The sequence below is a fragment of the Vibrio sp. CCUG 15886 genome, from assembly GCF_028570825.1.
GTDB classification, from domain to species: Bacteria; Pseudomonadota; Gammaproteobacteria; order Enterobacterales; family Vibrionaceae; genus Vibrio; species Vibrio vulnificus_B.
Map to the genome: position 1 here is coordinate 1 of NZ_JAQQBT010000013.1, position 57671 is coordinate 57671.

The following is a 57671-nucleotide window of genomic DNA, read 5'->3' on the forward strand; positions in this document are numbered from 1 at the left end:
GGTGAATAGCGCAGCTTGGTAGCGCATCTGGTTTGGGACCAGAGGGTCGGGGGTTCGAATCCCTCTTCACCGACCACATTCTAAAGCCTCACTAGCAATAGTGGGGCTTTTTTGCATCTTGTATTAAATGCTGATGATTTTGTGTGCATACTGGGTCGGGGCCTGGAAGCCCAGCCGCGTCGAATTCCTCTTCACCGACCACATTCTAAAGCCTCACTAGCAATAGTGGGGCTTTTTTACATCTTGTATTAGATGCTGATGATTTTGTGTGCATACTGGGTCGTGCTCTGGAAGCTCAGTCGCATCGAATCCCTTTTCTCCTACCCCTTGGAAAGCCTGCTTTTGTCACCGGCTTTCGTTGTTTTGGCATCGTGGACTAAAGCGTCTGTGCGATCTTCTTCTCTCTACCTTCTCTCTACGGTTCTCATTTTCTTGCCTCAACCCACGAGACTTACTGGGTATACCGATGCGCTCGCTTTTGTCTCTGATGAGAGACGTTTAAGGCTTTCTAAGCGAAGTTGCTGATGAACCTCTCAATCTGAGAGGAAATCTCCCCTTTCTCATAACGCGTGGCTCTTTTGTGTCTATATTTTAGTTTCTTGGCATTTAACACTTTGATTTTCAAACACCAGTGAGTTCCTGGTGCTGTGAAGGAAAAACACAGCGGATATTCAATGTCTAGAATTCCATATTTAGCATTTTATGCTTAATGATTAGTTACACACTAAGCGTATTAACTGGTTTTTCTAAATGGAATAAAGTGTTGTTTTGTATTTGTTAATATTCACATGGAAAAATCTCACGGTAGATTGTGATGAATAATTGGCCTTTTTTGGCGACACTTTCTAGCAAAAATGCCAACTGGCACACAAAAAATGTTGTTCTGATTTTTGTTAAATATCTATTAACGAATATTTATTCGATATTTTTGCCTTGAAATTAACCGATTGTTGGCCGTTAAACTTTAATTGTTGCTTTTTTGTGTGTTTTTTGCCAAATTGTGTTCCGACCTGATTTTTAGAGTAATATTCTGCAATCAGAAGGGATTCATTGGTTTGTTGAATGATCATCGTGTTTGATTATTCAGCACCACAGACAAGGCAGTAGAGGTCTGAAATGTCACTATTAGAAGTGAAAAATCTTCGTATCGAGTATCCATCGCGGCATGGTATTCATGCGGCGGTGAAATCGTTGTCGTTTAATATTGAACGAGGCGAAATTGTTGGCGTCGTCGGTGAGTCGGGTGCGGGCAAGTCAACCGTAGGTAATGCGGTGAGCGATTTGTTGAGCCCTCCTGGTCGTATTGCCAGCGGTGATGTGTTCCTTGATGGCGAAAAAATTTCAGGCCTTTCTCCAGAAGCAATGCGCAAAGTGCGTGGCTCTAAAATTGGTTTTATCTTCCAAGATCCAATGACCTCGCTCAATCCTCTCTTTACTGTTGAACAGCAGTTAAAAGAAACCATTCACGCCAATATGAATGTCTCTGACGAAGAGGCTTACACGCGCGCATTGTCATTAATGAAGCAGGTGGGCATCCCTCAACCTGAAAACCGCTTAAAGCAGTATCCTCACCAGTTTTCTGGCGGTATGCGTCAGCGCGTGGTGATTGCGATTGCCCTAGCGGGCGAGCCGGATTTGATCATTGCCGATGAACCCACCACAGCACTCGATGTGTCGATTCAAGACCAAATCCTCAACCTGATCCGCGAGCTATGCATTAAGCACAACGTGGGTTGCATGTTGGTCACGCACGACATGGGCGTGGTATCGAACGTGACTGATCGTGTTGCTGTTATGTACCGAGGTGACTTGGTTGAATTTGGCCCAACGGCCAAAGTGTTGGGCAATCCAGATCATCCTTATACGCGCAGCTTGATTTCAGCGGTACCACGTTCGGATAGGAAGCTTGATCGCTTCCCTCTGGTCAGTTACATCGAAGAAGCGAGCGAATTGCAGCCTCTTGATATTAAGAATCACTGGCTGGGTCAAAGTGAAGATCAGAGAAAATACACCGGGCCGCTGCTTAATGTGGAAAACGTTAACTTGCGTTTCGTCACTAAGGACTCGCTGTTTGAGAGCCGTCGTGAGTATGTGCAGGCATCAAATAACGTTAGCTTCCAAGTGCATGAAGGGGAAACCTTTGGCTTGGTGGGGGAATCGGGTTCGGGTAAATCCACTATTGCACGAGTCATTGCCGGGCTGTATGCGCCTAACTCAGGTAAGGTGACGTTTGAAGGTATTGACCTTACCGCATTGACCTCAGAAAAAGCGCGCCGTCCTTTGCGTCGCCAAATGCAGATGGTCTTCCAAAATCCATACACTTCGATGAACCCGCGCATGAAGATATTCGACATCATCGCGGAGCCCATTCGTTTCCATAAGTTGACCAACAGTGAAGCGGAAACGCGCCAAATCGTGAACGATCTCTTGGAGCACGTTGGCTTAGGGCGAATGGCCGGGGTGAAATATCCACATGAATTTTCGGGTGGTCAGCGTCAGCGTATTTCGATTGCGCGCGCATTAGCGACTCGTCCACGTCTTTTAATTTGTGATGAGCCAACCTCGGCACTGGATGTCTCGGTTCAAGCACAGATTCTGAATTTGCTCAAAGATCTACAAAGCGAACTGAACTTAACCATGCTGTTTATCAGTCATGACCTTCCGGTTATCCGCCAAATGTGTGACCGAGTCGGTGTGATGCAGATGGGGACTCTGCTCGAAGTCGCACCGACTGAGCAACTGTTCCGCTCTCCACAGCATGAGTACAGTAAGCACCTGATTTCCTTGATGCCAGAGTTCACTGGTTTGAGGGAAGAGGTGAAAACGGCATAACCAAGCTTGCTTGGCACAATAACAGACGCAAATACAACAACTAGGGATTCGGATTCCCGCATAAGGAGTTATGCAATGAAAACCATGAAAAGCAAACTGACCGTGGCTTTAATGGCTGCAGGCCTAAGCCTGAGTGCTGCTGCGGCAGACATCAAAGTTGCTTATGATGCAGATCCAGTGTCACTTGACCCGCATGAGCAGTTGTCTGGTGGTACGCTACAAATGTCGCACATGGTGTTTGATCCACTAGTTCGTTATACCCAGAAATTGGATTTTGAACCTCGCTTGGCTGAAAAATGGGAACGTGTCAACGACACCACCTACCGCTTCCAGCTACGTAAAGGGGTGAAGTTCCATTCCGGTAACGAACTGACGGCAGATGATGTCGTGTGGACATTCGATCGTCTGAAAGATTCTCCAGACTTTAAAGCGATCTTTGAACCGTATGAAAAAATGGTCAAAGTGGACGATTACACCGTTGAGTTGGTGTCCAAAGGGGCTTACCCATTGGTGCTGCAAACCGCCACTTACATCTTCCCGATGGACAGCAAGTTCTACTCTGGCACGACAGCCGATGGCAAAGACAAAGCGGAAGTGGTGAAGCACGGTAACTCATTTGCTTCGACCAACGTTTCTGGTACGGGTCCGTTCATCGTCACTTCTCGTGAGCAAGGCGTGAAAGTAGAGTTTGAGCGCTTTAAAGATTACTGGGACAAAGAGTCAAAAGGTAACGTAGATAAGCTGACGCTTGTGCCAATCAAAGAAGACGCGACTCGTGTGGCTGCGCTCCTTTCTGGTGGTGTTGACATGATTGCGCCAGTGGCACCTAACGATCACCAACGCGTGAAAGATGCGAAAGGCATCGAGCTTGTGACGCTGCCTGGTACGCGCATCATCACTTTCCAAATGAACCAAAACAGCAACGAAGCGCTGAAAGATGTGCGTGTTCGTCAAGCGATCGTTCATGCCATCAACAATCAAGGTATCGTTGATAAGATCATGAAAGGTTTCGCGACAGCAGCTGGCCAGCAGGGCCCTGAAGGCTACGCGGGCTACAACGCGGAGCTGGTTCCTCGTTTCGATCTGAAAAAAGCGAAGCAGTTGATGAAAGAAGCGGGTTATGAGAAAGGCTTTACGCTGACGATGATCGCGCCGAACAACCGTTACGTTAACGATGCGAAAGTGGCTCAAGCGGCGTCTGCCATGCTATCGAAAATCGGTATCAAGGTAGACCTAAAGACCATGCCTAAAGCGCAATACTGGCCTGAGTTTGATAAGTGTGCAGCAGATATGTTGATGATCGGCTGGCACTCAGACACAGAAGATTCGGCGAACTTCTCTGAGTTCCTCACCATGACGCGTAACGAAGAAACGGGCCGTGGTCAGTACAACTGTGGTCACTACTCAAACCCAGAAGTGGACAAGTTGGTGGAAGCGGCGAACGTAGAAACCGATCCTGCTAAACGTGCAGCGATGCTACAGAAAGTCGAAACCACGCTGTACAACGAAGCAGCATTCGTTCCTCTACACTGGCAAAACCTAGCGTGGGGCGCGAAATCTACGCTGGATATCAAACCAATCGTCAACGCGATGGACTTCCCATACTTTGGTGACTTGGTAGTTAAAGAGTAACACTCGCTTTCTCCCACTCAAGCGTTGGGTGGGATGAGTGATTTTAGGCGCTCAACTTTGTTTCAGTCGGGTTGAGCGCCGTTTTCAGACTGAAGTTTATATGGCCGTGATAGCGAACGGGCATAGTCATGGATAGCAAAAGGGGCAAGGAATGTTTTCGTTTCTGGTCAAGCGCCTGTTTCAGGCACTGATAGTGATGTTTGTGATCAGTTTAGTGGCGTTTGCCATTCAGGATAACCTAGGCGACCCGTTGCGTGAGCTAGTGGGCCAGTCAGTTTCAGAAGCAGAGCGCCAAGCGCTGCGAGATGAACTTGGTCTAAACGATCCCTTTATCACCAAATACACACGCTTTATCGGCGCTGCATTGCAGGGCGATTTAGGCACTTCATACTTTTTTAAACGTCCTGCGGTGGATGTGATTCTTGATAAACTCGTTGCCACCCTAGAGTTGGTGTTTGGCGCGACCGTATTAATCATCCTCTTTTCGATCCCGCTTGGGGTTTATTCCGCGATTCATCCGAAGAGTTTCTTTACCAAAGTGGTCATGGCAGGCAGCAGCATCGGTATTTCGATCCCCGTTTTCTTAACCGCGATCATGCTGATGTACGTCTTCTCGATTGAGCTGCAATGGCTGCCATCCTATGGGCGAGGGGAAACGTATAACCTACTCGGTTGGGAATCGGGCTTTTTTACTATTGATGGCTTAAGGCACTTAGTGCTGCCTTGTATCGCGTTGGCGTCGATCATGCTGCCACTGTTTATTCGTCTGGTGCGTTCAGAAATGCTGGAAGTGCTGAGTTCGGAATACATCAAATTTGCCAAGGCGAAAGGTCTCGCGCTGAACAAAATTTATTACCAACATGCGCTCAAAAATACCATGCTGCCAGTGTTAACCGTCGGTGGCGTGCAGATTGGTACCATGGTGGCGTACACCATTTTGACTGAAACCGTGTTCCAATGGCCGGGAACAGGCTTCCTTTTCCTTGAGGCGATCAACCGCGTGGATACCCCACTGATCACCGCTTACGTCATTTTTGTCGGACTGATTTTCGTGGTGACCAACACCATCGTTGACCTGCTGTATGGTTTAATCAACCCGACCGTGAACTTAACAGGCAAAGGAGCATAATCATGGAACACGTTAATAAAGCTCCTTCTGTATGGGAACGCTTTAAAGAATCGGATTTTCTTTACTATTTTAAACGCGACAAAGTGGCGATGAGCAGCTTCACGGTGTTCATGCTGTTTTTGCTGTTGGCGATTGCCGCGCCGTTAATCGCGCCGAGCAACCCATATGATCTCTCATCGATTGACATTATGGACGCGGAGCTGCCGCCATCTTGGATGGAAGGCGGTGATGAAAACTTCGTGCTGGGCACCGATGAGCAAGGTCGCGATATTCTTTCCACCATCTTATATGGCTCGCGTCTGTCGCTCACCATTGGCTTCTTGGCGGTGGCGCTGCAGCTGTTTTTGGGCATCGTGATTGGCCTGTCGGCGGGTTACTTTGGTGGCCGTATTGACAACTTCTTGATGCGTTTTGCGGATGTTCAGCTCTCCTTCTCGACCATGATGGTGGCGATTATTGTCTCGGCGATTTTTAAAGCCAGTTTCGGCAGTGATTTCTACAGCCAATATGCGGTGGTGATGCTGGTGGTGATCATCGGTGTGGCGGAATGGCCACAATACGCACGTACGATTCGCGCCTCGGTATTGGCGGAGAAGAAGAAAGAGTACGTTGAAGCGGCACGTGTGATGGGCTTTAAAGCACCGCGCATCATGTTCCGTCATATTCTGCCGAACTGTTTATCACCGATTTTGGTTATCTCAACCGTGCAAGTCGCCAACGCGATCATGTCGGAAGCGGCGCTCTCGTTCTTAGGGCTGGGTTTGCCCGTTGACCAACCGTCATTGGGCGCATTGATCAGCATTGGTTTTAACTACATCTTCTCCGGCGCTTGGTGGATCACCGCCTTCCCTGGCATTGTGCTGGTGACGCTGGTGTTAGTGATCAACCTATTGGGTGACTGGTTACGTGACGTATTTAACCCAAAAATCTACAAAGGGTGATCTGAGCTGATTGATTTATAATCGGAAAACTACCTAAACTAAGAGTCGTAAGCCAATTACGGCTCTTTTTTTGCTTGTCATTTTTTATTCACCAGGACGCGGCAAATTTTTGGCCTTACAACGTGTTGTAGGCAGCAGTCTGAGCGTCACTGAACAATTCATTGATGAAACGGGTAGAGTGAAGTTATGGAACTAAGCAAATCGGCACGCTTGCCGATCTTCAAACCTCAACGATTGTGGCTGATGGCGGCATTGTGCTTTTTGGGTGTTGCTACTCCTGCAGCGGCGGAAGGCTTTCTATGTGAAGCCACACAGGCAAGCACCAACGAATTACCCATGTTAGATAAAGCCTGCCCGATTGGTGATGGTGTTTGGGGTAAAAAAGCGCCCAAAAGCGGCAAAGAGGATTTCTTTTGGATTCAATGCGGTATTTTAAATCAGCCAATGCCACTGGCCGACGCCAAACCGCTTTACAAGCAGATCACCACCGATGTGTGGATGAAACCTGAAAACAAAACCTATCGTTGTTTGATTGGCCCGTATCAATCTTTTGCTCAAGCGAGCAAAGATCTTAAACAGGTCAAAAAACTGGGCGATTACCGAGAAGCCTTTATTCGAGTCGTTAAGCCACATTCTGCGGTAAAACCGGTCACAGCAAGCAAAGAACAGAAAGCGATAACCAAGCCCACCGCCCCAAAAACGCAACCGAAAGTACCAGTTGCTGCTAACAAGCCAATGCCGGCCCCTGCGCAGGCGACCTTGGCCACAACGCCAGCTAAGCGTAGTAACGATGACTCATCATCGATCGATATTCGTAAAAGTGCCGAGTTAAAAGGTCGTACTTATGCAGTGCCTTATTTGATGGATGATGAGCACCAGTTTTATATGGAACACAACCAAGCATGGAATCGCTTGGATTACAGCAGTGCGGAAGTGGTGTGCAGTGATCTGCACATGCGTTTGTTAACCGAAGAGGAATTTTTTACCCTGCTGGACTCCAAAGTGATGGAAAACCAGCAGTGGCCAATGCAGTTGCCTTATTGGGGAAGAGGAAAAAAAGGCTTCTTTACCGATGGCCGTGTGACGCAGGTAAAAGGCTCTTCATTACTCAATGTGCTGTGTGTGAAGTAGTTGGATGACACCCAAAACAAATAAGCCCCGCGATGCGGGGCTTACATTATGATGTCTCTAATTCGTCATTAAAGGCATTGCTTTAACCAGTTTATCCATGGCTTCTTGGTTGTGGCTGAAGAGCGAGTATTGAGCTGGCGATTCATAACCATGGACTTCTTTACTCCATGTAATGCCGATGTAAAAGTCACCAAAGTCACGGTGGACATATCGAACACGCGTTTTCTGATCTTCACGTTCTTCTTCTAGTTCTGCTCTTTCCAAGCCGTCCATGTCTTTAACGCTTTGCCATATTCCAGGTGTGTCAAAGCCTTCTGGTAGAATTGAGTTGTCTTGATATTGGTTATTAGCTTGGTACTCTCGTTTGCCGTACGAGTAACTCAGTTTCGGGCCATCCAGTTCCGGGTGATGCTGACCATCACCTTCCACCGACATGTAGTACTCGACTTTGCCTTCAGCGATTTGTGTGTTCACCGCTAGGGTTTGGTCAAGTGGTGTTGATGCCGAATCGAGCCAGAATAGCTCCTGATTGTTGATTTTCACAATAATTTGATAGTGACCATTGTTGCTGTTTTGGTACAGCATTTCGTAGTTCCAGTTAGTGTCAACTCCCTCATCACTGTGATGCGCTGTCAATGTGCCGTCATTATTGAGTGTTACTGGCCAGCAATCTTTATTGGTGCTTTCCAAATATCCAGAGACCTTGTTAAGCGCGCTAAGTGTGTTGATAGGATCTGGCGCACCGTTGGAATCACTGATGTTAGATTTGAAGACTTGATAACCTTCTCTTTCTTGATCGCCCCAGCACCATTCAAATGTACCGTTGGTATTGAGTAGTGAGGCGTAACCAATTTCTCCGTCACGATCGGCAAAGCTGCCCATAACCCATTGCTGATTGTTAAAGTGTTGCTTGGTAAATCCTAAAGAAACTGGAGGAGGAGGAGTGTCAGCTGCTTTGACTTCAGGAAGTGCAATGCGCGTCATTTCTGAAATAACACCATCTTCCGCATCTGGGTAGATACCAGCAGCAATATAAAACTCACCGTTGGTACTTGCTTCTAGAGGTGTGCCCGAGATGGTTAGAACACCCATGCTGTCAACTGCGACCTTAATACCCGCAACACTGGTATTGTGATCTTGATTTTCCCCTTTCATACCAGCGAAGTACTCAACAGGACCATGAGCGTTAACGGCTTTAAAAATATCATCCAGTGTGATGCTGAGCTGCACGCTTGGCAGCGGTTCATTCACTTTTAGGTCAACAAGCTGTGATGTGATTTCGCTTTGTAGGTTTGCTAAGGCGTTTGTGTTCACTTCAAAACTTGCGATAGGTTTCGCATCCACCTGCTTTAACACAAAGCTCTTTGAAGTACGTTCAATACCATCGAATGCGCTAATGGTGATGGTTTCACCGGCGGGGTAAGTATTCGTTGGCGTTCCCGCAATTTTCAGTTCTTTAGTGCCGCCTACAGCGATGACCGACAGTTCTAGTTCCTTGATGGTTGAACTTGCATCAATGATAAGTTCATCACCATCCACATCGGCGAACAGGTTGTCGATACGGTATTGTTCATTCGTCACCGCCACGCCTTGAGTCAGTTCGATACTGCCAATCCAAGCTTGCAGGTCTTCGGCGATTTTAGGGACGATAGTTGGCGCGCTGTTTGGTGTTTCAACTGTCAGCGTAAAGAGGGTAGATACCTTACCGACAACTGCCGCTTCTGCATCGATATCTGTACCAGTGATTTGCAAAATATAGGATTGGCGGACAGGGGTGAGTTCACCTTTGATGGTCAGTGAGCCACCATTGTTAGCCGTGATGATTAGACCACTAACGGCTTGGTTGTCGATCGGGTCGATCACTTGCACGTCTAGTGCAATGTTGTTGTTGTCACTATCAGAGAACAATGCATCTTGGCCAACTGCCAGATCTAAAGTGAGATCCAAGCTGTGTGACGTGCTTGGTGTGTTCAACTGCGCTCTGATGTTGTCGGCAACACTCTTATTCACTATTAGCTTGTTGTTGACGGTGACTTGCACATCCCCTGACGGAGTAACTTCAACGGTTGGCTTAAAGTTTGGCTGGTCTAACTTATCTTGGTTTTCAGGTGCTGTAACAATTTTATTGGCTTCTTGAGCAATTTTCATTGCGTTTTCAGCGGTGTAGTTCACGCCTGCATTGACTTTGGACTCTGTGAGAATCTGAGCGGTCTTATGCAAAGCATGGTTTTTCGCGGCGATAACATCGGTAAACGCGATATTCCCTGTGATGCCTAGCGTCTCGTTAACTTCTGCTTTGGCTTCTTCAATCTTTTCCTTTGTTGGGTTTGCGCCTGCTTGAACGACAACAAGGTCAGTGAGAGGAGAAATGATTTTTTCACCCGGTAGAGTACGAAGAACCACCTCATGCGCCATCGCTTGAGTTGGATGATCCATATCGATGGTGTATTTGCCGGTATAAGTGTCGGCGTCATACTGGGTTAGAGCAGTTTGAACGGTGCCGCCCGGAGTGAGCGTTTGCAGTGCCAGCACACCTTGTGTTCCTGCAGGGATTGTTCGACGGCCTTCTTTATCCGTTAGACCGAAAATCGTATCGCTGCCGATATCGAGCTTGCCGTTGTTGTCTTTATCAAGAAACACTACTGCTTGATTAAAGTAACCGTCGAAGCCTGTCACGATAATGCCGCCAGGTGCGACGTTGCCATTAGAACCTGAACCACTGTCTGAACCGCCACAACCGGTGAGGGCGATCGCCACTGACGCTGCTAGTAAACTAACCTTTTTCATCTAAGAGTCCTTTGCTTCTTTATTCTGATTAAATTGAATAACGCACATCGTTAGAATCTTCTTTCATCTTTTTATAAATCATGCGAAAGAAGGGAGAATTTCGGGGCTTTTTTATCCGGTTAGAGCGGGAGTTTCAAGGCACGAAAAACAGCGAAAAAACCGTAAAATTTATTTTAATTTTTTTATCAGTAACGGGGTTGGCAAATGGGTCGTGAGGGTTAACATCTGGGCCAAAAATTTCAGGAGAAACAGATGAAACAGTGGGCTAGGTTAATCACTATTGGCGCGTGTTTAGGCTCAGCATCGGCTGGGGCGCAAGCGACCCTTGATGAGAGTAAATATGGTTACTCTTACTTTACCCTTGGCTTTGAGAATGTGGTGTATGAAGAGCTGTTTCCCGGCTTAGACTCCGATGCCAGTGTGGTGAGCCCGGTGCTGAATACTGGTGGGCTTTATCACATCAATACGCGCTTTGATTTTTCCATTGATGCGTTAGCGACCTTTTCGCCGATGAGTGCCACTGAAGAGTGGCAGAAAGACGGTACGCTGATTCAAACCAACCAGTTTGAATACTTGAAAGCGGCAACCAACATTTTGCTGCATTACAAACTGCAAGATAACTGGCGTGTGTTGGGCGGGACTTCGTTGACCTATCAAACCTACAAACGCTATGGCCTGAAAAATCACAATGGTTACGTCAATGATGTGTTTCGCGAAGGTAATACGTGGGAAGAGAAATCGACGGATATTTTCCTCGATGCAGGCGTAGCCTACGATTCTGGCCACCTGTATGGGGAGAGCGATTGGCGTGTTAGTGGCCGTTGGATCTTCGGTGTGCCGATTTGGAGTGTCACTGAAAACTCACGTTTTGAAGACATTCAATTTAACGACTTCGGTTTTAGAACCAATGCGGAAGCAACCCTTAGCTATCAGATCATGCCAGGTTTGCATTTGGGGTGGTTTGTGATGCTCGGTTACGAGAAACGCTTCGAGTCTGATCCGCAACGAGTGATGTATACCACAGCAAGTGGTGTGGAGAAGCAAGGTCAAGCTTGGTTGCCAGAAGCACAAACTTGGACACTCAACACGGGATTACAAGCGTTGTGGAACTTCTAATCCCGTTTGTTGGGCTCAATTTCACAATTGCGGGTGGTGGTAAATCAGATTGATTTTCAACTCCTCCAACAGGTGTGCGAACTGCGGTTTCGGGCGCAGGATGTAGCTGTAAATCTCGCCTTGCTGCAGGTCATTGTCATCTCGGTAGTCGTGATTGATGGCCAAAGAGCGCTTGTTTGGTCCGGATGGAAAGACAAAACAGGCGACCGAGGAGACGCCATCCTCGTTGTGGCTGTAGGAGATGACATCTTCGTAATCGCCCCGCCCCGCAATGACGGAGAGCTCAAAGTAAGGCAGCAGGGTGGTGCAATCAAAACTGCCGCTAACGCGATGAATGTTGAGGTCGGAGTCAAAGCGCTGATAAACCGTGGGGTCCGCGGCTTGACGCTCGTAGATGTAGTTACCGACTTCTGCGGGAAGGTAATTTTGCTCAGCGTCGATAAAGAGGTAGTCAAAAAAGGTCATCTCATAAAGCTTTCGACCCGTTTCCACGTTGAGCCTTGCCTCCATCGCGGCTTTGTCGGTGAGCATGGTGTAGGTTTCGTACTGGTTGCCGTCATGCACCGTGGTGAGGTGGTTTACCAACCCTTCCGTGAGGTTGGATGGGTAGCTTTGGCGAGTCATCCAGGTTTGTTTGGCATCAAAGGCGGACTGACTGCTGGTGAGAATCAGCTTATCGTCTTGCTGCTCAAACTCGCCAATCAATTTAAGTTCTTCATCGCTCGGACATTGGCGACGATTGCGCGCTGAGGCGAAATAGACCTGATGATTGATCAGCTTCCACGCTTGGCAGTAAATCACTTCATAGGGATAACGAATACCCGCCAAGGTTTGGGTGGTTTCTAAGCGATAGAAGGTTTGACCAATCAGTGGATGGTCAAATGGTGCGGCTGTTTCACCAATCGCGGGCAGGTCAAAATAAGCTTTTACCCACGCTTGGTCGTCGCTGCCGTGGTGATCATCGCGTGCGGCGATCATCAGTTGCGGTTGAGCAACGGCTTTGGTTGCGGTGCCTAAAATCTGCACGGTACCCAGATTGCTGATTTTTAACCCCGGCACATTGATGCGTACGGTGAGGGTGAGAAAGTCGTCGTCGGCATCAATAAATAACTGATCAATGTTGAGGGCGTAGTGAATGGGCGCGCCTTGGTCTAGCTCCCAGCCGAAAATCTGACTCTGGATTTGTCTGGCCACTTCCGCGTTGAGCCTCGGTTTGCTGTTTGCGCCAACGCCTTTGGCAAGTTCTTTGTCGGAGACAATCACTGTGGTGCTCGACGCGCTGCTTGGCAGAGCGATTTCGAGCTCTTCCTCTGGCGTTGGTGTTTTCCCAGTTTCCTCTGATGGTGGCGTAGGCAAAATGGCTGCCGCCTGAGTGAAGAGAGGCGAAACGTGAAGGTTCGCGTTTTGGGTTGGCGTTGCCGTGTTTGGTACCTTGCTTTCAACCGAAATGGCTTTGGCATGTGGCGCTGCTACGCGGGTTTCTGCCTCAGACAGCACACTCGAGGTCGCTTGGCTTGAAGAGAGCCAAAACCACATTCCAGTGACAAACGTGATGGCGAAGACGACGAATAGGGGCTTACGGTGAGTCATGATCCGGATTATGCCATTCGTGATTGCAGCCAACTGCGTGAGAACTTGAGGTCTTTTTCAATCAAACTGGCACTGCATTCGAGTAACTCACTGATCTCTTGGTTTTTCATCCCCATCAAGTACTTCAGTTTGAGCGCATTCGATTGGCGTGGGTAGCGAACACTGAAGTTATCCAGTGCTTTGTCCATGATGATCAGCTGCTCGAACTTTTCCTGTTGTTCACTCGGTAGCTGTGTCACTTGCTGGCGTTTTTGCGCCTGCAGCGAACGTGCATTGTCGATCAAGATTTGGCGCATCACTTTGGCGGCCATGAGGAAAAAATCGCGCTTGCCGCTGATTTCACTCATGTCGCTGGTGGAAAGCTTAAGGTACGCATCGTGGATCAAAGCGGTGGTGCTGTTCACGCTGTCTGCCAACACTTCGTTTTCAAGACCATACTTTTCGGCGTTGCGCTCGCGTTCTTGCTGGGCAATTTTGCGCAGTTGCAAGTAGGCGAATTGATACAGCTGGCTTTCGGCTTCTTTGTCACCGGCTTGCCACTGCTGAATGATATGGGTAAGAGAAGTCGATTGTGCACTCATGACGGCTCTCCTTGTTGTTTAACGAATTCGGAAATGGTGTAAGTATCAATGCGATCAGAGCCATCGCGTTGAGGAGACACTTGCTGTTGATAGCGATACAAGATGCCCTGATCCCAATGTTGTCCGGCAGGGAGGTACTCCCATGTGGTGTATTGTGCTGGGTAAGGTTGTGGAAACCAGCGCACCATTAAGTTCATCTGCTCTAATTGTGCGTGACCAGAGGCATTACGTAGCCACCACATATCTTGATACTCTTGTGTCACATCTTGGCGATAGGCTGATGCCGCCAGCGGGCATGACGACACATTGCTTGGGCCAAGCCACACTCGACCATCGGCAATGTTTAAGCAGCGTTCTGTGAGGGTTTGCTCTTGGTACTGGGTTTCCTTCCAGATCCCTTCATAGGCGATGTGTTGGCCTTTTGCTTCTGGGTAGGTAAACCAGAGAGACTCAGCCTTATTGCTGTGTGCGACTTGGGCTTTGCGTCCCAAACCTTGCATTTTCCCCATCAGCAGCTGCGTTTGAGGGTCAAAATTCAGGGCCACGGAGCGGTATTTCCAATCGCCTTCGTCATCGAAATCTTCCAGTGAGAAACCGTTGAGATCGTGACGCGTGCAACCTTGGCTCGCACAGCCAACAACCCCTTCCCATTGCTCAAAATGGCTCAGTGGTTCAACGGTTTTTTCTCGATAGGCGTGCTGTCGGTTGAGGTAACAGCCGTTGAAATAATCGCCAACGCTCGGGTACTGAATCAGGCTGTCGTGGGTTACTTCAAAGCTCATAACCCCGACGGGGGTACGATAATCAGGGCGATCAAGATGGCGTAAATCGAGGGCGCAAGCGCGTCCTTGCCAGTCTTTTTTGTTAATGATGATATTGCGCAAGCGTACATTGAGTGGGGAGAAAATCACCTCCTCGGAGGTGAAATGCTGCTCGATATAACGCTGGCTTTGGTTGAGGTGTTCAACCGCTTCTTTGACGGAAACCAGTTCGACGTCCAGTTGGTTTGCGGAAGAATCAAGAAAATTGAGGTCGAGCCCTTGCAACTGCTGCTGCAATTTGGGATCGGACAACAGTTTGTTCAATAGTACGATTTCATCACGATTCTCAGGGGTGCTGTCGAGCGAGAGCAGCAAGCGAGTCATATTGATGCTGCGGCTCGGTTTCGTGCTGGCGAGGGTCGGAGTGATGACTTCTTGACCCGATAAGGTGGTCAGCAAGTAGCCGCTATCATCATTGCCCAAGAAAAAACTCACCACATCGCCGGGATGATACTGAAACGCCCCTTTGTGAGTGGTGCCAGAAAGGTTTGAACTGGTTTTGTAGTACAGCCCCGTCACTGGAGAATCGATGAAATAGCCCGTTTTTGGGGTGGCGGCTTGGCTGTAAAAAGCGCTCAAACTCAGGCATAGCGTGAGAGTGTGTAACAGTTTCATGGTCTATCTTTGCTTATCCTATCGGCATTCAGGGGTGCTGGCAGTTGGGTTGGCAATCCACCTCAACCACTTGTTTCTCTGGTGTGGGGGTGATCATCGCCAACAACATTTTCTGTTTGATGTGCTTGGGAATATCAGGATTGGATAAGATTCGCCGCCGCGTGATTTCGAGCATCGAGCTCACCGACATTTGCGCTAACTGATTACCTTTGGTGTGGAACATCAAACGCGTCACTTCGTACATCATCTCTTCTGCAATGAGCTTTTCCTGTTCAAGCTGACGGTTTTTGTTGATCAGCGTGCTGGTAAATATCACGCCCGTCATCACCAAAAGCGTCAACAGGAAGGTCGGCATTGGTCTTCTTTGGATTAAGCGCTTAGTGGTGTAGAGCGGAATGTGCTGTTTGAGGGAAATAGGACGGCACGCCAGCATGTTCTCAATATCGACGCGTAATTCGCTCACGCTTAAGTAGCGCTGCTCCGCGATCGCTTGGGTGGCTTTCTCGGCAATAAAGCAAAGGTCGGAGCGCTTTTTCATGTGCGGGAACAGCAGCTGCAGGATTTTCCCGAGCGAGTAGAGATCGCTTTGCTGAGTTAAATAGCCCCCCGATTTTTGCTCAGGGCTGGCGTAATGTTCGCTAAACGCAACCAAGCCAGTTTTGCCTTGTTGCTTTGCTTGATCACTGACTTTTTGCGTTAAGTTAAAATCGAGTAACTTGGGTCGCTGAGCATGGTCGATGAGAATGTTTTCTGGCTTAAGATCCGCGTGTAAGACCTGATTATGGTGCGCGTGTTCGACCGCTTGGCACAGTTGCAGAAACAGGGTGAGCTTGGCTGTTTGATCCAGCGTGTGCTGTTTGAGGTAGGTGTCGAGTGTTACGCCGTCGACTTGCTCCATCACAATGTACACCGAATCTTGGTAGACCCCGCCATCAAAGACTTTGGCAATACAGGGGTGATTAAGCCTGGCCAGTAACTGTGCTTCATCAAACAGTGCTTTCTTACCGAGGACTTTGGTCAGAGAGGGTTGAATAAACTTGATGGCCAGTTGTTGTTCAAACGTTTCGTCAGCGCGGTAGGCCGCGTACACCACCCCCATGCCACCTCGGCCGAGCTCGTGAGTGAGCTGATATTTGTCGATCAGTTGGCCGGCCAAATCGAGCGAGGTATCGGTGGCGTGATGGGCGTGAAAACCCAGTAACTCGGTGAGAGGCTCGCTCTCTTGCGGTTGCATGAGAGGGGTTAACGCTCGATAGACTTCCGGGGCGTCTTGTTCGAGTTGTTGGAGCGCTTGTTGTTTTTCTTCTTCATTGAGATCCAGCAAGCGATAGAACACTTGCGTGGTACTGGTACCTAGCTGCACGACGATAACGATTTCTTATATTTTTATTAGCAGCTAGTTTATAAGAAATTTGTATTATAGGTGAGAATTTTCTTACGAGTGAGAAAGTATAAAGCACAATTTATGAATTCAGCCGAGATCTGTGAAATGTCGTCAGGCAAATGTTGAGAACATCAGCGATCTTCGTTTTCCAGTTTTTGCGTCAGTTCCAGATATTTCTGCTCGATAAATGCCTTTTCTTTGTTGACGTGCATCAGCTGTTTTTGCATCGCAAGTAGCTTCTGTTTGAGCTCATCACTGGCAGCGCCACTCGTGCTGGCGGGCGCCTGATTGGCCAATTGCTGTTTGTAGTTCTCAATGGTGGCGAGCAGTTGATCCTTCTCTTTTTGAAAGCCTTGCTCGACATCTTGAAAGCCACCGCTTTCGCTGATCATGATGTATTCCCGCTCCAGTTGCTCAAACTGTTTCTCAATATCCTCTTTCTGCTTGCGTAGGCCATCAACGGTATCGTTTTGTTCAAGTAATTTGGCTTTGGCTTTACGCAGGCCACGCACGCTTTTGTCGAGATCCCCTTTGAGTTTACGAATCAACTGTTGGGATTTACTCAGTTTTTGGTTGAGAGCCTCAATGGAGGCGAGATCGTGTTCACTGGGGTTCTGGCTGGCGGCGCGAATCTCGGCCACCTGTTTTTCCAGCGCCTGTTGGATCTGTATGAGTGCATTGAGCGTGTCGCGATTTTCATTGCTGTAGTCGATGGCGTGATTGACCGACTCCTCACACATGGCGATAGTGGCTGGCGAAGCCGCATCGCTGGCCACGGTGTCGCTGGCTGGGCGCATGGCTTTGCGGAACTCACGCAGCATCAACCATAGCAACACAAACCAAGCCAACAAAATCAGCAAGCCAAGGTTGATGCCCAGCATCAGCAACAACTCTTTATCCCAAGATTGGTCGAAGAACTCGAACGACATCGCGTGCTTACCTCGTTTAATCGCGTATTGATAAGTTTAGAAGCTACGACGAATTGTGCCTATAATTTAAACACTTCTCGCAACTGGAAGCGCATCAACGGTGAAAATACTGATTGTCGATGACAGCAAAGCAACGCTGGAAATTGTTCGCAAAGCCTTGCTTGGGTTTGGCTATCGTCGCTTGTCGATTGAAAAGACCAACTGTGCTCGTGAGGCACTGGAAAAAATGGCGCATTGGCGTCCGGATATCGTGTTGACGGATTGGCACATGCCAGACATGAGTGGCTTGGAGCTGGTGCAAACCGTTGCCACCCGTTTTCCTGAGGTGAAAATCGCGATGATCACCACCGTCGACGATGACGAGCAGATCGCCCAAGCAAAAGCGGCGGGGGCGAGCTTTGTGTTGAGTAAACCGTTTGATGACGATGCATTGCATCGCAAGCTGTTGCCACTGGTGCAAGGGGCGGAAGAGAGTGAAAAAGCGTTTGATGAACTGGTGGAAATCCAAAAAGAGCTCGCTTTGCCCAAGTTAAGTCAGTTGGAGAAGCTACTGCGAAAAGTGGTGCATGATGAGATTGCCCTCACCAATATCCGCTTACAACAGTTTGATGAAAGCAAAGTGCCCTGCATGATTGCCATTTATGAAGATGGCGAAACGCAAAAACCGCGCGCGGTGGCGGTGCTGGATATTTACGCGGTGTGCGTGCTGGCGAGTGCCAATACGCACATTACGGCTGAACAACTGAGCCAAGCCATCCATAAAAAAATGGTCAGCAAAGCGATTTTAGACACATGCCAGATGGTGTTGGATAAATCCTCTTTGGCATTTTTGGACAGCTTAACGCGCAAAAGCCTACGGCTAAAAAGCGTCAGTTTTGTGCCAGAAGCGTTTGATAAGTTGAAGGTGCTATTTAGCAAACCCGCCGATAAACGCCTCGATTTCTCCTGCCAGTTAGGGGAGATGGCGCAGGGGAAGATCACATTGGTGGGTTTTTAGCACTGCACCTTAGTTGTGTGTGAGGATCGGATTGGTCATAATGTTACAAGTAACATTAATGACAAAAATCTTTTTATGGCTCAACACAATAAGAAACCGCGCACCACTTTGCAGGATGTGGCGGATCAAGTCGGCGTGACCAAGATGACGGTATCGCGCTACATGCGCAATCCCGATTCGGTGGCGGAAAAGACCCGCGAGAAAATCGCCACTGCGATTGAACAGATGGGGTACATCGAGAACCGTGCCCCAGCGATGTTGTCGAAATCCTCTAGCCGAGCAATTGGGATCCTGCTGCCTTCTTTGTCCAACCAAATTTTTGCTTCCTTTGTGCAGGGCATTGAAACCGTCACCAAAGCGCATGGTTATGAAACCCTCTTGGCGCACTTTAGCTACGATGAGCTGGAAGAGGAGCGCAAAATCGCGTCGCTGCTCTCCTATCAGGTCGATGGCCTGATCTTAACTGAAAGCCACCACACCGAACGCACCTTACAGATGATCAAAAACGCAGGCATTCCCGTAGTGGAAACCATGGAACTGCCAGCGCAGCCAATCGATATGGCGGTGGGGTTAGACCACGAAGATGCCTCTTACAGCGTGGTGAAACGCATGTTGGCTTCGGGTAAGCGCACCATTGTGTATTTTGGTGCACGCTTGGATACGCGTACCAAACTGCGTATGCAAGGCTATGATCGCGCCATGCGTGAAGCCGGCTTAGAGCCGAAACACGTGCTGACGGGTGAACACTCCAGTTTCTCGTTGGCGGATGAGCTGTTAGAGCGCGCCTTGGCGACGTATCCAGAGATGGACGGGGTCTTTTGTACCAATGATGACATCGCCATCGGTACCTTGCTGTGCGCGCAGCAGCGTGGCATTGAGGTGCCGAAGCAACTGGCTATTGTGGGCTACAACGCTTTGGATATTGGTCAGACGATTCGTCCGAAATTGACCAGTGTCGATACGCCGCGTTTTCAAATTGGTGAGAAAAGTGCCGAGTTGTTGCTGGCCCGTTTGCGCGGTGAAACGTTGGAACAAAATGTGGTGGATATGGGCTACCGCATTACCGCTGGCGAGAGTGTGTAACGAACTGGGTCGATGTGATGAAAAGCAAGGGCGCGATAAACGCGCCCTTGTTGATCAGACGATAAAACTCGCACCGTGTTCGGCACTGGAAACCGATTGGCGAAGGGTGCTGAACAGATTGCGTCCCCAAGTTTGCTGGCTTGCCTCAGTATCGATTTCAAGCATGCAGCGACCTGTGGTGTCGCTGAGGTTGTTTAACTCACCTGTCTGGCAATCGACACGAATCACATCACCATTACGCACTAAGCCAATCGCGCCGCCACGAATCGCCTCTGGAGAGACATGAATGGCCGATGGGATTTTACCTGAGGCGCCAGACAAACGGCCATCGGTCACCAGCGCCACTTTAAAGCCCGCCTTTTGCACATTACCGAGAATCGGCATCAACTTGTGCAGCTCTGGCATGCCATTGGCGGCTGGGCCATTGTGTGTCACCACCACAATGCAATCTCGGTTGAGCTCACCACGTTGGTACGCCGCTTCCACCTCATGCTGGCACTGGAACACCAGCGCTGGCGCTTCAATCACGCGCTGATCTTCTTTCACCGCAGAGACTTTCACCACCGCTTTGCCTAAATTGCCAGTCAGCACTTTTGTGCCGCCTGTGGATTGGAAAACGCAGCATTTGTCGGCGATCACATGGCTATCGAAGGTACCCTCACATGGTGTCCAAACGAGCTTGCCGTCGACAAGGCTTGGTAGGCTCATTTGGTCGTCGAACTCGCCAAACACTGGCTTGACGTCACGATGCAGCAGAGCCGATTCATTGAGACGATGCAACAGCGCAGGCACGCCCCCTGCTTGTTGGAAGGCGTTCATGTCAGCGGGGCCGTTAGGGTATACGCGTGCTAGCAGCGGCACCACGTCAGAAAGATCACTGATGTCTTGCCAAGTGAGCTCAATACCCGCAGCGCGCGCCACGGCCAACATGTGAATGGTGTGGTTGGTGCTGCCACCGGAAGCAAGTAGGGCAATGATGCCGTTGATTAGGCTCTTTTCAGTGACCACTTCAGCCAGTGAGCGGAAGTGAGCAGAGCCGGCGGTCATGGCCGCAATTTTGATCGCCGCGTGTTCAGTCAACGCGTGTCGGAGCTCGGAGTTTGGATGGATAAACGCCGAGCCGGGTAACATCAATCCCATCGCCTCAAACACCAGTTGGTTGGTGTTGGCGGTGCCGTAGAAGGTGCACGTGCCGACGGAGTGATAAGCGCGACACTCCATATCAAGCAGTGCGTCTTTGCCCACTTCGCCCGCTGCGTATTTTTGGCGAACATCGACTTTTTCTTCATTGCTGATGCCCGTTGCCATGAGACCCGCTGGCACAAATGCGGTAGGCAGGTGTGCGTAGGCGAGTGCGCCCATCAGTTGCCCTGGGGCGATTTTGTCGCAAATGCCGAGTAGCAAGGTGGCATCAAACACATTGTGGCTCAAAGAGAGGGCTGTGGACTGTGCAATCAGATCACGAGAAAACAGTGACATATCCATGCCCGCTTGGCCTTGGGTTACGCCATCGCACATCGCAGGCACACAGCCGGCGACCTGCGCGGTATGACCATACTCTGCCAGTGCGCGCTTAATTTGCTCTGGGTAGTGCTGGTAAGGCTGGTGGGCGCTGAGCATGTCGTTGTAGGCGCTGATCAGCGCCACATTGGCATGAGTAAAATCGAGGATGTTTTTCTTTTCTGCTGAACAAGACGCCGCCACCGCGTGCGCTAAGTTGCCGCACGATAAACCAACACGCCCTTTGCCCGCTTTGGCTTGCTCTTCGGTGCGTGCAACAAACGCCTCACGAGTTGCCTGGCTGCGTTCCACCAAGCGCTGAGTGACCTCTAAAATGACGGGATGGGTCATGCTTGTGCCTCATCTTGCTCTAGAATTAACTCGGCCGCGTTGGCGACAACCTCTTCGATAGTGGTATCAATACTCACCAATAGAGTGCGAGGTTCACCATCGGGGCGTTCAAGTGTTTCAAACTGGCTATTGACCATGTTCTCTTTCATGAAGTGGCCTTGACGCTGGCGCATGCGCTCAAGAATGAGTGACTTGTCGCCATCGAGGAACAAGAAGGTGACATTGTTGTTGCCGTCGCGGATTTGATCGCGATAGCTCTTTTTCAGCGCAGAGCAGACGATAATGCCGTGCTCATTTTTGCTTTCAAGGCTATACGCCGCATCACGAATACGCTCCAGCCACGGCTTGCGGTCGTCATCATTCAGTGGCTGGCCAGAGGCCATTTTCTGAATGTTGGCGCGTGGATGGAGATCGTCACCATCAATGAATTTGCGCCCCAGTTTTTCTGCCAACAGCTCACCAATTGTGGTCTTTCCGCTTGCGCAGACACCCATCACAATGACACTACTACCCGCCATAACTTGTCCTCATAACTAAACTTGCGCGTGATCTCAAATTTGAAATTCACTTTGAAATATGGGTTTATCTTATTCATGTTATCGGTAACATGTTACCGGTAACGTAAATAAATGTGAACCACAACACAAACAATAATTCGAAAGGTGAACTTATGGAGCAATTAGCCCACACCCCTGATCCTACATATCTTTTAACCATAGCTGCGCTGGCGATTGCAGCGTTGCTAGTGCTGATCATCAAACTCAAAGTGCATGCCTTTGCCTCACTGACCATTGTCAGTTTAGGCACCGCCATTGCCACAGGCGTGACCTCGGACAAAGTGGTGCCCACCATGATGGGTGGCTTTGGCGGCACGCTTGCCTCTGTTGCACTGTTGGTCGGCCTTGGCGCCATGATTGGTAAAATTTTGGAAGTGACAGGCGGGGCCAAAGTGCTGGCCGACACCCTGATTGGTCGCTTTGGTAAAGATCGCGCCCCGTTTGCGCTGGGTATTGCGTCGCTGCTGTTTGGTTTCCCAATCTTCTTTGATGCCGGCCTTGTTGTGATGATGCCCATCATCTTTAGTGTGGCGAAACGCTTTGGTGGCTCGCCAATCAAATACGCCTTACCGTCTGCGGGTGCGTTTGCGGTGATGCACGCCTTTGTGCCTCCCCATCCGGGCCCGGTGGCGGCAGCGGAATTTTTGGGTGCCAACATTGGTTTGTTGCTGGTTGTGGGTATCCTGGTTGCGATTCCAACTTGGTATCTTGGCGCGTACCTATTTGGTTTGTACGCGGGTAAGAAATTCGACATCCCACTTTCTAAAGCATTTTTTAACAGCGATGCGATTGTCGATGAAAGCAAATTGCCAAAATTTGCCACAGTAATGACCATCTTAGTGCTGCCCGTATTACTGATCTGCTTGGATACCGGCCTAAACACGCTGGCAGTAGCGGGGGTGATTGATGGTAAAACACCGTTGGTGGAATTCCTTCGCATGCTAGGTAAAACGCCAGTCGCGCTTCTTATTACCTTGATCGTGTGCTTGGTGGTGTTTGCCAAAGATTACGGCATGGCTAAACTTGAAAAATTGTGTGGCGACTCACTGGCTCCGATCTGTGGCGTTATCCTCGTTACTGGTGCGGGCGGCATGTTTGGTGGCGTATTGCGCGCCAGCGGCATTGGTAATGCCTTGGCCGATGTATTGACCGACACAGGCATGCCAGTGATTGTGGCTGCGTTTGTGATTTCAACCTGTTTGCGTGTGGCGCAAGGTTCTGCCACCGTGGCACTGACGACCACCGCTGCGCTGATTGCCCCGGTTGTCGCGGCAACCACAGGTTTGAGTGAGTTAGACCTCTGCTTTATCGTGATTGCTATCGCAGGCGGTGCAACGGTACTTTCTCACTTTAACGATTCTGGTTTCTGGCTGGTCTCTCGTCTGCTTGAGATGGATGAGAAAACCACGCTGAAAACTTGGACGGTAATGGAAACCTTGCTTGGTGGCATCGCTTTCCTTATCGTCGCTGTATTGAGCTTTATTCTTTAGAGGTTATCTATGACAACACTTGAACAACGATTAAGAGAGATCAAAATCGTCCCAGTTATCGCTATCAACGATGTAGCACACGCCTTGCCATTGGCAAAAGTGTTGGTAGAAAACGGTTTACCCTGTGCGGAAGTGACATTCCGCACGGAAGCGGCGGCGGAATCCATTCGCATCATGCGCGAAGCCTACCCTGATTTGTTGATTGGTGCGGGCACGGTATTAACCACAGAACAAGTGGACATCGCCATCGAAGCGGGCGTGGATTTCATTGTCAGCCCAGGCTTTAACCCAACCACCGTGAAATACTGTCAGCAACGCGGCGTGACCATTGTACCGGGCGTTAACAACCCAAGCTTGGTTGAACAAGCGATGGAAATGGGTTTGCGCACCCTGAAGTTCTTCCCTGCTGAGCCATCAGGCGGTGTCAACATGCTTAAAGCGCTGACGGCGGTTTACCCAGTGGAATTCATGCCAACAGGCGGCGTGAGCCCATCTAACGTGGAAGATTATCTTGCGCTGAAATCGGTTGTCGCGTGTGGTGGCACTTGGATGGTTCCAACCGCCATGATGGACAACGGCGATTGGGAAGGCATTGCGGAACTGGTTCGTGCGGTGAAGTAAACACCATTGCTCCATAACAAAAAGGGTCATCGATTGATGACCCTTTTGTTATTTCTCGCTTTATTCGATGATGCGATCAACGCATCGTGACGAACTCTTCCGAACCGGTTGGGTGGATAGCCACAACAGAGTCGAAATCGGCTTTGGTTGCGCCCATCTTCATCGCGACACCGAAACCTTGAATCATTTCGTCCACCGCGAAACCGATGCCGTGCAGGCCAACCACTTTCTCATCTTCACCCGCACATACGAGTTTCATCTTGCATGGCTGACGGTGTTGAGTCACGGCGGTGTACATCGCAGTAAAGCCTGAGGTGTACACTTTCACGTTCTCTTTGCCATATTTAGCGATCGCTTCTGGCTCAGAAAGACCAATGGTGCCGATAGGTGGGTGGCTGAACACAACAGTTGGGACCAAGTCATAGTCCATCTTCGCGTTGGGTTTGTTGTTGAACAGACGCTCAGACAGCTGACGACCCGCTTTCACCGCAACGGGTGTGAGTTCGATACCGCCTTCCATAATGTCGCCCACACAGTAGATGCCAGCAACGTTGGTTGCTTGGAACTCATCGACTTTGATGTAGCCGCGCTCGTTGGTTGCTACGCCGGTTGCGCTCAGGTTGATGGCATCAGTCGCTGGGTGGCGACCGATTGCCCAGATAAGCTGATCAACGTTTTGGCTTTCACCGTTTTCTAGATGAAGCGTTAGGCTGCCATCGGCTTCTTTGACCACTTCTTTTGGTACCGAGTGGGTGTGCAGTGTTGGGCCTTCTGCCGCCATCACTTCCACTAAGGTGTCAATGATCATTGGATCAAAGCTGCGAAGTGGCGACTCTTTACGGCAGAACAGATGGGTTTCTGTACCAAGGGCGTTGAGCACGCCAGCGATTTCCACCGCAATGTAACCCGCGCCAACGACAGCAACACGTTTTGGTTGCTCTGCAAGGTCGAAGAAGCCGTTTGAATCGATGCCGTATTCCGCGCCAGGGATGTTTGGAATGGTCGGGCGGCCACCCACAGCGATCAGAATGTGATCGGCGGTGTAGTGCTCACCGTTTACTTCCACGGTTTTCTCATCGACAAACTTAGCGAAGCCTTTAATCACGTTGACTTTGTTGTTGCCTAGCACGCGATCGTAAGATTGGTGGATGCGGCCAATGTACGCTTGGCGGCTCTCAACCAGTTTGCTCCAGTCGAAGCCTTTCACTTCCACATCAAAGCCGTAGTCAGAAGCGTATAGGCTCATCGCTTCTGCGATCTGCGCGCCATGCCACATCACTTTTTTCGGTACACAACCAACGTTCACACACGTGCCGCCGAGATCTTTTGCTTCGATCAGCGCTACTTTCGCGCCATACATCGCCGCACGGTTTGCTGAAGCGATGCCGCCACTGCCGCCGCCGATACAGATATAGTCAAAATGCGTTGCCATTACTTTCTCCTGTCTGGCAGGGGCGATTTACTCGCGTGCTCCCTGCGTATTTTTCATTCATTTCATTTTTATATGGAGGACAGATTGGTTGAACTCAATCTGTCGTACGGAAATTCTTTGGGTGTTGCGTCTCTCTTTTACTCAGGAACGATCCACTCTACCTTCCAATGACCGGTTGCCGGCGCAATTGCTTCCTTAAGGAAAGGCAAAATTTGTTGCATCTGGCTTTCTAGTTTCCAAGGTGGGTTAATCACAATCATGCCTGAAGCGGTCATACCACGCTCATTGGTATCCGGTGACACGCCCAGCTCAATTTGCAGAATCTTGCGAATGCCCAGCCCTTCCAGCCCTTCTAACATGTCATCGATATCGCAGCGGTTGACCACGGGGTACCAAATCGCGTAGATGCCAGTTGCCCAGCGTTTGTGGCTTTGGTAAATCGCTTGCACCACATCACGGTACTCTTTGGCCAACTCGTAAGGTGGGTCAATCAACACGAGACCGCGGCGCTCTTGCGGTGGCAAGCTGGCTTTGAGGCGTTGAAAACCGTCTTCTTTGTAAATGCTGACTTGGCGATCGCGGTGAAACTCTTGTTCCAATAGCGGGTAATCGCTTGGATGGAGCTCTGTCAGAACCATGCGGTCTTGATCGCGCAATTGAGCACGTGCGACGCGTGGTGAGCCAGGGTAGTAACGCAGTTTATCGCCATTGTTGAGGGCTTTGATCGAATCGATATAGCTGGCGATGTCGGCAGGCAGATCGCTGCGATCCCAAATACGCGCCACGCCTTGTTTGTATTCGCCCGTTTTCTCTGACCATTCGTGGGTCAAATCGTAGCGGCCAACGCCCGAATGAGTGTCATGGTAGACGAAGGGTTTGTCTTTTTGTTTTAGCGAGTCCAGAATCAAGCTCTGAACAATGTGTTTTACCACGTCGGCATGGTTGCCGGCATGAAAGCTATGACGATAACTTAGCAAAATTCACTCTCGTAACACTCTTGGTAGAGTGTGGTCAGGGATTAATAGGGCGATTATATACCCAACTGACGCCGATGTTCAGGATTCTCTCTGAGTCACAAAAAAGTTAATCGTCAATTCGTATTGAAATGTGAACCTTTAACCCTCATTTAGTATCAAAATGTAAGACCAATTGGCGACAGTCGAGGAAAATCGCGTATTATTATTGTGAATAAGCGAGCCATCGATGGACAGTTGGCCACGATACTGAAGAGTCAAACAAAAGGAATTTATATGTCTAATCCACTCCTTACTTTTACGGATCTGCCTCCGTTTTCTCAAATCAAGCCAGAGCATGTGTTTCCTGCGGTGGAACAGGCGATTGCCGATTGTCGTGCCAAGATTGAACAGGTGCTTGAAGGCAACAATACCCCTAGCTGGGAAACGGTGATTGCGCCGATCGAAGAAGTGGATGATCGTCTCAGCCGTATTTGGTCACCTGTGAGCCACATGAATTCTGTTGTCAACAGCGACGAGCTGCGCGACGCGTATGAAAGCTGCCTGCCAATGTTGTCGGAATACGGCACTTGGGTCGGCCAGCACAAAGGTCTGTTTGAAGCGTACAAAGCGATTAAAGCCAGCGAAGCGTTTGCCAAGTTGACCACTGCACAACAGAAAACCATTACCGATGCTTTGCGTGATTTTGAGCTATCAGGCATTGGTCTGCCTGCGGATGAGCAAAAGCGCTATGGCGAAATCAGCAAGCGTATGTCAGAGCTGAGCTCTAAGTTTTCCAACAACACGCTAGACGCCACCATGGGCTGGACCAAGCACATCACCGATGAGAAAGAGTTAGCAGGCATGCCGGAATCGGCGTTGGCGGCCGCGAAAGCCGCCGCTGAAGCCAAAGAGCTCGACGGTTATTTGATCACGCTGGACGTGCCGTCTTACCTGCCAGTGATGACTTACTGTGACAACCAAGCGCTGCGCCGTGAAGTGTACGAAGCGTACGTGACTCGCGCGTCGGATCGCGGTCCAAACGCCGGTAAGTGGGACAACACCGAGATCATCAACGAGCAGTTGAAACTGCGTCATGAAATTGCTCGCATGCTTGGCTTTAATACCTACAGTGAAAAGTCTCTGGCGACCAAAATGGCGGAAAACCCAGCGCAAGTGTTGGGCTTCCTCAATGACTTAGCCACCAAAGCCAAACCACAAGGTGAGCGTGAAGTGGCAGAATTGCGTCAGTTTGCCGAGCAAGAGTTTGGCGTGTCTGAACTCAATGTGTGGGATATCGCTTACTACAGCGAAAAACAAAAGCAGCATCTGTTCCAAATTTCGGATGAAGAACTGCGTCCGTACTTCCCTGAGTCGAAAGCCGTCAGCGGTTTGTTTGAAGTGCTCAAACGTGTGTTTGGCATGAGCGTGACAGAGCGCGAAGGGATTGACGTTTGGCACAACTCAGTGCGTTTCTTCGATATTTTCGATGCGCAGGGCGCGTTGCGTGGCAGCTTCTACCTCGATCTCTATGCGCGTGAACACAAACGTGGCGGTGCTTGGATGGATGAATGCCGCGTGCGTCGTATTAACGCACAAGGCGAGCTGCAAACCCCAGTGGCGTACCTGACGTGTAACTTCAACCGCCCAATCGGCGACAAACCAGCGCTGTTTACGCACGATGAAGTGGTCACCTTGTTCCACGAATTCGGCCACGGTATTCACCATATGCTGACTCAAGTCACCACGGGTGCGGTGTCTGGTATTAATGGTGTGCCTTGGGATGCGGTGGAGCTGCCAAGTCAGTTCCTAGAAAACTGGTGTTGGGAAGAGGAAGCGTTGGCGTTTATCTCTGGCCACTATGAAACGGGTGAGCCGCTGCCAAAAGCGATGCTAGAGAAGATGTTGGCGGCGAAGAACTTCCAATCGGCGATGGGCATTTTGCGCCAGCTTGAGTTCGGTCTGTTTGACTTCACCCTGCACACTGAGTTTGACCCTGAAATTGGCCCACGCGTGCTCGAAACGTTGGCTGAAGTGAAGCAGAAAGTCGCGGTACTGCCTGCGGTTGAGTGGGCGCGTTTCTCCCACAGCTTTGGCCACATCTTTGCGGGCGGTTACTGTGCGGGTTACTACAGCTACCTATGGGCAGAAGTGCTCTCTTCTGATGCATTCTCGCGTTTTGAGGAAGAAGGTATTTTTAATGCTGAGACAGGTCAGAGCTTCCTCAACCATATTCTTGAGATGGGTGGCAGCGAAGAGCCAATGGAGCTGTTCAAACGCTTCCGTGGCCGTGAACCACAAATCGATGCTTTGCTACGCCATTCCGGTATTGCGGCTTAACTCGATTAAGCAAACTAAGCATCACAAGGTCAGCCTAACGGCTGGCCTTGTTTTTTGCGGTACGCTAAGTTTGTTGCGAGCTAAGGGTTGACGTTGCGATTGATCGGGTTTTGCAGCGAAATCAGCGTTTCGGTCGATTGCACTTCGTCGATCGCTTGCAGTTTGTCGATCAGCACAAATTGCAGTTCTTCAATCGACTTACACATCAACTTGACGAAGATGTTGTACGCGCCCGTGGTGTAATACGCTTCCACCACTTCATCCAATGCGTTGAGTTTTTCCAGCGCGGAATGGTAGTCGCGCGCCGCATTGAGGTTGATGCCGATAAAACAGCACACGTCGTAGCCGAGTTTTTTGGTGTTGACCACCACTTCGGTACCTTCAATGATCTCCGCTGCTTTCATCTTTTCGATGCGCACGTGAATGGTGGCAGGGCTGACGTTGAACTGCTTAGCCATCTCTGCATAAGGCGTTTTCGCGTCCGCCATCAGCGTTTTCAATATAGCGCGATCCAAATCATCAATCTTGGCATTGGCTGAATGCATTGTCTGTCCCTTTTCTAATCAGCATATGGGTATAATACTAACAAGGGCAGCTTATCTTTCACAATCAAGGTTTTTTGCTCATAGGCTGAATGAGAGGAAGGTGAGCCAGTGCGATTTTGTTTTTCCATGTTGATAATGCTATGCAGCTTTTGGGCAAGTGCCCATGAGAAAAATATTTTAGTGGTGCACTCTTACCACCAAGGTTTCTTTTGGACTGACTCCTTCCAACTTGGCCTCGCACAAACACTCGGTGAGCGCGACATCGCTCTGCGTGTGCTTTATCTCGATACCAAACGCAACCAAAGCGCCAGCTTTCTCAATCAGCTTTACTTTCTCTACAAAACCAAAGTGGAACAAGAACGCTTTGATGCGATTGTGGTGAGCGATAACGTAGCACTGCAGTTGATGCAGCGTTTGGCGGAGCCACTGGCGGGCACGCCGGTGATTTTTGGTGGCATTAATAATTACACTCCAGAAATGCACGCGGGTTTGAATGCCACTGGCGTGATTGAAGATATTGATTTGCTGTCGAACGTGTCGCTGATTGAGCGTTTGCAGCCCCAAGCACAGCAAATTTTTGTGGTAACGGACCATTCGATCACGGGCGTCGCGCTGCGCGCGCAGGTGGACAAGTTTTTGTCCCGCTATCCTGAGTATCAGCAAAAAGTACAACATTTAGTGCCGAATACGCTGGCCGAGTTGATTGAGCGTGTGCAAACGCTCGATTTAGACAGCGCGGTGCTGTTTTGGGCTTATTACCGCGATGCCGATGGTACGTTGAGTGATGATGACGATTGGCAGGAACTCAACCGCGTCAGCAGAGCACCGATCTACATGGTGCACGATCTCGGTCTTGGTCATGGCGCGGTCGGCGGTGTGATTCAAAGTGGTTACAAGCAAGGTTTTGCAACGGGTGAAGTGTTGAACCAAGTGCTGGACTCACCCGCCTCACCTTTACCGAAAGTGAAGGTGGTGGAGCCTGACATCAAACTGGATTATCAAGCCGTGGCGCGCTGGAAGTTAGGGGTGGAAGGCGAGCCAGCCTCGGTGTTGGTCAATAAACCCGAGCCATTTTCAGTGCGTTACGCGCAAGAGATCCGCCTCTACAGCGCGGTATTTGTGATGTTGGTGCTGGTGATTGTGCTGTTAGTTTATTACTTGCGCCGCATTCAACAGAGCGAAACGTTAGCGCGCGAGAGTCAGTCGATGCTCGAGTCAATTTTCGACCAGAGTTTGCAATACATCGGTATTTTAGACCGAAACGGCTGCTTGGTTTCCAGCAATGCACAATTGCAAGATCTGCTGTTTTTCCAAGGGGTTCCGCTAGATCGCCCTTTATGGCAACACCAACATTGGGAAGACGCATCTGCCTCTCGTTTGGCTGACTATTTTTCTGCGACGGAAGCGCAACTGAGCACCTTTGAAGCGGAGATTTGGAGTCGCAATCTCGGGGCGATGATGCTTGAAGTGTCTCTCAAACCGCTGCATAGCGTGGGAGATCAGCGAGGACAATACTTGTTTGAAGCACGAGACATCACCTCACGAAAGTTGATGGAAGAGAAGCTCTACAAACGTGAGTCCAACTTACGCAATTACTATGAGCAGCAGCCGGTGATGATGGTGACGCTGGATAAAAATAATCGCATTCAGCAGGTAAACCGTTTTGCTCAGCAGCTACTGGGCTATCAACCCTTAGAAATGCTCGGCCATCTGCTGCAAGAATTCTATTGTAATGCTCAAGCCATGACGCCAAGGCAAATGCTGCTGCAACCGACACCAGCACTGCAAGGGGTTTGGCGTCGAGAGATTGAGTATCGTCACCAAGACGGCAGCGCGGTGTGGATACGCGAAAACATTCGTCCATTGACCGAGTCCGGGCAAATTTTGATTGTTGGCGAAGACATCTCCCACAACAAGCAGCTGGCTCGTCAGTTGGAATACCAAGCCAAATACGATTTGTTGACCGATACCTTTAATCGTAACCAATTTGATATTGAACTCAAACGCGCGCTGCGCGAGGTGGAAAGCCATCGCCGTGTGCATGCGATGCTCTATATCGATTTGGATCAGCTTAAAGTGCTCAACGATACCGCAGGGCATGATGCGGGGGATGGGGCCATTCAATTTTGCGCCAGCATGTTAGAAGAAGTGTTGCCGCATACCGCGATTTTGGCGCGCTTAGGGGGCGATGAATTTGCTGTCCTCCTCAAAGACAGCAATGAACACACCGCCATCGGTGTGGCGAAAACCATCATTGCTACATTGAGCAGCCAGCCTTTCATCTGGGAAAAAGTGCAGATAAACCTAACCTGCTCGATCGGCATTCGTATGATTGACCATACGGCCGAATCGCCGCAAATGGTGCATGCGCAGGCAGACACTGCCTGTCATGCGGCCAAAGAGCAGGGGCGTAATCGCTTCAAATTGTTTAGCTTGGACAGCGAAGAGTTACAACGCCGTCAGCAGGAGATGGAGAGTGTTAACCTAGTCCATGACGCACTTGCTAACGACCGTCTAGAACTCTTTGCTCAACGCATTATTCCACTCAGCAAAGAGTGCGACAAAATGCACTTTGAGATCCTAACGCGCATTCGTGACAAACAGGGGGAGTATCTCTCGCCTGCGATCTTTATGCCGGCATCCGAGCGCTACAACATTGCCCACCTGATTGATGAACAAGTGGTGACCAAAACCCTCGACTGGCTTGAAGCGAGCCCAGATGCGTTGCACCAGCTCGGTCGATGTTCGATAAACCTTTCGGGTCACTCGATGGGCAATCCAGAGTTTATGGCGTTTTTGCTCGACCGATTGACCAACAGCGTGATTCCTTGCCATAAACTCTGTCTGGAAATCACCGAAACCGCCGCGATGAAAAACGTCGCCTTAGCGATGGACTTCTTTGCTCAAGTGAAAGCACTTGGCTGCTTGATTGCGTTGGATGATTTTGGTTCAGGACTGTCGTCGTTTGGCTATCTCAAGCAACTGCCTGTCGATGTGGTGAAAATCGACGGCATTTTTGTACAGGACATGCACCGCAATGAGAGCGATCACATCATGGTGCGAGCCATCAATGAACTGGCGCAGCAAATGGGTAAGCAAACCGTGGCTGAGTTCGTTGAAAACAGTGAAATTATTGCGTTACTGACAGAACTCGGTGTGGATTACGCCCAAGGCTACGTGATTGGTTATCCAACGCCATTGGCAGAGCTGGTGGCGCAATGGCAGGACGAGTTTACATCGCGAAGTGGGTCTTGAGAGAATGCATCGCCAAGTTTAGGGCCGATGGAATCGCTACAGTTCCAGCCTTGCTTGCGGTAAACTCGCCAGCCAGTTCCTCATCCATGACGATTTTTCGGAGCACCCTGTGCAACTACAACTGATTTGTGAAGATGCGGCTTTGCAGCCTTATCTCGACGCCATTGCCAGCAAATGGCAACTGACCCACAACGCAGACAGCCATTTCGCTCTTGTGCTGACGTTCGAGCGTTTGGAGTTGCGTAAGCTTGATGAACCTAAGCTGGGGGCAATTTATGTCGATTTGGCAGGCGGTGCGGTTGCACATCGACGCAAGTTTGGTGGCGGTAAAGGGCAAGCCATAGCCAAAGCCGCGGGGCTCAACAAAGGGGCGACACCGACGGTTTTGGATGGCACGGCAGGGCTTGGGCGTGATGCGTTTGTTTTAGCCTCGCTTGGGTGCAAAGTGCAGATGGTGGAGCGCAACCCCGTTGTGGCTGCTTTGCTCGACGATGGCTTAACCAGAGCGAAAAAAGATGATGAAATCGGGGCTTGGGTGAGCGAGCGTATGTCGCTGCTGCACGCGTCAAGCCACGATGCGCTCGCCGCGTTAGCCAGCGATGCCGAGTTTGTTCGTCCCGATGTGGTCTATCTAGACCCCATGTATCCGCATCCTGAAAACAAAAAGAAAACCGCCTTAGTGAAAAAAGAGATGCGCGTGTTTCAATCTTTGGTTGGGGCAGATACCGATGCCGACGCGCTGCTCACACCGGCGTTAGCATTGGCGACCAAGCGTGTGGTGGTGAAGCGCCCTGACTATGCAGAGTGGCTCGATGGCGTTAAACCCAGCATGGCGATTGAGACCAAAAAGAACCGTTTTGACGTCTATGTCAACGCGTCGATGAGTTAAGCGCTTTTCCCCTCAATCTCTCCTTTTCTTTCCTGTCGCGCAGAAAGAGTCACATTTCTGCGCTTGCCAATTTACCGCACTCGCTGTATATCTAACTAAGAATTATTATTATTCAAATTGTCGGTAATGTGCAGGCATGGTTTGTGTTGGAGTAGTCGCATGACAAAACGCTTTTGTAAGATGGATAGAAGAGAGATCGCCAGTCAATTGGGTGAGATTCATCAGTTGGTTGCAGCGCCCAAATACCTTTGCCGATCTTGTGTGCGTGCGTCTTCATCGAAAAGTTCGCTGTGTAAGCCGCAAGCCATTCCGAGCCTAAAATCGAAAGCCAAACCCTTGGCGGTAAAGGCTGCCACGTTACCCTCGCCAACGTCGATAGCCGAGAATCAACGTCCGCAAACATTACTGACGGCGGAGTCGGTGAGTGCGTTTGACATTAATTTGCCATCACTGGGTAAAAAACAACTTAAGCAAGCCAAAAAGGCGCTGAAAAAACAGCGCAAATACCATAAGAAACTGGCGAAGTTAGCCAAGCAAAAAGTCAAACAGCTGAAAAAGCGTGAGAAGTTGGAAGGAAAACTCAACAAATACAATGGTATTTTACGAGTGTTAAGTCACAAACAAGTATTGCAAGGCAGTGCCGAGCAAGTGCACTAAGCGTACTTAAGCAAGAATAACGACTCAGCCCACCGAATGGTGGGCTGAGTGCATGTGGGCCATTGAAGCAGGGCGCTAGGCGAGATAAGGGCTAGGCTTGTGACGCTTTGCGAGCAAAGTCGCGCTCCACTTTGGCTTTGACCCAAGTTTCATTCAGCCACAGAGAAAACAGAATGACCCCGCCGCCCAATGTTAGGCGCAGCAAATCGACATCGCGATTCCAAATCACGATGTTGACGATAAGCCCCGCTGGCACCAAAGCGTTGTTCATTACCGCCAAGGCTCCAGCATTAACCAAGGTTGCCCCTTTGTTCCAGGCAAAATAGCCCAAGCCAGATGCAATCAGGCCTAAGTAAATCAAAATTCCCCATTGCAGTTCGGTGGTGGGCAGCTTGCTCGGATTGCCCATCAAAGCAAACGCCACTAAGGCCACACACAGTGCGCCAAGGTAGAAGTAGCCAAATACCGTGTGTTGTGGCAACTCGAGTTGCTCTTTCTCCATGATGTATTTGTAGCCCACTTGGCCAATGGCAAAACAGAGGTTGGCCCCTTGCACCACCAAAAAGCCCAGCAAGAAGTTCGGGTTAATGGTGGCAAATTTGATAAAGACGGCGCCTAATACGGCGATGATGGCCGTCACCAAATACCAAGGAGAGAAACGCCCATGCAGCAAATCGTAGATCAAGGTGACGTAGATCGGCGTAAAGACGGTGAACAGCAACACTTCAGGAACTGACAGCAGCAGAAACGATTGGTAGTAGAAGCAGTACATCAAGCCGAGCTGGAAGCCGCCGACCACCATTAATTTACCGATCAGACGCTTGCTGACCCCTTTGAATTTGAGGAAAGGAACAAACACGACGCTGGCGAGTGCTACGCGCATCAGCACCGAAAACCAAGAGTCCACCTGACCGGCGAGGTAAACGCCAATCAAGCTAAATGAAAATGCCCATAACAGGGTGACTGCGGAGAGATAAAACATAGTGATAACGAGTAAATAACAAATGTCCGCAGTCTACCGATTTGCCGAGAAGGGCAAAAGCAAAATCACTCTTTAAGTGGTACAACCAACATATCAACCGGAGAGCAGTTGATCAGTTGACGAGTCGAAGAGAGCAGTTTACTCCAAAAATCTTGGTGATGGCCGCACACCAGTAAATCCACTTGGTACTCACCAATGGTGTCACACAGTTCATTGCTTAAATCGCCGCTGCCGACCAAGGTATGAGTGATCGGGAAGTTGGCATATTCCGCCAGATTCGCCAGTTGCGTGCGCGAGGCTTCCATCGCCTGATGTTGTGCTTCGGCCATGTTGATGTCGATAAGGCCGGTGTACAGCTCGGCGTAATTCACATCAATATGGATAAAGGATACTTTCGCTTCTAAAGCTTTTGCTAAAGAAACAGCTTTATCGATCAATAGCTTGCTGTCGTCAGAAAGATCAACCGCGACTAAAATGTGTTGATAACTCATGGTGTGCTCTCCTTTATCGTTTTCCCCCTCGGGTATAGTTAAAACATAGCACTTAGGTGAAGAGTTTTTTGCCAAAGGGATCTCAGATCCAATCCCATGTAACAAAGAGTTATCGAATTTTTCGTGGTATAGTAGCTCAAAACGGATACAAACAATCAGGAGTCCTCATGCTGTCTCAGACTATGGTCGAACAATTGAATGCGCAAATTAATCTGGAATTTTTCTCATCCAATCTATACTTACAAATGAGTGCTTGGTGTGAAGATAAAGGATTTGATGGCGCAGCACAGTTTTTAAGAGTGCACGCTGTGGAAGAGATGCAACACATGCAACGCCTGTTCACTTACGTCAGCGAGACGGGTGCATTACCGATTCTAGGCGCGATTGCAGCACCAAAACATGATTTTGCAAGCTTGGGTGAAGTGTTCCGCGAAACGTATGAACATGAACAAATGATCACTCAGCAGATTAATAAGCTCGCTCATGTTGCGTTTACCAGTCAGGATTATTCAACCTTTAATTTCCTGCAGTGGTATGTCGCAGAGCAGCACGAAGAAGAAAAATTGTTCAAAGGGATTTTGGACAAAATTGAACTTGTTGGTGAAGATGGCAAAGCCCTGTTCTTCATCGATAAAGATCTGGCACAAATGGCGAAAGAAGGTTCATCTTCAATCATGGATGCTCCAGCAGCTTAACGGAACAGCCAATTTCCGTTAGCGGGTTAGAAAGACATTGATTGTCTTTTTCTCTTGAGCATTGATGAAGATGTAGGGAGGAAAAGATGATCAATGGAGATATTATCCTGTTTGCGCTTATGGTGGTAACGGGGGTTAACCTCGCTCGTTATCTTACCGCTCTTCGTTCACTGATTTATATCATGCGTGAAGCGCATCCACTGTTATATCAACAAGTGGATGGTAACGGATTTTTTACCACTCACGGCAATGTCACCAAACAGGTGCGACTCTACCACTATCTGAAAAGCAAAGAGTACCACCATCATCACGATGAAGTTTTTACTGGGAAATGCGATCGGGTAAGAGAGTTATTCGTCCTGAGTGTAAGCTTGACCGGTGTGACTTTGTTGGCTGCATTTCTTCTGTAGCCAGTGCTTGGAAAATAACCCCCTTTGCCGTTAGAATAGCGGCGAAAAAGTAAGGATGTGCCAACTGCACATCCTTTTTTATTGTCAGAGAGATTTTCCAGCATGAGTAACAAGTTTGATGTGGTGGTGATTGGTGCCGGTGCGGCGGGATTGATGTGTGCTGCCGAGGCAGGCCGTCGTGGCCGCAAAGTGTTGGTGCTTGACCACGCGAAAAAGCCAGGCCGCAAAATTCTCATCTCCGGTGGTGGTCGTTGTAATTTCACTAACCATGAGGTCTCGGCGAAAAACTACTTGTGCCGGAATCCCCATTTCGTCAAATCCGCCCTGTCGCAGTACAGCAACTGGGACTTCATTTCGATGATCTACAAGTATGGCATTGAGTTTGAAGAGCGCGACCATGGTCAGTTGTTCTGTCTCGATTCTGCCAAAGATATCGTCAATATGTTGCTGAGTGAGTGTGACCAACCGAATATCGCTCAGCGTTATCAAGTGCAGCTCACCGAGATTGAGAAAACCGAGCAAGGTTTTGTGCTGCGTGCTGGCGCAGAGGCATTTGAATGCCAATCTCTGGTGGTGGCGACGGGTGGCTTATCGATGCCAAAACTGGGCGCGACCCCTTTCGGCTATAAAATCGCTGAGCAGTTTGGTATTCCAGTGGTGCCGACCACCGCAGGCTTAGTGCCATTTACGCTGCACAAGCAAGATAAAGAAGACTTTGCAGAGCTCTCGGGAATTGCCATTCCGGCGGAGATCACCGCAGAAGACGGTACGTTGTTTAAAGAAGCGCTGCTGTTTACCCATCGTGGTTTATCTGGCCCTTCAGTACTGCAAATTTCGTCTTACTGGAAGGCAGGTCAAGCGGTGAGCATTAATCTGGTGCCTGAGGTGGATGTGCTGGAGCTGCTGCAACGCAATTTGGAAAAACACCCCAACCAGAGCATGAAAAACACGCTGGCGAAAGTGCTGCCTAAGCGCCTCGTCGAAGTACTGATCGAGCGTAACGAGCTGACGGACAAACCTCTTAAGCAATACAACGGCAAAGAGCTGCAAGAGATTGTCGAGTATCTGCAGCATTGGAAAATTGCGCCTAATGGCACCGAAGGCTACCGCACGGCGGAAGTGACGCTGGGCGGTGTGGACACCGATTACCTTTCCTCAAAAACCATGGAGTGCAAAACCGTCCCAGGGCTGTACTTTATTGGCGAAGTGATGGATGTGACAGGTTGGCTTGGCGGCTACAATTTCCAGTGGTGCTGGTCGAGCGGCTTTGTCGCGGGGCAGTGGGTGTAAGCTCAAGTAAAGACAAATAAAAAAGCAAAGGGACGGTTCAACCGTCCCTTTGCTTTTACAGGTTATCTCTTTCACCAAGAATCAGTGATTTTGTACCAGCGTCAGCGCTTTACGTGACACTTCATGCGCGGCTTTGTTGAGGTTTTGCTTCTCAAGCGCGTCGGCTAGGAAAGCGTAGTCGGAAACACTCGAACGTACTTTCAGTGCCGTTTCAAAGTGCGACTGTGCTTGTGGCCATTTGCCTTCACGGAAATACAACTGCGCCAGTGCGCTGTGCGCTTCGGCATTGTGGCTGTCGTTTTTCACATTCTGTTCGAGCATCACAATCACAGGATGCACATCGCTAAGGTTGAGTTGTGGCAGGAGTGCGTACAGCTCTGGCGATGGTGATTTTTTCAGTGCTTCTTTGATCACGGTGAGTGCTTCGTGGTCGGCTTTACGGGCAATCAACTGTTTGGCAAAGCAGGCCACCAAATGTGGGTCTTGTTTGACTTTGCGTGGCAGTGTATTCCAGTGTTTGATTAATCCTTCACTGCCTTGTTGCCCAGCAACGTCGGCCAGTAAACCGCACTGAGCTCGTTGGTGCATCTGTTCGGCGTCCTCTGGGGAGATCAACGCTTGCTTGTTGAGTGTTGGCAATAGGTCAATCAGAGGTTGCCATAACTTGAGCTCTAGGTAAGTGGTTTTGAGCAAGTTCAGCACAATCGGATTATTGGGGTTGCGACCTTTTAGAGACTGCAAGCTATCAAACGCTTGAGCAAACTCACCCTCTCGTACCAACTGTTTTGAGCGGGTTAGCTCTACCGCCAAGTAGGCGTTTTCTTGCTCGGCGGCCAATGCTAAGTAGTGATCGCGCTTGGCTTTGTCACCTTGGCCATCCGCTGCTTCTGAGGCCACTAAGTAACAAAGCAGTGGCATGTCATGATGGCTTGCCCAGCGTGTCACTTTCTTCTCTGCGCCTTTCCAATCGCCTTCCAGCAACTTGATGATGCCTTCGTTGGTGTAACGACGAGAGCGGCGCATTTTGCGTACGCTAAACCAGTTCCACGTGGTGAAACCGGTATAGAGTACTTTTTTAACTAGGTATTCTAAGCCAAACAAACCGGCCAAAGCCGCGACAATGAAAATCACCAAGGTGGTGACGCTCATTTCAATCGTGGTGTTGGCAATCGAGATCAGCACATAGCCCTGTTGGCCAGAAAACTGGGTACCGACAAACAGCCCGGCACCAAGCACGACAAAGAGGAAGATCAGACGAATCATTGCTGCGCCTCCGTGCTGGTCATGCTAGTGACTTCACGGCGTAGACGTTCACGAATCACATCCGCCAATTGATTTTGCGTTTGCAGTTTTACGGGGTATTGCACCTGAATTTTTTGCTCGCTGAGCTGTTTCAACGATTGAGTAAACTCTTTCACCGTGTTGTTATCTTGGTTAAAGAACGCTTGCGACCACGCTTCTGCGGTAGTGAGTGAGGTGGTGTAAACCTCACCTTGTTCTTGATAGACCGCTTTGATGGCGGTTTCGATTTTCGCTTTGATGTTCTCTTTCAGATAGAAGTGCTGCTCTGGCGACAACAGTGGAATGACGTTGCCATCGCGAGTACGGAAGGTAATAAAGTTCTCTGAGAAGGCTTTGAGCGACGCCATTAAGTTGTTTTGCCAGTTGTTGATGTCGTCAGAGACTTGTTGTTTCTCGACGGTTTTCGCTTCTGGCAGAATGGCATTTGCCAATGGCAATTGGTCGACTTGTTGTTGCAGTGCGGTCAAACGCAGCACTAAACCATCGCGGTCAATCAGCGGAATGGTTTTCAGATCGGTAATGTCTTTGGCCATCGCTTTGCGCAGAGGCACGAGGCTTGGATCGTTGAGTGCCGCGATGCGTTGGTCGGCACTTTCCATCAAGCTGGTGGCGCTCACGACGTCATGCTCAAGGAACAGTTTTCGGCCCGCCAGTTTGACGAGGTAGTCGGCTTCCGCCAATAACCAATCGTTCGGGCGACGGCCTTTTACGTCCGCCATTGCAAGTTGCAAGCTTTCGATGCTTTTCTGCTGCTGAGCCAGCACCACTTCTGCTTTGTGAGTGACTTCGGTCGCTTTGGCGACGGTCTCTTGTTTCACTTGGTTAAGCTCAGTGCTCATCGCGCTTTGCGTTTGTTGCAACTGATTTTGCAGCGCAGCGATTTGTGCCTGATATTGGCTGTTTTGCTGTTGAAGCTGGAACGCCACGCCGCCAGTGCCCAACAACGCAATGATGATGGCAAGGATACTGAGTTTTTGGCTCGGTTTTTTATCTTCTTTCTTTGCAGCGGCTGCTGGTGGCGGTGTTGTTGGTGTCACCGTCACCGTTGGTTCATCGGCTGAAACAGACGCAGTCGATTCAGTGTTCGATGTTTCTGGCGTGGAGGCGTCAGAGGTTATTGGTTGAGAAGTTGTTTCTTCAGGCTTATTTGGCTCGTTATTTTTTTTACTTGTCATGAGTTTGTCCTGTGTTACTTAGGCTGGAGAGCAGCCAGTAAATCTTTGTTCGAGGCACTTCCTACATTGCAAACCTGAGTAAAGCCAAGTTGGGTCGCAATGGCAGCAATACGTTCGCTGGGAACCAGCAAGCGTTGTTGATATAACCAAAATTTACCCTCATCACTCATTTGAGCGTGGAGGTAGTCGAGTTGTTCTGCACTGGTGACAATCAGAGTGTCGACGCCCTGATCGCGCCATAAGGTGAGAGAGCTTACCGCATCAAAGGGGATCAATTCTCTCTGGTAGGTCTCACAATACCGGACGTCAGCCCCTCGTTGGCTCAATGCTTGGTGTATCAGTTCTCGTCCGCCGTTACCGCGCAGAATCAGTACGCGTTTTCCGGCTATCCGATTGAACTCTGGGAGTTGTAGGAGGTGCTCGCTATCACTGACCGTCGGGTAGTTTACGTCTTGGTGGGTAACTTTGCTCAAATAGTGTGCGGTTTTTTGACCAACGGCAAGGTAAAGCGCGTTTTGCGGCCAGTTTTGTTGCTGTGCTTTGAGGATGTGTTCGGCGCATTGCACCGCATGTTGACTCACTGCGATGATCACATCGCTTTGCTTCAGGTCGTTGGCGAGGGTGTTGAGTGAACTATTCGCAACGATATCAATAAGAGGGTGCTGGAGTGCAGGGACTCCAGCTTGTTGAAGCAGTTGGCAAAGCGCTTGGCCTTGCTTGGCTGGCCTTGTTACCAGTACCGCCATGTTATTCGTGGTCTTGGTACAACTTGGTGAGGATCTCTCTGGCACCCTCATCCAGCAGTTGATTGGCCAATTGCACGCCTAATTGTTCCGCCTGCGCGCGAGGGCCACGAATTTCACCACGGACGATTTCGCTGCCATCTGGCTCGCCCACCAACGCACGGAGCCAGATCTCATCGCCCTCAAGCAGCGCATAGCTACCGATTGGCACTTGGCAGCCGCCTTCTAAGGTGAGGTTCATGGCGCGTTCGCATTTGACGCGATCGGCCGTATCGGCGTGGTTCAACGGTTCGAGAAGTTTGAGAATACGCTCATCGTTAGTACGACATTCAATGCCCACGGCACCTTGGCCTACGGCTGGGAGCGACTGTTCTGGCTCAATAAAGCTGCGGATGCGCTCTTCCAGCTCAAGACGTTTCAAGCCAGCGGCCGCGAGAATGATCGCGTCGTATTCACCTGCATCGAGTTTGCTTAAACGAGTACCGACGTTGCCGCGCAGTTCTTTGATCACCAAATCTGGGCGATAGGCTTTCAATTGACATTGACGACGCAAGCTACAAGTGCCGACAACCGCGCCTTGAGGCAGTTCATCAACATGATGGTAGGTGTTTGAGACAAAGGCATCGCGAGGATCTTCACGCTCACAAATCGTCACCAAACCTAAACCTTCTGGGAAATCCACTGGCACGTCTTTCATCGAGTGAACGGCGAGGTCTGCACGACCTTCCAGCATTGCCACTTCGAGCTCTTTGACAAAAAGGCCTTTGCCACCCACTTTGGCAAGAGGGGTATCAAGAATCACGTCACCTTTGGTCACCATGGTCACCAGCTCGACTTCTAAGCCTGGATGGGCCTTTTGTAGCGCATCTTTTACGTAGTAGGCTTGCCATAGAGCGAGGGGGCTTTTGCGTGTTGCGATTCGGATTGGCGTTGAGTGTGTCATTGTCTTCCCAATATCTTGAACGTTCTGATTTGGGCTAATCCTACCACTCTCACTGCTAAAGTCTTACTGTTAGTTGGTGGAACTGATGCTAGGGTTAACGAAATGGTACGTGAGACTGAAATAGTGTGATTGGATTCTCATTTGGCGGATGGACTATTATTAGTTATAAAGATTACAAGCGACACTTAGCCGCCGAGTTTGAGGCCGTGCTCTGCCTACCACCAATGCGATTTGTTGTGGTGAAGAATGCAGCGCATTTGTCTTTACCAACACGGATGGAAGTGTTAAATTGATCACGTTTTTTAGCCAGGATGGCTCAAAACTTATGCAGACGTGTCTCAATATTGAAACCAAGGATATCCCTTGCAGGCTTATACCGAAAAATTAATCCAGCGATTAGATACCCTCAACCGGCAACGCATCGAGCGTGCGCTGGCGCTTATGGATTTGCAAAGTCAGCAAGTATTTCACCTCATCCCGGTTTTACTGCACTTTAATCACCCCGCTATTCCCGGCTATTTTGACGCTGATGTTCCCTTTGGGGTGCATGGGCTCAAGCTCAATGATATTCAACAGCAGTTTGTTGATGACACAGAATTAACCCTAGGTCAGTCCTTACCTCGCGCGCCGCATGCACAAATTCTTGGTCTCTATACCATGGGCAGTACCTCGTCCATTGGCCAAAGCACCTCCAGTGATCTCGATATTTGGGTTTGCATTCCTACACAAATGGGCCATGACGAAAGAGAGAGCCTCGCCAATAAATGCTTACTGATCACCGATTGGGCGCAGATGCATGGCGTAGAAGCCAACTTTTTCTTGATGGATGAAGACCGGTTCCGCAGCAACCGCTCGGAAGAGATGACGGGTGACAACTGTGGTTCGTCACAGCATATGTTGCTGTTGGATGAGTTTTATCGTTCCGCGGTACGTCTTGCTGGGCAGCGCTTGTTGTGGCAAATCGTGCCGCCTGAGATGGAAGAGTGCTACGAACAATACGTGGCAGAGCTGTGCAATGGTGGTCACATCAATTGCAATGAGTGGATCGATTTTGGTCAACTGAGCCGCATTCCTGCTGAAGAGTACTTTGGTTCGAACTTGTGGCAGCTCTACAAGAGTATCGACTCGCCATACAAGTCGGTATTGAAGGCAATTTTGCTCGAAGCGTATTCGTGGGAATACCCACACACGCAACTGCTGAGTATCGACAGTAAGCGTCGTTTCTTTGCTCATGAGCCAGATCTCTATGGGATGGATGCGTACTATCTGATGCTGGAGAAAGTCACTCGCTATCTCGAACGCATTAATGACCACACACGTTTGGATCTGGTGCGTCGCTGCTTCTATCTCAAAACCCATGAAAAACTCTCGCGTGAACCGGGTGTCGGTTCCGTGGCGTGGCGCCGTGAAGCGTTGCACGAGTTGACCAGCCAATGGCAATGGTCGCAGGAAGTGATTGTCGAGTTAGACAACCGACGTAACTGGAAAGTGGAACAGGTCAAAGTGGTGCACCACGCCTTGCTTGATGCCTTGATGCAGAGTTACCGCAACCTGATTCAGTTTGCGCGTCGCAACGATATTACCTCGGCGATTAGCCCTCAGGACATCAGTATTCTTGCGCGTAAGCTCTATGCGGCGTTTGAAGTGTTGCCGGGTAAGGTGACGCTGCTCAACCCACAAATTTCTCCAGATTTGCACGAACCCGATTTAAGTTTTATTGAAGTGCGCGAAGGGCGCATCAATAAGTCTGGCTGGTATCTGTATAAGCAACCGCTGATTGCGCACCGCATTTTAGGTCAGCCGTATCTTGAACATCACGAATACTTAAGTAAGTTGGTGGCGTGGGCGTTCTTTAATGGTTTGATCACTGAGTCCACCCGTTTGCACGCGGTGGTGCGAGAAGCACAGCTCGACATCGATAAGTTCTATCAGATGGTGAGTGATTTACGTAATACCTTCTCACTGCGTAAACGCCGTCCGACCATGCAAGCGTTAGCCAGCCCATGTGAAATCAGCCAATTGGCGATGTTCATCAACTTTGAAAACGATCCAACCGCTGAGCTGTCTGGACGCTCACTAAAAGTCGATCTCAAGAACGCCGACATTTTCAGTTTTGGTACGGAACAGAAATGTTTGATTGGTAGTGTTGATCTGGTTTATCGCAATTCTTGGCATGAAGTGCGGACTCTGCATTTCCGTGGCGAAACTGCGATGTTGGATGCACTGAAAACCGTGTTGGGCAAAATGCACCAAGACGCGATTCCGCCAGAGTCGGTGGATGTGTTCTGCTACAGCAAAAACTTACGCGGTGTGATGCGCAATATGGTGTATCAACTGTTAGCTGAGTGCATTGATTTGCGCCTTAAGCCGGTGGAGCAAGAAAAGCGTCGCCGTTTTAAAGCGATTCGCTTGGCGGCCCAAACCTTCGGTTTGTTCTTTGAACGTCGCGGCGTGTCGGTGCAGAAGTTAGAAAACTCGGTCGATTTTTACCGCAGCATCTCCACCAATAAACTCAAGGGCTCACCTCTGTTGATGCTGGATCGTGAAGACGACTATCATCTGCCGCCCGTGGTGGATGGTTTTGCCAGCGAAGGCTTGATTCAGTTTTTCTTTGAAGACACGGAGAAAGGCTTCAACATTTATGTGTTGGACGAAGCCAACCAAGTGGAAGTGTATCACCAGTTTAGCGGCTCTAAAGATGAGATGATCGCCAGCGTGAACAGCTTCTACACCGCGGTGAAAGACGACAAGCATGTTGCCTCGAAATGCATTAACTTCAACTTGCCTCAGTATTACCAAATCATTCATCCGCAAGAGGAAGGGCAGGAGTCGTACATTATTCCTTATCGCAACGATGCCTGTACTCAAACGAAGATGTCCAAAGCGGTCAACGTATAGTTACCTAGCCGCTTAATGGCTTAACGATAGCTACGCGTTTTAGTCTACTCGAAACACAAAGAGCACCGAAAGGTGCTCTTTGTGTTTGTGCGTTGCTGGTGTGAGACGACGTTGGTTTAAGCCCAATCGATCGATTCACCCGCGTGCTTTTCACACTCTTGTTTGACCATGTGTGCAAACTCCACGCCAGTCTTGGAGCAAATCCACTGACCCGCTTTGTATTGGAAGTGGAAACCGCCGGATTTCGAGGCTAACCAAATTTCTTGCATCGGCTCTTGGCGATTGATGATGATTTGGCTGCGGTCATCAAATTCTAACGTCATCACGTTGCCCGTGGTTTCGTAATCGATGTCTGCGCCTGATTCATCAATCGCTTCTTCAATGAGTTGTAGCTCGTTATCCACTAGTTGATGAAATTCAGTATTGTTCATCCTATCTATCCTATTGCTTTTCCTGAGTGTGGTGCGATTATAGGGGGCATTGAATCAATAATCACGATATGCAAAATGAAAAAAATACTTACTGTGCTGTTAACCTTGTCGGTAGCGCTCTTGGCCGGATGTGGTCAATCGGGCGCTTTGTACATTCCAGATGACGCTCAACAATCTGAGCAATCACAGTAGGCATCGCAACTGATTTAGCAGTCGACCATATTATAAGGGAAGTGAATTTTGGATTATTTCAATTATCAGGACGATGGTCAGCTCTGGGCGGAAGAGGTTTCCTTAACCAGTCTGGCTGAGCAGTACGGCACACCTCTGTATGTTTATTCGCGTGCGACGCTAGAGCGTCACTGGCATGCGTTTGACCGCTCGGTAGAAGGGCATCCTCACCTGGTTTGTTATGCGGTGAAAGCCAACTCGAACCTAGGGGTACTGAACACCTTGGCGCGATTAGGCTCTGGTTTTGACATCGTATCTGGTGGTGAATTGGAGCGGGTGTTGGCCGCTGGCGGCGACCCACGTAAAGTGGTGTTTTCTGGTGTGGGTAAAACCGAAGCGGAAATGCGCCGTGCGCTTGAACTCAACATCAAGTGTTTTAACGTCGAATCGGAACCTGAACTTGAGCGTTTGAACCGCGTTGCGGGAGAGTTGGGTGTGAAAGCGCCAATCTCACTGCGCATTAACCCGGATGTGGATGCTCAAACCCACCCTTATATTTCAACGGGTCTGCGCGATAATAAATTTGGTATCGCCTTTGACCGTGCGCCAGCGGTATACCAATTTGCCCAGAGCCTAGCAAACCTTAACGTCCAAGGTATCGACTGCCATATCGGCTCGCAGCTTACCGCGATTGAACCGTTTATCGATGCGACTGATCGCTTGCTTGCTTTGATTGATGATTTGAAAGAGCAAGGCATCAACATTCGCCACCTTGATGTGGGTGGTGGTCTTGGCGTGGTGTATCGTAACGAATTGCCGCCTCAGCCTTCTGAATACGCCAAAGCGTTGTTGGGGCGTTTAGAAAATCACCAAGATTTGGAACTGATTTTTGAACCAGGCCGTGCGATTGCTGCGAACGCGGGCGTATTGCTGACCAAAGTAGAATTCCTCAAGCACACAGAACACAAAAATTTCGCCATCATTGATGCAGCGATGAACGATTTGATGCGCCCTGCTCTGTACCAAGCGTGGCAAGACATTGTGCCCGTTCAGCCTCGCCAAGGCGAAGCGGTGACTTATGATCTCGTGGGGCCAATTTGTGAAACGGGAGACTTCCTCGGTAAAGACCGTTCACTGGTGTTGGCAGAGAACGATTTGCTAGCGGTTCGCAGTGCGGGCGCTTATGGCTTTGTCATGTCGTCCAACTACAACACTCGTGCGCGCGCGGCGGAAGTGATGGTGGATGGCAAACAGCATTATCTGGTACGCCAGCGCGAAGAATTGCGTAGCTTGTGGGAACTAGAACACATTCTTCCGGAGTAACGAGCTTTTTATGCATTTCCATTTTTCTAAAATGCACGGTTTGGGTAACGACTTTATGGTGGTCGACTGCATTACTCAAAACGTTTACTTCTCTCAAGAGCTGATCCGCCGTTTGGCGGATCGCCATACTGGCGTTGGCTTTGACCAATTGCTGGTGGTGGAAGCACCTTACGATCCTGAGACGGATTTCCACTATCGTATTTTCAATGCCGATGGCAGTGAAGTGGAACAGTGTGGTAATGGCGCGCGCTGTTTCGCTCGTTTTGTTCGCATGAAAGGGCTGACTAATAAGTACAGCATCAGCGTCAGCACCAAGAAAGGCAAAATGATTCTTGATGTGGAAGAGGACGATCAAATCACCGTCAACATGGGTGTGCCGGAGTTTGAACCGAACAAAATCCCTTTTCGCGCCAAGCAAAAAGAAAAAACCTACATCATGCGTGTTGGCGAAAAAACGCTGTTTTGTGGTGCGGTGAGCATGGGCAACCCACATGTTGTGACTGTGGTGGATGACGTCGATAGCGCAGAAGTGGAGACGTTAGGACCATTGCTTGAATCGCATGAGCGTTTCCCAGAGCGCGTCAATGCCGGATTTATGCAAGTGGTCAACCGTGAACAGATCCGTCTGCGCGTGTATGAGCGTGGTGCGGGTGAAACGCAGGCTTGTGGCAGCGGTGCGTGTGGCGCGGTGGCGGTCGGCATCTTACAAGGCTTGTTGGATGAAAATGTCACCGTGAGTTTGCCCGGTGGCGATTTGCACATTCATTGGCAAGGTCCGGGTAAGCCACTTTACATGACTGGCCCTGCCACTCATGTGTTTGATGGCCAGCTGTCTTGCTAGAACCCACGGATTCTAGCCACCGCGGGTGATGAGTTTTCATCACCTTGCATGAGTTATCGTTTGAGGAAATGTTTTGTCTTACCCTGAAGCCGATGCTCTGACCGCCGAAGTGGTGGCGGAGTATCTTCAAGATCATGCCGATTTTTTTGTTCATCGTCCGGAGTTGGTCGACCGCTTGAACTTTCCGCACCCGGAGCAAGGTACCGTCTCCTTGGTGCATATTCAGCTGAATCGTCAGCGTCAGCGTATCGAAGCGTTGGAAGAAGAGATCACGACCTTGATGTCTTTGGCGGCGAACAACGATCGCACCTTTTATGAGTTCATGGATCTGCAAGAGCAGATCCTGCGTTGCCGCGATTTTCAACAAGTGGTCAAAGCGATTGAACAAAAAGCGCATGAGCTCGGTTTGGTGGCCTATGTGCGTTTGCTGAACCAATGTGAAGCAAAGCATCAACTGAGTATGGAAAATTACCAGCGTTTTGCCACCAACCATCTCAATGGTAAATCGGCGTATTTAGGTCGTCTGCGCAATGCTGATCGCGAAGCGCTGTTTGGTGATTTACCTGTGCCAGAAATGGGCTCTTACGTGGTCTTGCCGCTGGTGAAGCAACATCCCCTTGGTTTGCTGGCGTTTTCCAGTGCCGACGGTGGTCATTTTCAACCGGAGATGGATACCTTGTTCTTACGTCATCTCTCATTAGTGGTGGCCCATTTAGCTCAAACCCTTGCCTGGCAATTGCAGCATGACGACAGCGTCAAACACACCACTGCCTAGTGGCCTGAGAAAGCCGCTTGATCAGTTCTACGAGTACTTGCGTGCGGAGAAAGGCTTAAGCCTGCACACCCAGCGCAACTACAAGCAGCAACTGGAAACCATGGCGGAACACTTGCACAGCATGGGGCTCAAAGCGTGGCCGCAAGTCGACGCAGGTTGGGTGCGCCAACTGGCGGGCAAAGGGATGCGTGAAGGGATGAAGGCAAGCAGCATCGCGACGCGCCTCTCTTCGCTGCGCAGCTTCTTTGACTTTTTGATTTTGCGTGGCATCCTCACGGCCAATCCAGCCAAAGGGGTTTCGGCTCCGCGTAAAAAACGTCCTCTGCCCAAAAATCTCGATGTTGATGAAGTGAATCAACTGCTCGAAGTGAATGAGGATGATCCGCTGGCCATTCGTGATCGCGCCATTATGGAGCTGATGTACGGTGCGGGATTGCGCTTGGCCGAATTGGTCGATATCGATGTCCGTGATGTGCATTTGCGCAGTGGCGAAATTCGCGTGATCGGTAAAGGCAACAAAGAACGCAAAGTGCCTTTTGCTGGCATGGCGGTCGAGTGGGTCGGAAAATGGCTAAAAGTGCGCAGTGGTTTGGCGGACCCAAGTGAACCGGCGTTGTTTGTCTCGAAGCTGGGTACGCGCATTTCCCATCGCAGTGTGCAAAAGCGCATGGCGGAATGGGGTCAAAAGCAGGCGGTGGCGAGCCATATTACGCCGCACAAACTGCGTCACTCATTTGCTACGCACATTCTCGAATCGAGCAATAACCTGCGTGCTGTGCAAGAATTACTAGGCCACGAAAACATTTCGACCACGCAAATCTATACGCACCTCGATTTCCAACACTTGGCCGATGTATATGATCAAGCGCACCCAAGGGCGCGTAAAAAGTCTTCTCAACACAAAGAGGAAGATGAATGAAACATTACCGCCCGCTGCAGCCGATCGCGGCAATGACCTTCGACTTAGACGATACCTTGTATGATAACCGTCCGGTGATTGAGCGCTTGGAGCGAGAGGTGCTGGCGTGGCTCGCCACGCAGCATCCTGCGACACAAGTGATGAGTCACAGCGATTGGTCTCAATTAAAGCGTGAAGTGGCGGCAAGCTCTCCGCAATTGCGCAGTGATGTGACGCAGTTGCGTCATCAGCAACTGACCGAGGCGTTTTTACGTCTTGGGTACGATGTGGCGTCGGCGCAGCAAGCGGCGGATGAGGGAGTTGCGGTGGCGTTGTATTGGCGCAGCCAGCTGGTGGTGCCATCCGAAACGCATCGTGTCATGAGATTATTGGCGGACAAACTGCCTTTAGTGGCGATCACTAATGGTAACGTGGATGTCGCGGCGATCGGCCTGGATGGCTACTTTCAAGCCATCTTAAAAGCCGGCCCTGACGGGGTGGCGAAACCGGCCGGTGATCTGTTCCAGCGTGCGGAGCAGATCTTGCAGTTGCCGGCGCAACGCATTCTCCATGTTGGCGACCACTTGCTCTCGGATGTACATGGTGCCAATTTGCATGGTTTTATGTCGTGCTGGATCAATCCAAAGCAGATCAATCTACGTCAGCAAGCCAAAGCCAAAACTCTTCCTAATTTAGAAATCAATGAATTAAGTCAGTTACTCCTACTTTTGTAAGCCCGCTCTCAATCCTATCAATCTTCCCCGCATAACGCTGGTTTTGCTGGAAAAAGCATCATAAATTAGAATTCTCACAATTGGAACACGCAGGGTTTGCGCCCATTTGACGTCGGGGTTGATACGGATATGCAGACTTTCTCGTTCTGGGTCGAGGATCTTACGCAGTTGCAAGCGATGACCGCCGATTATCGCTGGGACGCGCACAATGCCTATTTGGTGCAGATTTTCTCCACTCAGACGGCCTCTATCACACAGGGATATGCTCGGCATCTGCTGGCGCACTTACCGAATGTGGACATCATTGGCCACAGTACGCAGCACACCATTTATGGCGGTGAAATTTTAACCGGCGGGTGTTTGGTGGTGATCGCGGAATTTTGTCACACCACACTGACTTCGGCAGTGGTGGCCTATTCAGGATCCGCAGATCTGGATGGTTACGATTTATGCCAAGTATTGCAATTAACCCCCACCAGCCGAGCGGTGATCAGCTTTTCCGTGCAAGTAGAGCGGCAAGATTACCCGCTGTACGGCGCGTTCAATTATGGTATCGCAACGCCAGTATGCGGCGGTTTAGCACAAAGTGGCGCTGACGGATGTTGGGTGCTGCACCAAGACCAGCTCTATACGCAAGCGGCGGTGGCCGTGGCTTTGCACAGTGAACAGCTTAAAGTATGGACCAGCGCGTACTCAGAGTGGAACCCGGTTGGCATGTACCATGCCGTTACGGCCGCCGAAGGGCAGCGTCTCATTTCTCTTGGCAATAAGCCGGCCTACGAGGTTTACAAGCGCTATTTGGCCGATGGTCATGAACTCTCGGCTAGCCATCTGCTCAATTTTCCGCTCTACCGAGAACGAGGCAAACACAAAGAGGTGTGTGCGGTACGTGAGATCCACCACGATGGCAGTATCTCTTTCGATAAAACTTGGTCTATCGGCGATCAGGTGCGTTTTTGCTACAACCACCCTTCGTTAACTCTAGAGCAGCTCAAGCATGGCGTGGTGGAGCTGGCACTGCATCAACCGGAAACGGTGTTTATCTACAACTGTGCGTCTCGGCTCAACTTTATCGATGGTTGCCAAGAAGTGGCGCCTTTTCATCAGATCACGACCAGTCACGGCAGTTACTGCATGGGTGAGTTGTATCACGACGGTCTACAGCAAGAGATTTTGCACCACAGTTTGACCTATCTGGCGATGCGCGAAAGCGATGAAGTGACTGAACTCAAATTGCCCGCTGATGATGTCGACAGCACCATTTCACCGCTGTTTTGTTTGATTCGCAATGCGATTGCCGATCTCGACCAAGTGCAGTCCCATATGGAGTATCAACGAGAGCGGCAAACGCTGAAACTGCAAGAAAGTTATCGCCGTGACAGTCGCACCGGGTTACAAAATCGCATCGCCCTGAAAGAGTATTTGTCGACCATTCGCGATGATGAACATTTGTTGACCTTAAAGCTGCTCAACTTCAGCCACATCAATGAAAAGTATGGCTATCAAGTCGGCGATGAGCTGCTGCGTATGTTATCGGTGAGTTTCTTAACTCGTCTCAGGCGGCGTTTGGGCAAACAGGCGGATATGCAGTTGTACAGCATTGGTGTTGGCGAGTGGGCATTTGTCTTTCGTGCTGAAATTTGTGGTGAGACCATCAAGCAGCAGTTTACCCGTTTTGCCGATGTGATTGAGCAGACTAACTTTGAACCGTCTGGTTTGGAACAAGTGGATTACCTGTCGATTTCATTGTGCGGTGGCTTGGCCAGCCGGCGAGATTTTCCGCAAGCCAGTGGTGACGAACTGCTGCTCAAAGCGATTGAGGCGCGGCGCGCTGGGGTGCGTAGCAATACCCATATTTGCAACGCCAAAGACATTCAAGTAAGTGACGAGCGACGCAAAGAGCAACTGGCTTGGCTCAGTTGCGTCAGTCGGGCGATCTTGCAGCAAAATATCGTCACTTACGCGCAGCCTTTGTTTCACGCCGACGGCACCACTCCCTACTCACAAGAATGTTTGGTGCGAATCGTCGAAAACGACGGACGCATTATTTTACCAGGGCAGTTTTTGCCAATTATTGCCGACACCCACCTCTATACCCGTTTGAGCCGCCATATGATTCAAAGCACCTTGAACTATATGCGAGAGAGAAGCGGGATGTTTTCGATTAACCTCTCCCCGCAAGATCTGATGAGCGATAAAACCATGCTGCTGTTGGAAACGGCGATTCGTCAGCTCAATGAACCTAGCCGTATCGGTTTGGAGGTCTTGGAATCGGAGCAGATCAAAGATTATGGCCGGATGATTGAAGTGTGCAGCCATTTCCGTCAGTTGGGGGCGCGCATCATTGTTGACGACTTTGGTTCGGGTTACTCCAACATCGACGAAATTATTAAGCTTGAGCCAGATATCATCAAACTCGATGGCAGCTTGATCCGCAACATCGACCAAGACAGCAAACAGCGCAAGATCGCCAGTCAGTTGGTGCGCTTGTGTCAGGTGCTGGAAGCGAAAACGGTGGCGGAGTTTGTCCACAATCAGCAGGTGTGTGAAATCGCTCAAGACATGGGGGTCGATTACTTGCAGGGCTATTATCTCGGCCAGCCAAGTCGCTTATTCTGAGGGGGCGGGTTAGCCCTAGATGGGGCATCTGGGCTAACTTCTGTGTTGTTAAGGCTCGCTTTTTAGCGCGTGGCCACTGCGATCGGCATGAAACGCCGCCAAATAATCGCGCAGCAGTTCGGTCATTGACGTGGCGTTGTGTGCTTCACCGAGTTGCTTCACTAACTCTGCCGCAATCTCTAAGGTGCACAGATTGCCTTGTTGCTGATTGCGTCTTAGTTGATAGTTCGACGCGCTGTCGCCGTGTAAAGCGAGCTGTGGCAGTGCTTTTAGCCATTCGCTTTTATTGAGCATCTTTCGCGCTTCCTGCCATGTGGCATCAAGAATGATAAACAGCGGCTGGCGCTGGGTTTGCTGGGCGCGCTCCTTTACTTGAGATAGGGCGATACTCTGTTCACTGGGGTAGAGCACCACAGGCATAAACTGCGCATCGCTAAGGAGATCCAATAACGCTTGCGGAGGCGCAGTGCGCTGCCAAACGAACTGGCGCGCGGGCAAACGGCACCAATGCAGTAGTTTCCCAGTATTGGTTTCTCGCTCGACCTCATTGGGGTGCATCAATAACACCAGTGCGACCTCACTTTGCAGTGATGGAAACTGGTCACACAAGCATTGATAACGCAGCCCACACTGAGGGCAGGCTTGTGGCTTCACAGTTTCACTCCTTCGCGTACCGGGCTGATGCCATCAGAAAACAGTTCTACCTGACTGATCTGCTCACCAAGCGCGACAGGCGCAACACTCGGATTGAGTGGATAGCTAATACCATCATATTGCATCAGGTGTGACTGAGCTTTGGCGCCGCCACTGACGTTGAAGATAAGATCTTGCCAGCCGTGGTTGCGTTGATTGCCAAGGTAAAGCGGTGTGTTCACCAAGGTAATTCGGCTATTGAAGCGCCAAGTTTCTTGGTGATTTTCAAATATCAGCAGGGTACAGCCACCCGAGCCGCACCAATCCAATTGCGCCAGCAGTTCTTCTTTGCCATCCCCATTGAGATCGTACGTTAACCAGCGGTATTGGTTATTGCTTGGATCGGTTTTGTGCAGACGAAAATACTCACGTATTGCCTGATCGACATCGCGACGAAACTCCGCGCTGGAGGCTACGTTACGGGTGTCTGTGGGAACGGCAGTTTGAGTGGTGATGGGAGCGTCACTCATCATTTCACCTGCGGCGGCGGGATACAAAATCAGCCCCCCTTGAGCAATCGGATAGACCACCTTGCCGACTTTTTCCTTGTCCGCTTTTAGCTGTGAACCCGTGCGGGTGAAAATGCGTTCGGTGACTAATTTTTGCCCCTGATGATGCGTCATCACGACTTGGATCTGGTTGGGATTGAGTTGCTGCCAGTAGCCTTTTTCCACCAGAGGGCGTTCTTCATTGGCATAGAGATAACGCGTTTCAGCGCTGTGGTCTGCGTTGAGCTGCATGTGCACGCTAAAACCGGAAGATTGGGTTGAGGTGGCCGTGTACAAACCACCCCAACCGAGCGTGGCATCGATGTTCGAAGTGGTGGCACAGCCCGATAGCTGGGTATCTTGCCAGTCAAGCGTTGCTTTCCAGCCGTAAAGGCTGTTGCTCATGGTGTCTTTACACAGATTTTCGCTGAGGAGCAATTGGCCGTCATCAAACTGATACTCGCGTTTGCGGGGGGCTGAGTTGGCTGCGGCTAATCACACGCGTTTGCTCTTGTTTGCTCAGTTGCTTGATGGTCAGCTGATTGGCAGCAAAATCGATACGCCAGTTGGGCTCATTACCAAATGCTTGCGTTGGGCGAGCGGCTTGCTCGCAGCGGGTTGGGTTGCTGGCATCGACTAAGTTGAGTTGCTCCACCACAAACAACGCATCGTATTCCGAAGCAAAACCTTCATCACCGGTGGTTTTTAAATGGCCGATCACTTCGCCATACATGGACTGATAGGGCAGGCTGGTCAGCGCCATCAATTGCTGGCGCTGCTGAGCGCTCAGCTGTAGCCAATATTGCTGCGTACTGCCGCAAGGTGTGATGTATTGCGCTTCATGGCCGACGACCAAACTGCCTGACAGCATAAAGCTCTGTGCGACCACCGACTCTGGCTGGCTGAGATTGGCGGTTGGCAGCACAGGAGCAGATTGAGTGGCGACGGGGGCGCTGGTTGAACACGCTTGTAACAGCAACAGTGTCGATAGGGCTACTGGGTTTTTAAACGCCTTCATGTTATATCTTTCTCCATCTCTAAATCTGCTTGGACCGCATTATGGCATATTGGTTGTTTAAAACTGAACCGGACACCTTTTCTATCGACACTTTACGCGTACAAAAGGTTTCATGTTGGGAGGGAGTGCGAAATTATCAGGCAAGAAACATGCTGCGTGATGAGGTGAAAGAGGGTGATTGGGTGATGATTTACCACTCCTCGTGCAAGCAGGTTGGCGTGGCAGGGATCGCCAAAGTGGTTCGTGAAGCCTACCCCGATCATTTTCAGTTTGATGCCAACAGCGACTATTACGACGTGAAATCAACGCCAGAAAACCCGCGTTGGATCATGGTCGATGTGGAGTTTGTGCGCAAAACCGAACGGGTTATCCCTTTGGCGGTGTTGAAAGCCATGCCCGAATTGGAAAACATGCCACTGGTGAAAAAGGGCAATCGCTTGTCAGTGATGCCGGTGACGGAACAAGAATGGCAGGCAATTTTGACCAAAGAAAAACTGCCTAGCCGTCGCTAGCCTTGCCGATGTGCGGCAAGGTTGTCGCAACTGAGCTGCAGGCAAAAATAAAACGGGGCAGCGTAACGCTGCCCCGTGGTCATTGATTGTGCCGCATTTATAGCAGATGCTTTTGCAGATAGTGCGCCACGGCATCGTCGGCATTGCTGCCAATGATTTCGTTGTCTGGCAGGGCTTTCTTCACTTTTTCGTGAGAGGTTTCCATCACCAACCCTTTGCCCGCCATCGACAACATTTCCACGTCGTTCATGCCATCGCCAAAGGCCACACAGTTTTCCAGTGTCAGACCCAGTGATTCTGCGACCGCTTTCAGCGCGTCCCCTTTTGACACTTCCGCAGCCATCACTTCCAAACACCAAGGCGTTGAGAAGGCAATATTAAGTTGATCGCCAAAGGCTTCACGTAACTGGTTTTCAAAGCCAACCAGATGCTCGTGATCTTGCCCTGGATGGGTGAAGAAGATTTTTGCGATGCCGTCAGTTGGTGCGTTGTCGATATCGTAAACCTTATAGGTAAAGCCCGTCTCTTCATGGAACTTGCGCATCACTTCGTCTTCACGGTTGAGGCGCCACTCTTCGTTTTGGTAAAGATGAACGAAGATCTCAGGGTCTTGTTTGACAATATCAATCACCGGCTGCACAAGCTCGGCCGGAACATTTTTGCTGTACATCAGTTGGTCATGCTGGTCATGAACACGAGCACCGTTTGAGGTGATCATGTAGGCGGGAATGCCCACTTGAGCACGAATGCCTGCCACATCAACATGGTGACGGCCAGTGGCGAAAATAAAGGTATAACCTTGCTCATGCAGTGCTTTGAGCGTCTGCTTGGAGAATTCGCTGAGTTGGTGATTCGGTGCCAGCAGCGTGCCATCCAGATCGGAAGCAACGATTTTGGTGATCTCTTTATTTGGCAAGCTCGCAGTCATACGGCCCTCTTATGTCAGTCGGATGTGTTCAGGAAACAGGAAACGTTATCGACACAGGCCATTGCCTGAGTCGGTAGAAAGTGACACAACGTCTATCCAGCTTGGATGCCTGTCTAGACGCTGTTCACTAGGGGGATGCTGGCTAGTGTATGTGAAAAGCGGAGAGAAAAAGAGGGTAAATTAAGCTTGGTTGCTTTCCTCTTTCTGTAAAAAGCGGAACATCGCGCTGAGTGCTTGATTACGGTAGTGGTCTTTCTCAAACAACAATTCATGTTGCGCGCCTTCAATCGTCACCATTTCGCTGCGCTTATTGGTTTTGTGCAGCTTTTTGAAAAACTGCGACTGTGCTTGATTGCTGACGATGCGATCGCCCCCCGCCTGCAACAGCAACACCGGAATGGTGAGCTGGCGCGTCAGCAAAATGCACTGTTTGGCAGCCATTAAGCCTTGCCACACCCAACGGGTGCTCGGGCCACCCACTTGCAGCTCGGGCTTGTCGCGATACAACTGTCTAAACCATTGATAACGCGCTTGGCTCTGGCTAAGCGGGTTATCTTCAAAGGGCTTCTCATAATAACTTTTGTGTCCCGGCGCATAAGTAGGCGTTGGGTACACGGCGGTGAGAATTTGGCTGACCGCCATGGCCACTGGACTCAAATACCAAGGGAGATCGATACCAAACATCGGCGCACTGAGCACCAACTTATCAAAACCATGTTGTGGGTGGGTTTGTAAGTAGCGCGTGGCGACGGCACCGCCCATCGAATGAGAAACAATGTGTCGCTGCTGATAAGGAGAGAAATCAAAATGCGCAATCACGGCTTCCATGTCGAGAATGTAATCATCAAACTCGTAGACGTGACCAATATCAGAGTCTTTCACCAGGCGATCTGATAAACCTTGGCCTCGATGATCGTAGCTGTAGACGTCATAGCCTTGACGGTAGAGATCAAACAGAAGTTCTTGGTACTTCCAAGCAGATTCGATTCTGCCATTCACTACCAGCACCGCCTTTTTGTGTTGCGGGTTGGTCAGCTTACACCAATACAACTGCATCTTATCGCGCGTTTTTAGGAAACCCTCTTGTCGCTGCTGCCATAGGGCAGCGATCGGACCACCTATTGCTTGCTCAAATAAAGCCTCTTGCGTATAA

47 protein-coding genes and 1 pseudogene (1 of these 48 running past the window's edge) are annotated in these 57671 nt (G+C 50.0%); 26 read left to right on the top strand and 22 right to left on the bottom strand.

The window, feature by feature from the left end; all coding sequences use genetic code 11:
* Positions 1-1116 precede the first annotated feature (1116 nt).
* The 5 genes from PQQ36_RS17485 to PQQ36_RS17505 all read left to right on the top strand — a co-directional run bounded on the left by PQQ36_RS17485 (position 1117) and on the right by PQQ36_RS17505 (position 7665).
* A complete protein-coding gene (locus PQQ36_RS17485; RefSeq protein ID WP_011079103.1) occupies positions 1117-2832 on the top strand; it encodes a dipeptide ABC transporter ATP-binding protein in 1716 nt (571 codons plus the stop codon).
* Positions 2833-2907: 75 nt separating this feature from the next.
* On the top strand, positions 2908-4464 hold the full coding sequence (locus PQQ36_RS17490) for an ABC transporter substrate-binding protein (RefSeq protein ID WP_011079104.1): 1557 nt from the start codon (positions 2908-2910) through the stop codon (positions 4462-4464).
* Between the two features lie 151 nt (positions 4465-4615).
* Positions 4616-5593, top strand: a complete 978-nt coding sequence (locus PQQ36_RS17495; protein WP_039552056.1) for an ABC transporter permease — start codon at positions 4616-4618, stop codon at positions 5591-5593.
* Positions 5594-5595: 2 nt separating this feature from the next.
* A complete protein-coding gene (locus PQQ36_RS17500; RefSeq protein WP_017789642.1) occupies positions 5596-6534 on the top strand; it encodes an ABC transporter permease in 939 nt (312 codons plus the stop codon).
* Positions 6535-6720: 186 nt separating this feature from the next.
* The gene (locus PQQ36_RS17505) at positions 6721-7665 is read left to right on the top strand and encodes an SPOR domain-containing protein (protein WP_206624493.1); all 945 of its coding nucleotides are present in this window, start codon (positions 6721-6723) and stop codon (positions 7663-7665) included.
* 57 nt (positions 7666-7722) lie between these two features.
* Here the strand turns inward: PQQ36_RS17505 and PQQ36_RS17510 are convergent, their stop codons facing one another.
* Entirely contained in the window at positions 7723-10452 is a 2730-nt protein-coding gene (locus PQQ36_RS17510) for a hypothetical protein (protein ID WP_263134697.1), read from the bottom strand.
* Between the two features lie 252 nt (positions 10453-10704).
* Here PQQ36_RS17510 and PQQ36_RS17515 point away from each other — a divergent pair, with 252 nt between their 5' ends.
* Positions 10705-11568, top strand: coding sequence for a hypothetical protein (locus tag PQQ36_RS17515; RefSeq protein WP_157401852.1), 864 nt, complete (start codon positions 10705-10707; stop codon positions 11566-11568).
* Positions 11569-11589: 21 nt separating this feature from the next.
* Here the strand turns inward: PQQ36_RS17515 and PQQ36_RS17520 are convergent, their stop codons facing one another.
* The 5 genes from PQQ36_RS17520 to PQQ36_RS17540 all read right to left on the bottom strand — a co-directional run bounded on the left by PQQ36_RS17520 (position 11590) and on the right by PQQ36_RS17540 (position 17488).
* Complete coding sequence (locus PQQ36_RS17520) at positions 11590-13158, bottom strand: hypothetical protein (RefSeq protein ID WP_273661906.1); 1569 nt, start codon at positions 13156-13158, stop codon at positions 11590-11592.
* An 8-nt stretch (positions 13159-13166) separates the two neighbouring features.
* Positions 13167-13739 carry a sigma-70 family RNA polymerase sigma factor gene (locus PQQ36_RS17525; RefSeq protein ID WP_017420432.1) on the bottom strand — a complete coding sequence of 191 codons (573 nt, stop codon included), beginning with the start codon at positions 13737-13739 and terminating at the stop codon, positions 13167-13169.
* Positions 13736-15175 carry a chromosome partitioning protein ParA gene (locus PQQ36_RS17530; protein ID WP_273661910.1) on the bottom strand — a complete coding sequence of 480 codons (1440 nt, stop codon included), beginning with the start codon at positions 15173-15175 and terminating at the stop codon, positions 13736-13738. Before PQQ36_RS17530 ends, PQQ36_RS17525 begins: the two co-directional genes overlap by 4 nt.
* 28 nt (positions 15176-15203) lie before the next feature.
* Positions 15204-16538 carry a serine/threonine protein kinase gene (locus PQQ36_RS17535; protein ID WP_273661912.1) on the bottom strand — a complete coding sequence of 445 codons (1335 nt, stop codon included), beginning with the start codon at positions 16536-16538 and terminating at the stop codon, positions 15204-15206.
* 152 nt (positions 16539-16690) lie between these two features.
* A complete protein-coding gene (locus tag PQQ36_RS17540; protein WP_045622142.1) occupies positions 16691-17488 on the bottom strand; it encodes a chromosome partitioning protein ParA in 798 nt (265 codons plus the stop codon).
* 100 nt (positions 17489-17588) lie between these two features.
* On the opposite strand from PQQ36_RS17540, the gene PQQ36_RS17545 reads away from it, so the two are divergent.
* Together PQQ36_RS17545 and PQQ36_RS17550 are read left to right on the top strand one after the other, a co-directional pair.
* Positions 17589-18485, top strand: a complete 897-nt coding sequence (locus PQQ36_RS17545) for a response regulator (protein WP_273661914.1) — start codon at positions 17589-17591, stop codon at positions 18483-18485.
* 75 nt (positions 18486-18560) lie between these two features.
* Positions 18561-19568: a substrate-binding domain-containing protein gene (locus tag PQQ36_RS17550; protein WP_013570909.1), complete on the top strand. Its 1008-nt coding sequence runs from the start codon at positions 18561-18563 to the stop codon at positions 19566-19568.
* 54 nt (positions 19569-19622) lie between these two features.
* Here the strand turns inward: PQQ36_RS17550 and edd are convergent, their stop codons facing one another.
* Together edd and PQQ36_RS17560 are read right to left on the bottom strand one after the other, a co-directional pair.
* On the bottom strand, positions 19623-21419 hold the full coding sequence (gene edd, locus PQQ36_RS17555; protein ID WP_225470965.1) for a phosphogluconate dehydratase: 1797 nt from the start codon (positions 21417-21419) through the stop codon (positions 19623-19625).
* On the bottom strand, positions 21416-21937 hold the full coding sequence (locus PQQ36_RS17560) for a gluconokinase (RefSeq protein WP_080537813.1): 522 nt from the start codon (positions 21935-21937) through the stop codon (positions 21416-21418). Before PQQ36_RS17560 ends, edd begins: the two co-directional genes overlap by 4 nt.
* Positions 21938-22089: 152 nt before the next feature.
* Between PQQ36_RS17560 and PQQ36_RS17565 the strand changes: the two genes are divergently transcribed.
* The gene (locus tag PQQ36_RS17565) at positions 22090-23466 is read left to right on the top strand and encodes a GntP family permease (protein ID WP_011079119.1); all 1377 of its coding nucleotides are present in this window, start codon (positions 22090-22092) and stop codon (positions 23464-23466) included.
* A gap of 9 nt (positions 23467-23475) precedes the next feature.
* Complete coding sequence (locus tag PQQ36_RS17570; protein WP_017789652.1) at positions 23476-24087, top strand: bifunctional 4-hydroxy-2-oxoglutarate aldolase/2-dehydro-3-deoxy-phosphogluconate aldolase; 612 nt, start codon at positions 23476-23478, stop codon at positions 24085-24087.
* 76 nt (positions 24088-24163) lie between these two features.
* Here PQQ36_RS17570 and gorA read toward each other — a convergent pair whose 3' ends face one another.
* Entirely contained in the window at positions 24164-25519 is a 1356-nt protein-coding gene (gorA, locus tag PQQ36_RS17575) for a glutathione-disulfide reductase (RefSeq protein WP_225470964.1), read from the bottom strand.
* A gap of 137 nt (positions 25520-25656) precedes the next feature.
* Positions 25657-26496 (bottom strand): 23S rRNA (adenine(2030)-N(6))-methyltransferase RlmJ, encoded by an 840-nt coding sequence (locus PQQ36_RS17580; protein ID WP_011079124.1) that lies wholly within the window; start codon positions 26494-26496, stop codon positions 25657-25659.
* Positions 26497-26769: 273 nt separating this feature from the next.
* On the opposite strand from PQQ36_RS17580, the gene prlC reads away from it, so the two are divergent.
* The gene (gene prlC / locus PQQ36_RS17585) at positions 26770-28812 is read left to right on the top strand and encodes an oligopeptidase A (RefSeq protein ID WP_243328900.1); all 2043 of its coding nucleotides are present in this window, start codon (positions 26770-26772) and stop codon (positions 28810-28812) included.
* A gap of 80 nt (positions 28813-28892) precedes the next feature.
* On the opposite strand, the gene asnC is transcribed toward prlC, so the two are convergent.
* A complete protein-coding gene (gene asnC, locus PQQ36_RS17590) occupies positions 28893-29357 on the bottom strand; it encodes a transcriptional regulator AsnC (RefSeq protein ID WP_011079126.1) in 465 nt (154 codons plus the stop codon).
* 126 nt (positions 29358-29483) lie between these two features.
* Here asnC and PQQ36_RS17595 point away from each other — a divergent pair, with 126 nt between their 5' ends.
* The 3 genes from PQQ36_RS17595 to PQQ36_RS17605 all read left to right on the top strand — a co-directional run bounded on the left by PQQ36_RS17595 (position 29484) and on the right by PQQ36_RS17605 (position 34158).
* Positions 29484-32612, top strand: a complete 3129-nt coding sequence (locus tag PQQ36_RS17595) for an EAL domain-containing protein (RefSeq protein ID WP_263166940.1) — start codon at positions 29484-29486, stop codon at positions 32610-32612.
* A gap of 109 nt (positions 32613-32721) precedes the next feature.
* Positions 32722-33501, top strand: coding sequence for a class I SAM-dependent methyltransferase (locus tag PQQ36_RS17600; RefSeq protein WP_263166942.1), 780 nt, complete (start codon positions 32722-32724; stop codon positions 33499-33501).
* Positions 33502-33660: 159 nt separating this feature from the next.
* Entirely contained in the window at positions 33661-34158 is a 498-nt protein-coding gene (locus PQQ36_RS17605; protein ID WP_263166945.1) for a hypothetical protein, read from the top strand.
* Positions 34159-34249: 91 nt separating this feature from the next.
* Here the strand turns inward: PQQ36_RS17605 and PQQ36_RS17610 are convergent, their stop codons facing one another.
* Both PQQ36_RS17610 and uspA read right to left on the bottom strand, forming a co-directional pair.
* Positions 34250-35140 (bottom strand): carboxylate/amino acid/amine transporter, encoded by an 891-nt coding sequence (locus tag PQQ36_RS17610; RefSeq protein ID WP_013570918.1) that lies wholly within the window; start codon positions 35138-35140, stop codon positions 34250-34252.
* 65 nt (positions 35141-35205) lie between these two features.
* Positions 35206-35631, bottom strand: coding sequence for a universal stress protein UspA (uspA, locus tag PQQ36_RS17615; protein ID WP_011079131.1), 426 nt, complete (start codon positions 35629-35631; stop codon positions 35206-35208).
* Between the two features lie 167 nt (positions 35632-35798).
* On the opposite strand from uspA, the gene ftnA reads away from it, so the two are divergent.
* From ftnA to PQQ36_RS17630, 3 genes are all read left to right on the top strand, one after another.
* The gene (gene ftnA / locus PQQ36_RS17620; RefSeq protein ID WP_011079132.1) at positions 35799-36326 is read left to right on the top strand and encodes a non-heme ferritin; all 528 of its coding nucleotides are present in this window, start codon (positions 35799-35801) and stop codon (positions 36324-36326) included.
* An 86-nt stretch (positions 36327-36412) separates the two neighbouring features.
* Positions 36413-36736, top strand: coding sequence for a universal stress protein UspB (gene uspB / locus PQQ36_RS17625; protein ID WP_011079133.1), 324 nt, complete (start codon positions 36413-36415; stop codon positions 36734-36736).
* A 102-nt stretch (positions 36737-36838) separates the two neighbouring features.
* A complete protein-coding gene (locus PQQ36_RS17630) occupies positions 36839-38026 on the top strand; it encodes an NAD(P)/FAD-dependent oxidoreductase (protein WP_263159606.1) in 1188 nt (395 codons plus the stop codon).
* 81 nt (positions 38027-38107) lie between these two features.
* On the opposite strand, the gene PQQ36_RS17635 is transcribed toward PQQ36_RS17630, so the two are convergent.
* Genes PQQ36_RS17635 through hemC form a run of 4 tightly spaced genes read right to left on the bottom strand, consistent with a single transcriptional unit; the run spans position 38108 to position 42189 of the window.
* Positions 38108-39289: a heme biosynthesis protein HemY gene (locus PQQ36_RS17635; protein WP_103200151.1), complete on the bottom strand. Its 1182-nt coding sequence runs from the start codon at positions 39287-39289 to the stop codon at positions 38108-38110.
* On the bottom strand, positions 39286-40503 hold the full coding sequence (locus PQQ36_RS17640) for a uroporphyrinogen-III C-methyltransferase (protein ID WP_103200150.1): 1218 nt from the start codon (positions 40501-40503) through the stop codon (positions 39286-39288). The genes PQQ36_RS17635 and PQQ36_RS17640 overlap by 4 nt, the downstream gene beginning before the upstream one ends.
* Positions 40504-40517: 14 nt before the next feature.
* On the bottom strand, positions 40518-41249 hold the full coding sequence (locus PQQ36_RS17645) for a uroporphyrinogen-III synthase (RefSeq protein WP_072614920.1): 732 nt from the start codon (positions 41247-41249) through the stop codon (positions 40518-40520).
* Position 41250: 1 nt separating this feature from the next.
* A complete protein-coding gene (hemC, locus tag PQQ36_RS17650) occupies positions 41251-42189 on the bottom strand; it encodes a hydroxymethylbilane synthase (protein ID WP_011079138.1) in 939 nt (312 codons plus the stop codon).
* A gap of 363 nt (positions 42190-42552) precedes the next feature.
* Here hemC and PQQ36_RS17655 point away from each other — a divergent pair, with 363 nt between their 5' ends.
* Positions 42553-45087 (top strand): class I adenylate cyclase, encoded by a 2535-nt coding sequence (locus PQQ36_RS17655; protein ID WP_011079139.1) that lies wholly within the window; start codon positions 42553-42555, stop codon positions 45085-45087.
* Positions 45088-45203: 116 nt separating this feature from the next.
* On the opposite strand, the gene cyaY is transcribed toward PQQ36_RS17655, so the two are convergent.
* Positions 45204-45518, bottom strand: a complete 315-nt coding sequence (gene cyaY / locus PQQ36_RS17660; RefSeq protein WP_011079140.1) for an iron donor protein CyaY — start codon at positions 45516-45518, stop codon at positions 45204-45206.
* Between the two features lie 75 nt (positions 45519-45593).
* Between cyaY and lptM the strand changes: the two genes are divergently transcribed.
* The 7 genes from lptM (at position 45594) to PQQ36_RS17695 (ending at position 52879) form a co-directional block, all read left to right on the top strand.
* The gene (lptM, locus tag PQQ36_RS22780) at positions 45594-45710 is read left to right on the top strand and encodes an LPS translocon maturation chaperone LptM (RefSeq protein ID WP_013570924.1); all 117 of its coding nucleotides are present in this window, start codon (positions 45594-45596) and stop codon (positions 45708-45710) included.
* Positions 45711-45758: 48 nt separating this feature from the next.
* A complete protein-coding gene (gene lysA, locus PQQ36_RS17670; protein ID WP_011149108.1) occupies positions 45759-47012 on the top strand; it encodes a diaminopimelate decarboxylase in 1254 nt (417 codons plus the stop codon).
* A 10-nt stretch (positions 47013-47022) separates the two neighbouring features.
* Complete coding sequence (dapF, locus tag PQQ36_RS17675; RefSeq protein ID WP_011079142.1) at positions 47023-47853, top strand: diaminopimelate epimerase; 831 nt, start codon at positions 47023-47025, stop codon at positions 47851-47853.
* A 73-nt stretch (positions 47854-47926) separates the two neighbouring features.
* Entirely contained in the window at positions 47927-48628 is a 702-nt protein-coding gene (locus PQQ36_RS17680) for a DUF484 family protein (protein WP_011079143.1), read from the top strand.
* Entirely contained in the window at positions 48597-49547 is a 951-nt protein-coding gene (gene xerC, locus PQQ36_RS17685; protein ID WP_011079144.1) for a tyrosine recombinase XerC, read from the top strand. The genes PQQ36_RS17680 and xerC overlap by 32 nt, the downstream gene beginning before the upstream one ends.
* Positions 49544-50260 (top strand): 5-amino-6-(5-phospho-D-ribitylamino)uracil phosphatase YigB, encoded by a 717-nt coding sequence (gene yigB, locus PQQ36_RS17690; RefSeq protein WP_072610845.1) that lies wholly within the window; start codon positions 49544-49546, stop codon positions 50258-50260. The genes xerC and yigB overlap by 4 nt, the downstream gene beginning before the upstream one ends.
* Positions 50261-50389: 129 nt before the next feature.
* Positions 50390-52879: a bifunctional diguanylate cyclase/phosphodiesterase gene (locus PQQ36_RS17695; protein ID WP_273661933.1), complete on the top strand. Its 2490-nt coding sequence runs from the start codon at positions 50390-50392 to the stop codon at positions 52877-52879.
* Positions 52880-52927: 48 nt separating this feature from the next.
* Here PQQ36_RS17695 and PQQ36_RS17700 read toward each other — a convergent pair whose 3' ends face one another.
* Complete coding sequence (locus PQQ36_RS17700; RefSeq protein WP_225470959.1) at positions 52928-53533, bottom strand: tRNA-uridine aminocarboxypropyltransferase; 606 nt, start codon at positions 53531-53533, stop codon at positions 52928-52930.
* Positions 53530-55078, bottom strand: a pseudogene (locus PQQ36_RS17705) (COG3650 family protein). Before PQQ36_RS17705 ends, PQQ36_RS17700 begins: the two are co-directional and overlap by 4 nt.
* A gap of 41 nt (positions 55079-55119) precedes the next feature.
* Here PQQ36_RS17705 and PQQ36_RS17710 point away from each other — a divergent pair.
* On the top strand, positions 55120-55590 hold the full coding sequence (locus PQQ36_RS17710) for an EVE domain-containing protein (RefSeq protein WP_101956600.1): 471 nt from the start codon (positions 55120-55122) through the stop codon (positions 55588-55590).
* A gap of 97 nt (positions 55591-55687) precedes the next feature.
* Here PQQ36_RS17710 and PQQ36_RS17715 read toward each other — a convergent pair whose 3' ends face one another.
* On the bottom strand, positions 55688-56518 hold the full coding sequence (locus tag PQQ36_RS17715) for a Cof-type HAD-IIB family hydrolase (protein WP_017420397.1): 831 nt from the start codon (positions 56516-56518) through the stop codon (positions 55688-55690).
* A 180-nt stretch (positions 56519-56698) separates the two neighbouring features.
* A protein-coding gene (locus PQQ36_RS17720; protein WP_011079151.1) for an alpha/beta fold hydrolase crosses the window boundary here: on the bottom strand, positions 56699-57671 show its 3' portion. The gene runs 26 nt beyond the window's last position; 973 of the gene's 999 nt are visible here — the last part of the coding sequence; its start codon lies off the right edge, out of view; its stop codon occupies positions 56699-56701.

What these genes read in the sequence shown, in the direction of transcription:
- PQQ36_RS17485 (WP_011079103.1), top strand. Translation starts at nt 1,117, where the DNA reads ATGTCACTATTAGAAGTGAAAAATCTTCGTATCGAGTATCCATCGCGG.
- PQQ36_RS17490 (WP_011079104.1), top strand. Translation starts at nt 2,908, where the DNA reads ATGAAAACCATGAAAAGCAAACTGACCGTGGCTTTAATGGCTGCAGGC.
- PQQ36_RS17495 (WP_039552056.1), top strand. Translation starts at nt 4,616, where the DNA reads ATGTTTTCGTTTCTGGTCAAGCGCCTGTTTCAGGCACTGATAGTGATG.
- PQQ36_RS17500 (WP_017789642.1), top strand. Translation starts at nt 5,596, where the DNA reads ATGGAACACGTTAATAAAGCTCCTTCTGTATGGGAACGCTTTAAAGAA.
- PQQ36_RS17505 (WP_206624493.1), top strand. Translation starts at nt 6,721, where the DNA reads ATGGAACTAAGCAAATCGGCACGCTTGCCGATCTTCAAACCTCAACGA.
- PQQ36_RS17510 (WP_263134697.1), bottom strand. Translation starts at nt 10,452, where the DNA reads ATGAAAAAGGTTAGTTTACTAGCAGCGTCAGTGGCGATCGCCCTCACC.
- PQQ36_RS17515 (WP_157401852.1), top strand. Translation starts at nt 10,705, where the DNA reads ATGAAACAGTGGGCTAGGTTAATCACTATTGGCGCGTGTTTAGGCTCA.
- PQQ36_RS17520 (WP_273661906.1), bottom strand. Translation starts at nt 13,158, where the DNA reads ATGACTCACCGTAAGCCCCTATTCGTCGTCTTCGCCATCACGTTTGTC.
- PQQ36_RS17525 (WP_017420432.1), bottom strand. Translation starts at nt 13,739, where the DNA reads ATGAGTGCACAATCGACTTCTCTTACCCATATCATTCAGCAGTGGCAA.
- PQQ36_RS17530 (WP_273661910.1), bottom strand. Translation starts at nt 15,175, where the DNA reads ATGAAACTGTTACACACTCTCACGCTATGCCTGAGTTTGAGCGCTTTT.
- PQQ36_RS17540 (WP_045622142.1), bottom strand. Translation starts at nt 17,488, where the DNA reads ATGTCGTTCGAGTTCTTCGACCAATCTTGGGATAAAGAGTTGTTGCTG.
- PQQ36_RS17550 (WP_013570909.1), top strand. Translation starts at nt 18,561, where the DNA reads ATGGCTCAACACAATAAGAAACCGCGCACCACTTTGCAGGATGTGGCG.
- edd (WP_225470965.1), bottom strand. Translation starts at nt 21,419, where the DNA reads ATGACCCATCCCGTCATTTTAGAGGTCACTCAGCGCTTGGTGGAACGC.
- PQQ36_RS17560 (WP_080537813.1), bottom strand. Translation starts at nt 21,937, where the DNA reads ATGGCGGGTAGTAGTGTCATTGTGATGGGTGTCTGCGCAAGCGGAAAG.
- PQQ36_RS17565 (WP_011079119.1), top strand. Translation starts at nt 22,090, where the DNA reads ATGGAGCAATTAGCCCACACCCCTGATCCTACATATCTTTTAACCATA.
- PQQ36_RS17570 (WP_017789652.1), top strand. Translation starts at nt 23,476, where the DNA reads ATGACAACACTTGAACAACGATTAAGAGAGATCAAAATCGTCCCAGTT.
- gorA (WP_225470964.1), bottom strand. Translation starts at nt 25,519, where the DNA reads ATGGCAACGCATTTTGACTATATCTGTATCGGCGGCGGCAGTGGCGGC.
- prlC (WP_243328900.1), top strand. Translation starts at nt 26,770, where the DNA reads ATGTCTAATCCACTCCTTACTTTTACGGATCTGCCTCCGTTTTCTCAA.
- asnC (WP_011079126.1), bottom strand. Translation starts at nt 29,357, where the DNA reads ATGCATTCAGCCAATGCCAAGATTGATGATTTGGATCGCGCTATATTG.
- PQQ36_RS17595 (WP_263166940.1), top strand. Translation starts at nt 29,484, where the DNA reads ATGTTGATAATGCTATGCAGCTTTTGGGCAAGTGCCCATGAGAAAAAT.
- PQQ36_RS17605 (WP_263166945.1), top strand. Translation starts at nt 33,661, where the DNA reads ATGACAAAACGCTTTTGTAAGATGGATAGAAGAGAGATCGCCAGTCAA.
- PQQ36_RS17610 (WP_013570918.1), bottom strand. Translation starts at nt 35,140, where the DNA reads ATGTTTTATCTCTCCGCAGTCACCCTGTTATGGGCATTTTCATTTAGC.
- uspA (WP_011079131.1), bottom strand. Translation starts at nt 35,631, where the DNA reads ATGAGTTATCAACACATTTTAGTCGCGGTTGATCTTTCTGACGACAGC.
- ftnA (WP_011079132.1), top strand. Translation starts at nt 35,799, where the DNA reads ATGCTGTCTCAGACTATGGTCGAACAATTGAATGCGCAAATTAATCTG.
- uspB (WP_011079133.1), top strand. Translation starts at nt 36,413, where the DNA reads ATGATCAATGGAGATATTATCCTGTTTGCGCTTATGGTGGTAACGGGG.
- PQQ36_RS17630 (WP_263159606.1), top strand. Translation starts at nt 36,839, where the DNA reads ATGAGTAACAAGTTTGATGTGGTGGTGATTGGTGCCGGTGCGGCGGGA.
- PQQ36_RS17635 (WP_103200151.1), bottom strand. Translation starts at nt 39,289, where the DNA reads ATGATTCGTCTGATCTTCCTCTTTGTCGTGCTTGGTGCCGGGCTGTTT.
- PQQ36_RS17640 (WP_103200150.1), bottom strand. Translation starts at nt 40,503, where the DNA reads ATGACAAGTAAAAAAAATAACGAGCCAAATAAGCCTGAAGAAACAACT.
- PQQ36_RS17645 (WP_072614920.1), bottom strand. Translation starts at nt 41,249, where the DNA reads ATGGCGGTACTGGTAACAAGGCCAGCCAAGCAAGGCCAAGCGCTTTGC.
- hemC (WP_011079138.1), bottom strand. Translation starts at nt 42,189, where the DNA reads ATGACACACTCAACGCCAATCCGAATCGCAACACGCAAAAGCCCCCTC.
- cyaY (WP_011079140.1), bottom strand. Translation starts at nt 45,518, where the DNA reads ATGAACAATACTGAATTTCATCAACTAGTGGATAACGAGCTACAACTC.
- lptM (WP_013570924.1), top strand. Translation starts at nt 45,594, where the DNA reads ATGAAAAAAATACTTACTGTGCTGTTAACCTTGTCGGTAGCGCTCTTG.
- dapF (WP_011079142.1), top strand. Translation starts at nt 47,023, where the DNA reads ATGCATTTCCATTTTTCTAAAATGCACGGTTTGGGTAACGACTTTATG.
- xerC (WP_011079144.1), top strand. Translation starts at nt 48,597, where the DNA reads ATGACGACAGCGTCAAACACACCACTGCCTAGTGGCCTGAGAAAGCCG.
- yigB (WP_072610845.1), top strand. Translation starts at nt 49,544, where the DNA reads ATGAAACATTACCGCCCGCTGCAGCCGATCGCGGCAATGACCTTCGAC.
- PQQ36_RS17695 (WP_273661933.1), top strand. Translation starts at nt 50,390, where the DNA reads ATGCAGACTTTCTCGTTCTGGGTCGAGGATCTTACGCAGTTGCAAGCG.
- PQQ36_RS17710 (WP_101956600.1), top strand. Translation starts at nt 55,120, where the DNA reads ATGGCATATTGGTTGTTTAAAACTGAACCGGACACCTTTTCTATCGAC.
- PQQ36_RS17715 (WP_017420397.1), bottom strand. Translation starts at nt 56,518, where the DNA reads ATGACTGCGAGCTTGCCAAATAAAGAGATCACCAAAATCGTTGCTTCC.